The following is a 57,671-nucleotide window of genomic DNA, read 5'->3' as shown; positions in this document are numbered from 1 at the left end:
AGGATTGCACATACTCTAATGAATTTAATATGTCTGCTGCATTTCTGCCAAATCGGGAAAGTTTATATACCAGAATATAATCTATTTCCAATCCATTCCCAATATCAGAAAGCATTTTCTTAAACGCAGGGCGACCCTCAATAGATTTTCCCGACTTTCCTGCATCCTCATAAATGCCGACAATCTCCATTTCTTCTCGGTCTGCAAATCGTTTTAATCCGTTTTTCTGACCCTCAAGGCTATATCCATCAACCTGCATTTCTGTACTAACTCTTGGATACAGAACGCACTTTTTTCCTTCTCTGTTCATATTGCACCTCCATAATAAATATAGGAAAATGTTTCTATGTAAGGTTGCGTATTTCTACGCAACACAATCTAAATCCTGCAAAACTGACTGCCCGTACTTTTCTACGATTTGCACCATCACATTCATAAATTTGTCAAATCGTTCTTTCTCGTCACATTTTTGTTCAAGTTGGCAATCTGCACCATTAGATACTTTTACATCTTCCATCTGTCTACCTCCGCTAAATTAAAACGGCTGTACCTCAATTATAGAAGTACAGCCATCAAATGACCAATGTGCGAATTTCTATGAAATCATCAATTTGTACCTTTTAGTATGTTCAGCGAAACGCTAATGGCAAGAGCCTTATCAACTCTTGCCATCTCACTTTCGGAAAGCATACCGATATATTCCTGTAAACGCTTCTTATCAATAGTACGTATCTGTTCAAGCAAAATAATAGAGTCCTTGTTAAGACCCTCAAAATCTCTGATAGCAGTATGGGTGGGCAGCTTTGCCTTTGTGTGTACTCGGCTCGTGATAGCGGCAACGATAACCGTGGGGCTATGCCTGTTTCCTATATCATTAGAAATGATAAGTACAGGGCGTGTACCTCCTTGCTCCGAGCCGATAACGGGGTTAAGTTCTGCGTAGTAAATATCCCCACGCTTAATCGTTTTCTCCATTTGTTTGACCTCCTATCTGAATTTAGGCAAGAGATTTCTGCCTATGTAGGCAGCCAAACACAAGGAAGTATTTAAGGTCGGGAGAGCATAAAACAAAACTCTGTTTCCATAGACCGCCTTGCGTTTGGCTTTATGATAGGAGCATTTCAATTTGTCCTCGACACCCCGAAATGCAATGCGTTATAACACGCAGGGAAGTCGCCAAACGGTCAGCAGCTAACTGACGCCACGGGGGTTCCACCCCAACTGTCGTTCTGACAGAGCCGCCCTCATTGCCTGCGACGGTTTAATCACGCTCGGACTATGACTGGACGGGAGTACCATTATGCTCTTTGTGGGTTATGGCGAAATCGGGAGCTGCCCGATATTTTGAGTCGATAGTTACTCGCTCACCACCTTTCAACGCTTTCTGCTAATCGGCAGGTCTTGGCGTATCGCTACACACGCTTATGCTCATCACAATCACAAAGAGGAAGTATTTGGCGAATGGGTATTCAGTTTTCAAGGTGCAATCCCGTTTTCGCCACACAAAGGAAAACAGGCAAAGGTTTTTATCCCTTCACCTGTTTCCACACTCAGAAGCTATAAGTAGCCCCTAAAAATCAAAAGTTTTTTAATGCAAGGCGAATTTTTTCAATCGCCCTGTCAATAGAACGCTTGATAGGCATTTTCGTACAGCCCTCCATAGCTCCAATCTGCTCATAGGTTAAGCCTAAATCGAAGTGGAGCATAAACCGCCGCTTTTGTATTTCGGGCAGTTCCATAATTGCTCGGTTGAGCCGTTCCATTCGGATATTATCGTTTACCGCATCGTCAACAGGCTTTGGCTTATGTACCGCCCGTCTGCAAAGCGTTTCCTCGGTCAGTTCCGATTGCTCCAAATGCCTTTCATCAGACCTGCGAAGATTACGCTCACGCTTGATAAAGTGGCAAAACTCCATATAAACAGCCTTTGAAACCTCTGTTTCTTGGAAGTTACCCTGCCCATCTGTAAATGCTACAAAGTAGCGTTTTCTGCCGTCCGTTTCCTCGAAACGGATTGTATAGGGATTTGTGTTGTCAAACACTTCTGTTTCCTCCAATCTGAATTGTTTGAAAAATTCAGATTGGCAGGCGGTGAACGGCATCCAACGCCAGAATTAGGCTTGTCCTGCGTTTTTACAAAAAGCGACACGAAAAAATCCGCAAAGGCTGTCAAGCCAATGCGGATATAAGCATAATCACTTCTATTTTGTAGAGATTTGACATCTACTTTCGAGGTATAAGAGTACCACGCCCAAGCAGGGATTTTTTTAACAGGTTATCCTCGCTTATTCGTGATACTATGTAAATAGTTGCCGCTTCTTATAAACAACGGCGTGATGGTATTAGACCAACACATAAAAAATCCCTCCAAACTCAAAACGGGTTTAGAGGGGCATTCATTTAAGCGTGACAATACAGCCCACCAAAAGCACCGTTTTTTTTATTCGGTGGGCTTGTCCTACCTGTGATTATATAAAAACAGAGCCGACAAACTGTGATTTCATTTCACAAGTTCATCGGCTCTGCGTCTTAGCGTCTGGCTCTACAACTGTTATTTTTTGTTTTGTCACATTGATTACACTTTCTTGTTTACACTTCGGACAGAACAAAGGAAAGTTTATCAACTCTGTATCTTTTCGTATTTTAGTTCGAGTTTTATTTTTGCAAATAGGGCAATACACCCATTCCATATACCTCAACCTCCATTCTATTCCAGCGTATCTATATATTCCTCTAAACACATTCCCTGAGAATATATTTCCAAAGCGGCTTCTGTTCCAACATATCTATAATGCCAAGGTTCGTTTATGACACCAGTTATATCTGTTTTATCTGAGGGGTAACGCTTTATAAAGCCATATTTATGAGCATTTTCCGCAAGCCAGCTATATACATCATCACTTGAACTTTTTGTAGTGTCAGCATTTATATCAACCGCAATTCCTAACTGATGTTCACTGGTTCCAGGAATTGCCACCCATTGCTCTGCAAGTTTTTTCGCTTCGGACTTCGATTTTCCTTCATTTTCATACGCTTCTATCTTTTCGTCCAATAGCTGCTGTTGTTCTTCCTGCGTCCTATATCCCTCTCTGACAAATAAACCATACCCTTGCGCCCTTGCGTCATTAAACATTTCCTGCAATTCTGGATAAATTCTGGAATCTACTTTTTCCCCATTTGATAATTCTGTAAGTTCTACTTTATAATCATCAGGAATATAACTATTGCGATTTACAAGAATCAGATTCCAACCATTATCCTCACTGGCAACATGATGTGTTATGTTATCAAGAGGGAGTAATGTAAAATCTGAATTAAGTACCTTGCCTGCCATCATACACAAGATTATTAAAAACAGCAGGCTAAATAATATTTTCACTTTATAGCTTTTTCGTCTTGTATATCGCTTCATTTATTTTATCTCCGTTTTTTTGTAGACCTTATACAGTATAGGTAGAAGAATCAAGCATATCACGGCATATACAGGAACAATAACGGTTGCTATTGTTGTTACTTTACCTCCCAGTGTTACAAGTCCAGCTTCTTTAATATCCAAATAAATTTCTAATAACTGGTCAGGGAAGAAAGAGCATAATCCCGGTAAAGTAATAATTCTGCTTAAAAACGGAAATGCACATAATATAATAAAGGGTACAATGATTGCAGTTGGTGTAGAACGTGTCAGAGCCGAAGCCAGCATTGCTAACATGGAAGCGAACAATGTGCCAATATAACCACCTGCCACAATCAGCAAATATGCCTGTAAAAATGTCACATTATATGCACTTCTCCATAAATCTAACTGAATCGGACAGTTTGCTCCATCTGTTCCCAACACCGAAAGGACAATAAACGTATATAAAAATACAAAAGCTGCATAGAAAGCTGAAACAATCGTAAGACCCGCCCCTATTTTTGATAGAACACCTTTATTTCTTCCTAATCTGGTTGAAAAGAAAATGGAATCCGCTTTTGTCTGAAATTCGTCTGAAAATATTCCAGACACAAAAAAACCTATCACTAATGCCAAAATCAGTATAAATGTTGATATGTTTTGCAGTAATGCTGACCAACCGTCCATATATTCATAATAAAAAGGTGTATCTAAATTTTCATATTGCTGAATCAGAAAACTTTTTTCTTTTTCTGTAAATGTTTCTTCTCCAGAATCAAGATATTCTTTTAAAGTAGAAATTCTTCTTTCATAGACAGTGCTGGCTTCATCATCAGAAATGTTATCAATGGCAAAATCATTATAATCTCTGTATTCGCTAAACGCATAATTGATAACATCTCTGATTGTTGAAATCCCCTGTTTCTTTGCAAATCTCTTATTTTCTTCCTCAATGCTATCTGATGATGCTTCATTGTTAATACTTCTGTTTTCTTCAAGAACGTTTTGGAAAACGTCCTCCGTCAGGTAGCCTGACCATTCGTTTTTGGCTTCTCTAAGGTTTTTTGCTGCCGAAATACCTGTTAAATGATTCCCGCTTTCGTCAACATACTCAACTCTGTTAATCGTTAAAATACTGGTCGCAATAAGTATCACAAGCAAAACTATAATTGTTATCCTGTTTTTAGTTTTAGAAAACACCTTTTTTATTTCAAATCGCAGCATTTTCATCACCTGCCTTCTCTCCAAAATAATATAAGAATACATCTTCTAACGAAGCTTCTACGCTTTGGGCATTTACAAATGGTTTTTCATGGGAAATAATTCTTAAGATAACACCGTCTGCTTCTGATTTCATATTTGAAATTTTATACTTTTTCATAAAATCAGATACCATGTTCTTTTCCACAAAACATTCCCAGACCGTTTCCGTCATAGAATTTATTATTTCGTCTGCGGTTCCTTTGTGCATAAGTTTTCCGTCTTTCATCAACAAAATTTCATTGGCTATATATTCAATATCAGAAACAATATGTGTGGATAATAATACTAATCTGTCCTCTGAAAGTTCGCTAATCAAATTTCGGAATCTAATTCTTTCATTCGGGTCAAGCCCTGCCGTCGGTTCGTCAAGTATCAGAATCTTCGGGTTGTTCAACATAGCCTGTGCAATTCCTGCCCTGCGCTTCATACCGCCAGATAATTTTTTCATTTTTTTATTTGCTACCTTTGAAAGACCAACCTTAGCAATTAACTCTTTTACACGTTTTTTTGCGACAACAGGACGGATTCCTTTCAAGGCTGCAATATAAAGTAAATAGTCCTCTACGGTAAATTCGGGGTAGAATCCAAATTCCTGCGGCAAATATCCCAACAGTTTACGGTATTCGCTATCCATACTAAAAATATCTTTCCCATTACAATATATGGTTCCGCTCGTAGGCTTTAGTAAGGTACACAGCATTCTCATCAAGGTTGTTTTTCCTGCTCCGTTTACGCCTAAAAGACCATATACACCGTTTGTCATAGTAAGGTCTATATGATTTACAGCCGTAAAATCACCAAATTCTTTTGTTAAACCATCAAGTTCTAATTTCATCAAGTGACACCTCCAAATATTGATTACAGTTCTTTAAAATACGGCATACAGTAAGAATAAGAAAAAGTATTGTTGCTCCCAGTAAAGCTAACCAAACAGGAATAGTTACCATTGTATATACATTTTCATTCAAAACAACAAAAAGCCATACTGCACTCCATATAACGCACAGAATAATAGCAACTGTTTCACTGAATGAATATTTACTGCATAAGATTCCAAAACAGATACCAGAAGTAACACAAAGCGGAAAAAGAAATTGAACAACTAATTCTGACAACCCAATGTTCAACCCTGCCGAAGCGGTTCCTAAAAACAGAGTAATCAAAAAAACATCTGTAACGCCAAATAATAACATGCGCGCTGCATATACTTGTTTAAGCGAATAATATGAGGCTGCTTCGATTTCCATGCACTCACATGACCTGTTTTTCCACAATTCGGGAATAATAAGGATTACAAACAGTGCCGCTGCTACACCCATGCTTCTTTTAATATATATTTCATCATGGATAGAACTTAAGGCAATCCATAACGCTACCAGAAGCATAAATTGAAGAACCCACCATCTTTTTTGTATCACACGAAGCTGTGTCCATAAAAATTCGTGGTAAGAAAGCGTTCGTTCTTGTTCTGCCATAAAAAAGGCATTTTTTGATTTACAGATTGTTTCCTGTATTTTTTCTTCTTTAGATTTGACTTGTACAGATTCCTTATACATTTTCATTCTTTCTTCCAAATTCATCATATTCCTCCTTTCTCAAAACTTCCTCCAACTGAATTTTCGCCTTTCGTAAACGATATTTTACCAGAGAAAGTCCTATTTGTAATGTGTCGGAAATCTCTGTAAGTTTTAACTCTTGAAAATAATAAAGTGTAAGTACTTCACATAATTCAACTGGTAATTGCTTTAAAGCCTGCTCTACCAAAATTTTATTCAGAATATTTTCCATTTGGTTTTCTTCCACTATTTCATTTTCTTCCAGAGGTATCTCCTTTATTTTCTTCAAATAATCTTTACACAGATTGCTGGCTATCGTATATAAGTAATTCAAGGTTTTTCCCCTATAATGATAATCAGATAATTTTGAGAAAAAATGTACAAAGGTTTCCTGTGCCAAATCTTCTGCATACGTTTTATCAGAGCAATGATAATGACAATAGTTTAAAATGTCTTGATAATATTTGTGGACAAATAAATCAAGTGCATCATCATCACCTTGTTTCATTTTTCTGATTAGTAGAAAATCATTTTGCACAAAATCCTCCTTTCCCATTATTAGAAGTTCAAAATCTTTATCCCGTTCTATAATGTATAACGATTGAAACACATAAAAGGATAGTCCAAATCAAAATTTTTATTCTCGAATTATGTGAATGAACTCAAACACGTTTTATTATTATAACTATCTGAGCCCATGTCCTCAACTATATAAATATGAATTTTTATCTCTTGCAATAGGATATTTTATCTCTCATTACAAGAGATTTCGCATCGTTTAATCAGAAGCCGCATCTCTGTAAAATATAAAGGTAAGATTTTCAGAGGATAGGTGGTGAGCTAATGGACGAAAGGAACAATCATTTTGACTTTGATTTCACGCCGATTGGGCAGGCAATTAAAAAAGCCCGTGAAGCCAAAGGGATGACAAGGGAGCAGCTATCTGGCATAATCGGCTATGCTCCCAGACACATTCAATCTATCGAAAACGAGGGGCAGTATCCAAGTATTGAGCTGTTTATCCAGCTTATTACGATGTTCGATGTGTCTGTTGACGAGTACATATTTCCAAATAAAGAAATCGAAAAAAGTTCTGTCCGCAGACGCTTAGACGCACAGCTCAACAAATTAGACGATAAAGAGCTTTCCGTCATAGAAGCAACGGTAAACGGACTATGTAAGGCAAAAGAGCCAGAGGATTAAACCTCTGGTTTTTCTTTTGCCCCTTTTCTTAATAAGCAGGGATACCATAACCATAAATTGAGCTGCTTCCAACACTGTATTGGTTTTGTCTGCAAGCATCTCCTGAGTTACCCTCAACGGTATAAACAACACCGTTCTCACATTTCTCCACAATACCTACATGGTCGGTTTCTCCGTCGTTCTCCCAATCAAAAAAGATGATAGTACCTGCTGTCGGCTCATAGTTTCGGTCTTGCCATTGCCCATTGCCTTTAAACCAATTTGCCCCATCTACGCAGCCTGCAAATTTCGGCACAATGCCGCTGTCCAGATAGCCGCACTGGTCGGCACACCACGATACGAAGCAGGCACACCATTCCACACGCCCGTCAAAGCCGTACCACGACCAATAGGGCTGACCGCCCTCATTACCGAGCTGTGTCAGGGCGACCTCCACGATTGCCTGATTGCCGCCGCTTGTGAACGCCCGTCCATACGGGTAATAGCGTAACACATGGGCGGGATACTGTGTGTCGCCGTAACTTTCCCACCCTAACCGTTGTGCCTGCATGGTGGAAAATTCTACCGCATTTGCATAGGAATAACCGCCGTAGTTGGTTTTCGCCCACGAGATATAGCCGTTTCCAAAATTATAGCCCTGCAAGGCAAGTTTGATATGCTCCATATCAATCGGATTTTCCACTTCCGCAGAGATAAGGGCTGCCTTTAATTCCTGTACGCCGCATTGGATTGAATATTCAGGGTCTTGGATACCATTCGGCTCGTGGGGATAGCGTGTATTAAAACTTCCCTCCGCCGCCTGCATCGGGTCAAGTCCACGCCCGCCGCTTTCCTGCATCATCACCGCCTTGATAAGCTCAACATATTCAGGGATACCGTATTGCTTGGCATATTTCTGTATCAATGGCTCATAGGCTTCCACCTCCGCACTGACAGGCGTATAGGCATTGCTGCCGCCACCACCGCCGAACAGAGAAACGGCACAACCTAAGAGGACAACAATCAAAATTATCACAACAGAAACCCAACCGCCTGCTATCAAAGCAGAGATAAGAGCCTTTGTTCCTGCGATAATCTCCTTGACTGCTGCAATCGTGGCTCTGACCGCTGTTTTGGTTGCTTCCGCAGTTGCCTTTGCGGTGGCTTTTGCCGCCTGTGCCGCTTTCTGGGCGGCTTTCGCAGAAGCCTTTGCCGCTTCTTTCGTTGCCTTTGCCGTCTGCTCGGCAGTTTTGATTGTTGCCTTAGAAGTAGCCTGTGCGGTTTTTACACCTCTTTCGGCTGTTTTGACCGAGCCTTTCGCCGTAGACTTTACCGCCTTTTCTGCATTTCGGGCGGTGGTCTTAATGGTTTTCCTGCTTTGCTGACGGGTCTTTATGAGCTGGCTTTTCCCACTCTGGGGCATATCGGGAGCAGCAGAACGGCTTGCAGTTCCGTGACGGATCTGCAAGCCGTGTTGTTCTGACATATTCCTTTCCATTCTCTGCTCGGCGGCTTTGGCAGCCCGCTTTTGCTTGAAATCGGCAATCTTGTCCTTTGTCTTTCCGATATTCTCCTGTGTGGTCTGAATACTTTTCTGACCCTGTTTATTGAATTGGTGTACGCCTTCCTCGGTCACACGCTCGGAAGCACAGGAAACTCTGTCGGCAGCGTACTCGGTGGCAGAGCTTTCGTCCGCATAATACCCTTGTTCCGCTTTATCCTTTGTCTTGGCATAAGCGGATTTCATTCGCTCGGAAGCAACGGCGGCTTTGTCTATGGTCTTTATCGTACCTTTGACCGCATCTCTGGTTTTTATATCTGCCATAGAAGCCCTCCTTTCTTACAAGCTCTGGAGCAGTCAGGCAATCTTTTTTGCTACCACCACAAGCCTGCCGTTCTGTGCGGAATATTCGCAGGTGGAAAGAGTAATGAGTTTGTCACCGTATTTGGCGGTCACGCCCGTATCATACAGGGCAAACTCCTTGCACTTGCTTACATACTCGTCAAAGGCTTTCTCGTCCTCGGCATCTACAAAGTCATAGTAGCGGAAGCCCTCGGAGCTGTACGCAACGGTCTTGAACACGGCTACGATTTCATACTCTGCCTGCTCGGTCAGGGTATCAAACTGAATGCTCTTGTGTTCCTCATAAAAGTCCTTGTCCTTGTAGCTCTCCAACGCCCCGAACATCTTTTGCCCTTTGATGTGGTGTCCGTAAATAATAAGATTATCGCTTGCGGCAAGGTCGCAGTCCTCTTGGATATACGGCACTCCCAAATCGCTGTACGCCTTTTCAAAGTTGTGCTTCAGATAAAAGTTGGGGTCATTGGGTGTCTGCATCACGGGATAATTGACTGTCGTGCCGGCAATAGAAATCCAACCGACCATATCCTCGTTTTGCAAATACAACTCCTTATACTTTGCAAGCACATCTTCGCCCTCGCTGACAGGGGTATCATCGGGAACGCCCTCGGTATCTGGGGTCTGCTCCACCAGCTCGGCTATCTGCTCAAAGGCTTCGGTCTGTTCGTCCACCTGTGCATAGTGGTGATACACCTGAAAGCCGCAAAAAACCGCCGCTGCGAAAAGCAGTACGGCGGCAGCTACACAAATCTGCATCTTATATTTTTTCATTGATTGCTCCTTTCTTTGTTCCTGCCCATTTTATGGGCATAATGGTATGCCCGTAGGGTATTTCGTTATCGAACATTGTCTGTCTGCTGCTTTGGTGTGGGAAGTTCCCTGCAATATTCGGGATACCTGACCTTAATGCCCTCCATAAAATACGGGGCAAACTCGCAGCAGAATAATTCCTCTGGCGTGAAAAACCGTTCCCGTCCTTCCTCCGCATATCCGTTCCAGAGATTGAAAGCAAGGTGGCAGACCTTGACCGTTCCGCTTGTCTGCCAACCGCCGTGCATACCCTCTGGCACAATACAGTCGGTCTTAAAGTCAAACATCTGGTTAATGTTTGCCCTCGTTTCCGATGCAATTCCCATTACATAGAAAAATGCCCTGTGATAGCAGTCGTTGACCCTGCTTTTCATCATATTTTCCAGAAAGAAATCACGGTGAGCCGCACTTTTGAATTTAATATCTGCCATACCTTTACACCTCCCCAAACTTGGTCGTCATCAGCCTGTAAAGCTCTGTGTTGCGTGGAAATTTATTGACAAACGGCACAAGGGAACTGCCGACCTTTAGAAGCCCCTGACCTGCACCCACATTCGTGATATAGCTCATCTGAAGGTCGGAGATATTAAGGAGCTTGGCAAGCTCGATACGGTCAGTCGATGCCTGATTGAGCATAATGATAAACTCACTATTGGCAAGCATCGTCCTTGCCGTATGGCTCTGCAAAAGGTCGTCTACATTCTGCGTGATACCCGTACAGTACGCACCGTACTTACGCACACGCTTCCAGAGGGTAAACAGGAAGTTGGCAGAGTATTCGTGCTGAAAGAGCAGATAAATCTCATCAATGAAAATGAAAGTATTTCTGCCTTTGGCTCTGTTCTGCGTGATACGGTTTAAGATGCTGTCAAGCACCACAAGCATACCGATAGGCTGTAACTGCTTGCCCAAATCCAGAATGTCATAGCAGATAAGACGGCTGTGGGTGTCCACATTGGTATGCTTGGCAAAGGTATTCAGAGAGCCGTCTGTAAACAGCTCGATGGCAAGGGCGATTTCCTTTGCTTCTGGCTCATCCTGTTTCAGAAGTTCCTCACGGAAGTCCTGTAAGGTCGGCGGCGTTCCCTGATAGTTGCCCTGCTGATAGTAGCGGTACACACTTGCCGTGCATCGGTCAATGATGGATTTCTGCTTTGCCCCCAGACTTGCCCCGCCGATGAGCTGCTCACAAAGGGATAAAATAAACTCTGATTTTAAGATGACAGGGTTTGCACCGTCACCGTAATCAGAGTTCATATCCATAGCGTTGATATGGTTTTCACTCGTTGCCGAGATGTGGACGACCTCGCCCTGCATTGCCTTTACAAGCGGCGAATACTCACGCTCTGGGTCTATAATGATAACATCGGCGTTGGGGTCGGTCAGAATGATATTCGTCATTTCCTCCTTTGCCGTAAAGGATTTACCTGCACCAGACACACCGAGGATAAAAGAATTACCATTCAGTAAATGGCGGCGGTTGGCGATAATCATATTTTTGCTGATAACATTCTGTCCATAATACACGCCGTCCTTATGGTAGATTTCCTGCACACGGAACGGAATGAACACCGCAAGGCTCTCCGTTGTCAGGGTACGCAGGGCATCAATCTTCCTTACGCCAAAAGGCAGAGCCGTGTTCAGCCCGTCCATCTGCTGATATTTCAGCACGGCGAACTGGCAGAGATGTTTTCTGGCTGTCGTGAGCAGGGCTTCCGTATCATTGTCAAGCCGCTCTTTGGTATCGGCGGTATGCACCATTGTCAGCACGGCGAACATCATTCTCTGGTCACGGGTCGTCAAATCGTCCAGAAACTCCTTGCTTTCCTTTCGCTGCTGTTCAAGGTCATAGGGAATGACCGCCGAAAAGTTGTTGTTCTGGTTTTGCTTCCTCTGCCAGTTCGTGATATTGGTTTCCACGCCGAGCAGTCGGTTTTCCACCTCACGCACGGCTTCGTCCGTGGGAACGGGTATAACATCAACCGAGAGCATCATATTACGGTTCAGCTCACAAAGCTCCGCCACCATACTGTCCTTGATATAAGCGGCGTATTCCCTGAGAAAAATCACACGCCCGTATCTGTCGCCCATACGGAAGTAGTCCTTTTCAAACTCAAAGGTATCGGGGCAGATGAAGTCCTTAAAATCGTGACCTTTCCGCATCGTCTGTGACATATCAAAACGGAACGCCGTTTCCTCTCCTGTGCGGTAGAAGTCGTGAAAGATACGGAGCTTTTCTTCCGCTTCAAGCTCCGTGCATTTCGAGCCGAGTCTGGAGAAATGGGCGATAAGGTCAGTACCCACACGGGCAAAGTAGTTCCGTGCTTCCTCAATGTTCTTTTTGCAGACCGATACCGTCACATATTTGTCCTGCACAATAGAATTAGCCCCCGTTGCCTTATCAAGCAGCATCTTGTTGTATTCCGTGCGGTACTTATCCAGACCGTCATCGGACATAGGAATAAGAATGGTCTGCTCAAAATCCGCTTTGTTGAGCCTGCGGTTATTGATTGTGATTTTCGTGGTCGCACCGCTGTCGAGAGCGTTGAGAAGCTCCGAATATTCAAGGAACATTGCTTCCTTGTCCTCACGGCTTGCCACGGTATAGTTTATATCCTCAAACTTAAAGGTCTTTGCGTACTTGTTGCTGCCGACAAGGAAAATACCGTCTGCCCAGATAGTCTTTATCGGGATAACGCTCTGCACCGATTTCGGCACAACAAATTTTTCCTTGTCCTGCTTGAACAGATTTCTAAGCGTTTTTAACATCGTCTACCTCCTTACGCTTTTTTGCTTTCTTTGGTTTCTTCTGTGCTTTTGCCCTTTGCTTCTTTGGCACGGCAGGCAAGCCCTTTTCGTGGGCTTCAATGGTCGGCTTCAACGCTTTGTAATAGAGATTGTCAGGCAAAAATACAATCTTTTTCGGCATCAGAAACTCTGACTTTATCCACGCCCAGACAAACTGCTCGGCGGTCATACCGTTGTACTTGATAAAGCCCATAGCCGCAAAGGGGAACGCACCTAAGATGCACACCCAACTGAGCGTTTCCGTTCCAAAGTGCGGGCGAAGCAGAAAGAATAAGCCAACCGCCACGCCGCAGGCAAGGACAGAAAAAATGAACTGCCTGAGTGACAGTCCGAAAAACATACTCTCCGTGTAGTTACGGATTTCTTTATTTATCTTGACTTCCAAAATAGCACCTCCCTTACAAGCCCATCATTTCACGGACAACACGGTCTGCCATTTTGACCGCACCGACCAAGACGAGCATATTGAATACAAGCTCCCCGACATAGCTCCATACCATTGTGACCGCCGCCGCATCGGGATTGACCGCAGGCGGTGTCGCTGCAAAGAGCGAAAAGATGATGCAGGCAAGCACTATGATTGCACCCTCCAAACACACGGCAGCATAAGACTTGATAAAGCTCTTGCCGACGCTCTGGCTCGGCTCTCCTGCAAAGGCAGAAAGAGGAACAGGGGCGATAGCGGTATAAAGGTAGAGTTTGAAAAATCTGCCGTACACCGACATTATCATAATGAAACTGAGTACCGTAATGAACAGACCGCCGATGAGCGTGACCGCCCACAATGGGATACTCTCGAAAAAGCCGCAGTCCTCAACGGCGGTCACGATTTCCGAGGGCAAGACGGTCTGTGTTGCCGTTCCAAAGCCTGCGGCGTTCATTATGGTAGAGATAACGCCCTGCACAATCTTAAACAGAGCCATCATCAGCTCCAGACCATAAGTGACCGCACCTTTGGCAAGGGCAAATCGGATAAAAAGCTTCAATGCGTGTTCGGGTTTCTTCACTTCTGCAAAGTTACCGCAGGTACGCATCACGCCTACGACGAAAAACAGCACGAGCAGGGCAAGCCCGATAGCCTGCAACGCACCGTGGATATTTACAATCACATTCCATATCGTACCGCCCTTGAATTGCTCTGGGGATTGGGTAACGAGCTGCCATATTTCAGCCAACTTCTCATTCCAAGTATTCAGGGCGTTCTCCAAGTTCTGTACGACCCAGTTATCAGACATTCGACCACCTCCTTGTTAAAATTGGGCATATCGGGCAGCCCACGAAGTGATCTGCCCGATATGCTCTGTCTTTTGTCCTCTGGATATGGGGAATTAGCCTGTGATGAGGGTCAAAATCTCCTTTGCAAAGGTAATGACTACGCCACCTGCAAGGGTCAGAAAGCCGTTCGCTCTCTGGGACGGGTCGTGGGATTTGAGGGATAAGCCCACCTGCACGATACCGAAGCCGAGCATAATCATACCGACAGCCCTTACCAGACCGAAGATAAAATCGGAAAGGTTGTTGACGACCTGAATGGGGTCATTGGCAGCAAAGGCGGTCATAGATGTGCCAAGCACCATCGTGAGGGCAAGCACCGCCACGCAGTAGCGGCGGAAACCCGTTCTGACCTTGCCCGTCATGGGCAGCTTTGTGGTTACTTTCTTCTGGGTGTCCTTCTTGTTAAAAAATTTCATAGATAAATCCTCCTTTAGATGTTGAATATTTCTTCTAAGTCCTCATCGGACAGAAGTTCATAGGAAGTGCTGACAGGCATAACGCTTACGGCGTTATCAGGTATTTCGCTGTCAAACACAAGGGTCGCAACCGCCTGTGTCGGCTCGCCGTGAACATAGGGCGGCTGACCTCCGTCAGCAGTCAGTTTTACATTGGGGTGCTTTAAGATGTCATACTTAAAATCCATAACGGGTCGCTCGCCACGCACAAAAAGAAGTGCGTAGCGGTTATCAAGCATACGCACTTCATCTGGGGTCATCAGCTCACGCCCTGACATCTGGTAGTTGGTCGAATAGTTCCCACTTCGTCCAGAGCTTTTCCCGTAGGTGTTGGTATCAATGGTTTCCTTACCTAAAAGCTCGGACACATACTTATGGGTGCTTTGCTCGTTGCCGCCCAGATACAAAAACTCATCGCAGTTGCCCACGATGCTTTCCCATTGCTTTTCAAACAGGGCTTTGAGCTGTGCCAGATTTTGCAGGATGATACTGACCGACACGCCACGGGAACGCATAACCGACAGTATCTTGTCAAAATCGTCTGGCAGGGAAACATTGGCAAACTCGTCCATAATAAAATGGCAATGCACGGGCAGGCTGCCGCCGTACTTGTGGTCTGCCAGATAAAATAATTGCTGAAAGAGCTGCGTGTATAAAATCGACACAAGAAAGTTAAAGCTCGTATCGTTGTCTGGTATCAGGGCGAATAAAGCGACTTTCTTTTCCCCCAGACTTGGCAGGTCAAGCTCATCGGTGGCAGTAAGCCCTGCAAGGCTCTCCAGATTGAATTTTTCAAGCCTTGCGGCAAGGGTTATCTGGATACTCTTTAAGGTCTTAGCCGAGCCTGAATGATAATCCCTGTAATACTTGAGGGCGATATGCTCTGGGTTTACCATCTCCAGACGGTCAAAGAGTTCGTCAAGAGGGCTTATATAGCTGTCATCGTCCTCACGCACTTCGCCTGCCCGTAAAAGCTCCATAACCATCGGGAAGTTTTGTTCCTCTGGCGGTGCTTCATATTTGAGATAGAATACCAATGCCAGAAGCAGCATACTCGCCGCCGTATCCCAGAACGGGTCTTGCGACTGGCTTCCTTTCGGGGTGGTCGCCTTAAAGAGATTGGTCACAAGCCTTTGCACATCGTTGTCGTTCCGAAGATACACAAAGGGGTTGTAACAATGGCTGCGGTGCATATTGATAAGGTCAAGGACACGCACCTCATAACCTTTCTTTTCGAGCAGACCGCCAATGTCACGGACGATTTCGCCCTTTGGGTCAAGCACCACGAAAGAGGTGTTGCATTGCATAGCGTTGGGCTTGCAAAAAAACCTTGTCTTACCTGCACCAGAACCGCCGCAGACCAAAATATTCAAGTTTCGGCGGTGCTTCTTTCCGTCCAAGCCGATACGCACATTTTGCGTGAGCAGTTTGTTCTCGAACGGGTTTTTATCTCGGTACTTCTTGTTGAGAGTACCTGTATTGCCCCATTTTGCCGAGCCGTGTTCCTCCCGCCTGCGGTAGTTCCTGCGTGTGGAGAAATAGATGCCGATGCCCATAGCGTAGGCAAGCAAAAAAATAAGGACAGTCTTTACGCTGTCCTCACACACCGTTATGGAAAACGGGTTATTTACTGCTACGGATAAGCCGCTGACTATCTCCACGATGCCGCCGCTGACATAGGGTGCTGTCAGCAGTGAAAGCCATACAACAGGAACGATGCCGCAGATAGAAAGGATTAAGCCCGTCTTTTGGTCGTTATCGTTCCTCATTGCACCTGCACGGAATGACCCTGACCTTTTTTGTCGGGGCGTTCGCCACCTTGTCAATCAGCTCATCAACAGGGTCGGTGGGGCGTTCCTCCTGCAACTGCCGTGTACGCAAGGTGTTCAAAGCATTGATAACGATATTCTTGTCGTACTTGTCAAGTGCGATGTGGTATCGTTCTTCTTTCATAGGCTGCACCTCCGATTAGCGTTCCTGCTCTTTGTTCTTCGGCGGCTTGTTCTTTTCAAGGCTCTTAAACATATCGCTCTGGATTTCGCCCAGAACATCACGCATCGAGCCAAGCTCGCCTTTGAATACCTGCGTGTCCATTTCCGAAAACTCCCTCGGAAGCCTGTCAAAACTGAAACCTCTGGTGTCCACGCCGTAACGGGTGCTGACCATATAGGCAACGCAGAAGGATTTGAAATCGGAAGCATCACGGCTCTCGTTATGCTTGAAATCGAAAACCGCCGCCGACACTTCCTTTGCCATACTCACAAAGAGCTGTTCCTCCGTAAGCCCTGTCTTAATGAAAATCGTCTGCTGTTTACTGTCATAGTAGGCAGGGATTTCAAGGTCGGCAACGGGAACAAAGGGAACGGGGCTTGCATCAATCATAGCCGATACAAGCTCACGCATCGTTTTCGGCTCTTGTGCCTGCTGCCTGTCCTTTGCCGATGTTTCGGAAATGTCATAGACCACCTTTGCGTTGTAGCCTACCGCTTTCGTGCCGTCATCACGGGTGTACTCCTTGCTTGGCTCAAGGATAACGATTTTCTGTGCGTCCTTGTTCACATAGACACGGCTCTGCTTCCAAGCGTTATAATCTTTGAGCTGTGTCGCATCGGGCATCTGTGCCGATACTAAAACGGCGTTCGCCACCGAGTAGCGGTCAAAACGCCCCTGCACATCAAGATACTGGCGGAAGCTCTCGCCGTCTGCCATCATCTCGGAGCAGGTGTTGTCAATCAGCTCATAGGCTTCCTGCCGCTGTGCCTGCTTCTGGGCAGCCCATTCCGCTTTATCAAAGGGCTTGCTGCCGCCGCTGAATACATCATAAATGCTCATACTGTTTACCTCGTTTCTTTGGATTTTGGTTTTCTTTTCCGCTTCTGGGGCTGTTTATGCTCCGTCTTGCCTGCGGGCGGCTTCTTCGCCCTGTCAGAAGCGGAGCTTTTGTCCAGGGCAGAAGAAGTATCTGCTTCCTGCTCTTTTCGGCTCTCCTTGATTTTCCGCAGTTCCTCTTTGACCGAAGGTTTCTCCTTAGTCATAGTAGCCCCCTCTGCGGATTTCTTTGGCTGCTCTGAGGTAGGCTCGGACAGAGGGGATTTTTCGGTCTTTGCCACCGAGGGGTTTGGGGCATTTTCCTCCTTTTGGATTGGCGTACCCATCAGGGCATCTAAGAGCTTGTCTTTCTCTGCCTTGTCCTGTACGCCGATGTCTGGCTCTGGCTGACCTGCCTTTTCGTCTTTGGCTTTCTCCACATCGGTCACAACAGAAGCCGTTGCTTCCGATGCCAGTTTGAAGCGTTCCGCAATGCGGCTGATTTTCGATGCGTCCTCCGCACGGGCAATCACATCGACCTCCGCATTGGGGTCTTTGTTTTTACGGTCTGCAAGGACACAATAAAGAACGCCGTACTTTTTTGCTTCCTGCGTAAACTTCTTCAGGTCGCTGTTCCTTACGGTAAATACCTTTAACTCCTTGCCAGAACGGAGCATATTCGTAAGCCTTGCCTTGCCCTTTGTTTTCTGCTCTTCTTTGAGAATGGAATACAAAAGGATTGCGATATTCTTCGCACCTGCACCTGTAATTTTGGCAGCGACCTCAAAGCCCTCCAAGCTCATTCGGACGATTTGTTCTGCCGCTTCGCCGCCTGTGTTCATTCGTCATCAGCTCCTTTCCTTGCTGTTCATCTGCCCGTATGGTTGTTAGCTTTTCTTTGAGGGTATCGTTACGGGCTTCGATGCCCCCGCATAGTCTGACCTCCTTCCGTAAAAATTTCATTCTCTCCGTAATTTCCGTAAGCCGAGCCTTGACCGCTTCTTTTTCTTCGCCGCCTGATTTGCGGGATTTGGAATACAGTTCCTTTCGCTGTTCGGTAAGCTCCGACATTTCCGTTTCCAGAGAGCCTTTATATGACAAGAGCTGTTCCACCGTATCAATCCGATTGCGGCAGAGCAGCCTTGTTTCCTGTGATATGGCTTCCATCTTCATCAGGTCATCTTTCAAAAGATAATGAAGCCTTGCATAATTCTGTTTTCTGCTTTTTGGCAGGATACCGAGCCTGTAACAGTAGTGGAGATACAGCCCACGCAAGCCGCCGATTTTTTTCGCATTTTTGAGTGAGCCTTTCACACGGAAAACCTGTACGGTTTTTTGCGGCTCGGCAAATCTGGAAAATTTTACGGCATAGGAATTTTCCCTGATACGCTCCGTAATCCTCTCGTTGGTGTAATCCTCTCCGAGCTTATATAATCGCTTTGGGCGTTCCCAACCTTTGCCGATTATCGTCCAGTATTTGCGGTTGGGGTCAAAGCTCACACGGTAGCCCATCTCTGCCATCTGGCGGTCAAAGTCTTTGAGCGTAAACGATTTGCTGATAGCTTCGTCCACCGCCTGCAGAGCCACATTATCCCTTGTGGGCATACCGTTCTTTTCAGCCTGATACAAAGCATAGGGTTTCTTTTTTCCGCTTGGGTGTTCAATGACAGACAAAGCATACTCCCTGCAAAGCTCATCGGAGCGTTGACGGAGCAGCCGCAGGTTGGCTTTATTATCGTGGTAGTGCTTCCCGTCCAAAAAGGAAACAGAGTTTACGACAAAGTGGTTATGCAGGCACTCGGTATTTAAGTGGGTGGCAACGATGACCTGAAACCTGTCGCCCCACATCTTTTCGGCAAGTTTTACGCCGACCTCGTGGGCAACCTCTGGCGTGACCTCGCCGTGCTTAAAGCTCTGGAAACCGTGATAGCAGACAATCTCGCTTTCATCGTTCCACTCAGCTTTGGCAATCATCATTTCATCTCTGGCGGTGGCAGTATCGCAGTTGACCCCTGTGACGAAAAACCGCTTTTCCGTCTTGTCCTTGTTGGTGGCATACTCCATTACATCGACCAACGCCTGCAAGTCGGCTTCGGTGTATTTGGGGTTGGCGGTCTTTTCTGGGTTTTCGGCATAGTCTATCGGGTGGTCGAGCCTGCCTTTTACATCCCAGATTTCACACACCGCCATTAAGATACCTTTCGGGGAAGCAGATACTTTTTACGGACATCAAGCTGAAAATCGTGCCACTTCCTTACTTCCTCACGGAGCATCGGCGTGTCGATAAAGTTCAGGGCGTTTGCTTTGGCGGCAAGCTGATTGATACGGTTGCCGATGGCAGACAGCTCACGCATTATCCTGTAAAATTCGGGGTCGGGTTTTTCGCAGAGCTGATAGCCCTTTACCATTTCTCTAAGGAACGCTTCTTTTGAGCGACCCGATTTTCGCACAAGCTCATAAAGATACTCGGCTTCTTCCTCGTTAAGACGGAAAAGTATCTGGACGCTTCGCTTTCTCATTTTCCAATCCCTCCTTTTTGGAGAGCCTGTTAATCTGCAAGCAGCACATCAGCACAACACCGACCAGACCGCCGAGCATTGTGCCGATGGTAAAAAACAGAAACTCACTCATTCTTAAAAACTCCTTTCTCATATCGGGGTATTAGGGGCAGCCCCCTAACAAGCGAATTTGGTATCCAAAGACTTTTGGATAATCAAATTCAGTGCTTGGTAAGACATTACTTAGTCCTCGTCCTCCAGACGGCACTCTCCACACATCGGGCAGAAGTACGGACAGTCCGAACATTCCTCGTGCTTCAGACATTCGTCCTCGTCCTCATCATCGGCTCTGTTTTCTGCCGTTCTTTCCTCATCGGCTTCCTGAATATCGGCTTCTCCGTAATCAAAATCATCGTCAGAAAAGTCGATAAGGTCGGTATCACAAAGAATAATCCTTACCTTTTCCGCCGCCTGTTCGGGGCTTTCCGCATAAACAGTAATGCTCTTTTCATAGTGTCCTGTCAGGGTTACATCATACTTTTTCAATGGTTAAATCCTCGCTTTCATTCTTAAAATCTGTTGTGGTTGGGCTGGTTTCTTGAGGCAATATCAGCAGACAATCAACGGGCATCACTCCTTTCACGGCTTACAGTCGGTCTTGCAATCCCCAGATAGGACAACAAAAAATCGTTGAAATCCTTGCCGACAGGCGGAGGATCATCAACGATTTGGTAGTCTTTCTGCAACAATTCTTTTAAGGTGGCAGTACAAATCCTGCCTGTCTTGTCGTTATCCAGATGCAGAATGATAGTCTTAATATGGGGATTGGCGTTCAAAAATGTTGTTAGTGCTATGGGGATTTTGCTGTCTTTTATCTCTTTCTTAGGCTGATACACACCCGAAAGAGAGAGCAGATTTTCCGATTTATAGTCCTTACCCTCACACTTTAGATAAGTGGCGTAGGACAATAAATCAATGGCGGCTTCAAATAAGTGCACCGTATTAGTCGGCTCTCTTGCCAGAAGTCGGAACGAATACCGCTTGTCGCTGCCTGATGCGTCGCCCTTAAAGGAGCTACCTATCGTGCTGCGGTAAGCGGCATACTTTGGCGTTCCGCTTTCGTCCTTACCGACAAAAACGGCATTGTGGTACTTGACACTTTCAAAAATCGTACCGTCTGCAATGCAGTCCTGTATGATAGAAAGGTCAATCCCACGCCCGAAAAGGTAGTCGGTCACTCGGTTACAATCACGATTTTTCGGTGGCAGGAGCAATACCTTTGGCTCGTCTTTGGGTACGGAAACAGGCGGCGGCTTCCAGTCTGCCGTAATACCTGTGAGCATTTCCACGGCTTCCACAAAGCTATACTCTCTGACCTTAATGAGATAATCAAGGGCAGAAACACCGCCAAAACCTCTCGACCACCAGTACCACTTACCATTGGAAATCTTCAAGCTGTCGTGTTCTTTCGTGCAATAGACATTACCTGCCACACGCTTTAGGTTGCTTGGCTCATACCTCTGCAAGTAGGAAAGTAAGTCCATCTGCCGTGCCTGCTCAATCACGGCAGGGTCAAGTTTCACATAGGGTCGGTTACTTCTCATTCAATAAAATCACCTCCTGAAATAGAAGAAGCCGAGGGGCTTTCGATTAAGAAAACCTCTCGGCTATGTAATATTGTAATTATTCTTGGTTTATTAACTTCATTTCATATCCATAAATCTCTTGGAATGTGAAAATACCTTGCCAGATATATTCAGACAATGTCTTGCTTTTATCTCGTTCAACTAATGTTTTTATAAATTTCTCCTTGTCCTCTATTGTCCTACCTATGGTATCTCCTCTCAAATTTAGGATAATAGGTAAATTTGAATTGAACGATTTCGTCTTATCATATTTGTCCTTGTTAGCGTGTAATAAGGATATAATTTCAATTACAGTTACAATATTGTTTTCTTCGAAACCTAATAATTGAGCCACATCTATTTTGCCCTCATCATACTTTTTTAATTTTAACGAAATCAAATCAACTTCTTTTTTCAAGGTATAGATTGACAAAACCATAGTTGACATTATCTTTTCAATACGCTTCATAAATTCACGCCATAAATCAATTTTCATATCTTCAGGTTTTATTGTAATAAATGCTGGCTTTGTTTTGCCATCAAGAGGATATGCACCAAATGCGGTCTTAGTTTTGCTTCCGTCTATATGATATAAATATAATTCAAAAAAGAATGACTTTATTTCAGGTATTACACCATTGGGAGATTTACAAATTCTCACTCTATATGCGATTGTTTTCCAAAAGTCAAATACAACATACCTATACCCATCAATATCATCATATTGAAAAAATGCGTTAGTTCCTACCTCTGATAATTGGTCAATAGCAAAATAATAGTTTCTTTCTAATATGATATCAACAAAATCTCCGTCTGTATTTCCTAAAATATAATCTACAATGTCTTTATATTCTGTTTTATATTCTTCTATGTTGTTTATATAGCAATACCATTCGTATGCCATTTTAGCAACACTATGAACTGCATAGAAACCGAGAAAGCTATCTGCTGTAATGGTCTTATGCAAAGTTACATCACTAATATCGACTGCTGTTGCTTTTCCTTTGCTTATTTTATTTATTCGCTCCATAGGTGCCATCAAGATTTTATGCCCATTATCGTCCACACCTGCAACAACATCTTTGGGAGCATACAAAGAGGCTCTATTACTGATTTTGACATTATGCATTTCTGTTCCGTCTATTGATATATCCGCTTTATACTGAATTGGTTTTCCATCACGTGTTGTAAGTCCCAAATGGTTTCTAAAGAAATCCAAATCGGCTACATATTTTTTCTCATAATTATCATTTGTAAAGGCATTATGTGTTTTACAGACAAAGGACTTGGTTAGCTTTGCACCTGTAATAGCGTATGTGATTATATCCGATGAAGTAAGTTCTACTTCTGAATTACAATAGATACATTTCATTATATATTCTCCATTCAAAATTATAGTCGTACTTTGTATTATTTTATTATACTACTTGAGTATGAATTTTTCTACCTTTCGGCTATGTAAGAACGGCATCAGCTTTACGCCAATGCCGCCTTTTCTCGGTTATAAAATTCCTGCTTTTTTGAGATACCCAACGCTGTCATAACAGCCACGGAAGTAAATTGACTGCAATTCTATATCCGCAAGCTGATTTTTCAGCTCCATTATCCTAATCAGAGCTGCACATTCTTCTTTGGTAAGCTCCGCCACTTGTTCGGTATCAAACACACCCAACACTTTCGGATACTGCTGATACAAACTCTCAATCTTATCCTGAATGGCTTTGTATTCCTCATTCTCTTTAGAGAGATTGGCAACAACAGAACTTAGATATTCGTTGAAAATATTGCTGTGGGTATCTACAAAGGTTTCAAATCTGAACTCTCCAGACATCATTCACACCTCCGACTTGTAACTATCTGCCTTTATTATACTGCCCAAAGTGGGGCAATACAAATCTGCAAATGACTTTATCGCTCCCGATTTTCACATTTTCTTTCGGGCTGTTCCTCGCTTTGCTCTGGCTCGGCATCAAGCACAGCAGGGTCTTTTTTGTCAAGGTTAAGCTCAATGTTAAGAGCGTTCAGCCGTTCCGATTTCTCTTTCAGCTCACCTTCAAAGGCAAAAGGCTTTTGTACCTCAACTTTTGCGGTTTCAAACTGTGCGATAGTTTCCGTTCTTTTAGTCTTGGCAGCTTCCAATCTGGCAGGGAGCTTTGCAAGCTCGTTTTCAATTCGGGTCAGGTTTCCCAGAGGGTCAAAGCCTAAATCTACCTTGTACTTTGCCTTTCCGCAAAGGTTAAGACAATAGTGGGCATTGACCGTATCATAGAAAACTTCCATTTTAAAGCCACGGTAACTGCCGATTTCGGTAGGTGTAGACAGCGGATATTCCTTGCAGATTGCAAGGAGCATTTCGCCTGCGGCAGCTTTTTCGGTGTACTTAATCCCTCGCAGGGTCATCGCACAAAACTTTTCCTCGCCCTGCGGCTTGTTCTGCTCGGCAAGGGCTGTATCGACTTCATAGCAGACAATACGCTGTTCATATTCCTTAACTGTCTGTGGAAAGTATTTGAGTATCCTGTCCTCAAGGTCATAATGTTCGGAAAGGTAGCTTTGTTTCAGCACTTTAAGTTTGGAAACCTGAATGTCTAAATCCATTTTTTCCTTAAAACGCTCGTCGCCTGTGGCAAGCATCTTGACCTCCGCAAAGGAAAGAGCTACCTCGTCCACATCTTCGGCAGAACGGACAGGCCTTTTACTCGTCATTATCTGGCTGATAAATTTCTGCTTGCTCTCCACCAACTGATAGATGTAGGCATCAAATGTCTGCTCGGTTACATAGCGGTAAACCTCAACCTCTGGGAACATATTTCCCTGCCGTTCGATACGCCCTTGCCGCTGCTCAAGGTCAGAGGGTCGCCACGGACAGTCGAGATTGTGAATGGCGATAAGTCTGTCTTGGACATTCGTGCCTGCTCCCATTTTCGGTGTAGAGCCTAACAATACACGCACTTCTCCGCTTCTAACTTTGCCGAACAGCTCTTTTTTCTGTGCATCGGTGGTGGCTTCGTGGATAAACCGCACCTGCTCGGCAGGAACGCCACGGGCAATCAGCTTCTCCCGAATATCATCATAGACATTGAATGTGCCGTCATTCTTCGGGGTGGACAGGTCGCAGAAAATAAGCTGAGTAGCCTTTGTGTCGGCGTGTTCCTCCCAGATACGGTACATATTGTCGATACAGGCGTTGACCTTGCTGTTTGGGTCATCGGGCAGCATCGGGTCAATCATTCTCTGGTCGAGGGCAAGTTTACGCCCGTCATTCGTGATTTTGAGCATATTGTCGATGTTCGGCTCGACAAGCCTTGCCCGCACTTTTTCAGCTCTCTTTGCAAGCCCTGCCACCATATCGGTCTGGATTTCACTCGGCTTGGTCTTGATATTGTGATAATTGACCTTTGGTACGGGGAGCTTTAACATATCAGCGGTCTGAATATCCGCCACCTCACGGAACATCATCAGCAGCTCTGGGAGATTAAAGAACTTTGCAAATCTCGTCTTAGCTCTATAATTCGTACCTTCGGGAACGAGTTTGTCAAGATGATTTTTGTAAGTTTTCTAAATTCAAATATTTATCCGCTGAAAAATCTCCCAACATCTCGTGTCTGCATATTTCTTGAAACACCGTATTCAAAGGCTTCTTCGCACTTTCCGATTGCTTCACATTTACAATAAAAGTGGTTTTACCTATTCGTGTTGTATAAGATAAAGTGTTTTCTTTCATATCGTCCGTTTCTCCTTTTCATAAATTGACTGTGGGGCATTCCGTTTAGAACACCCCACAAATACAGCCTGTTTCATCTGAACATATCAAGAAGTCATTAAGTTGCAAGTACAATGGAAATGGTTATCTTTCCATACCACGCTTGTTTCTTCGTGCCTTGATACGCTCCTGTCTTTCTTTTTCCCTTGCTTCTTTTTCGGCTCGTTCCTGTGCTTCCTTAAAAGAAAAAAGTTGCTTCACTTTTTCGGTAAAAAGTTTAGCAACTTCGGGGAAATGCTCCAACGCTTCAAGAAAAGGTCTGCACTTTTCTTTCAGTTCGTTGTATTTGGTTTTCATTCTTTCCAGTGCATTTGCACTGTCAAAATATTTCTGTCGGTAATAATTTGCACTCTGCTCCAATTTATTGATTTCCGCACGACTGGTAATGCCCTCTTTGGCAAGGGAAGTCAGCTCAGAATAATCCTCTTTGGAGATTGCCATTTTACCTGTGATTGTTTTCTGCCCCATACTGTCAATCTCGTTTAAGGTTTTGGAAATATGACGGGCAGGCTCATACTTAACCTGTTCCTTTTGAATACGCTTCTGCAACTTCTCCAATCGCTCTTTATCCTGTTTGATTTGATATTGCAGGGAAGTCAAATGCTCTGCCGTACTTCCGTATTCGCCACGCTGAAAGCCTTTGAACCCTTGTTCCGTCATATAGTGAAACAACTCATCTTGCAGTATGCTGTACGAAGCTCGGAACATCGGTTTCCCGTTCTTTCTTAGCAATGGATTTCCTTTTTCATCGGTCAGCGGAATATCCGATTTCCATTTCTTTGAATGGCTTATCTGATTAACAACCGCCTTGACCGTTCCTCGCAGTTCGGGGTCTTTGCAACGCTTACTCCATAAGATTTCTTTCTCCACCACAGGCAGAACCATAGCGTGAAGATGATAGTGGTAAACCTCTTTTCCAAGTTCTTCGGTTGCCGCTACATTGATTTCATCAGCGTGCATTACTGCCGATATAACATTGTCAGCACCGAATTTTTCTTCGATGAAATGATAGGCTTCTTCATAAAACTGCTTTGCGTATTCATAACCACCGTTACGCTCGAAGTACATCGTGTTCACATCAATCACAATCTCATTAAAGAGTGTTGCGTCTTTCCTTAACCCACGAAGCGACACCTGCCCGTCTGTTTCCATCTGCTTTAACTGTTCCATATAGGTCGGGGCAGTCGGTTTTTTGAAATGCACATTAAAGGGTATTCGTTCCACAATTACATTCATATTTTCATAGGTTTCATTCTTGCGTTCGTTGTGCCTTTCCGCCTTGCTCACATCAGAAGCGGTGTACTGTTTTACCCTTGCACAACTCATATCTGCCTTGTTGGTTTTTGCCATTTTACTCTCCTTTCCAGACAGGGGCGAAGCCATTACACAACATTCTTTGAATGTGTGTAACCCACTATGACACTTTCAGACTTCGTCTGCAAAGATGTCGTGGGCAAGGGAGTTCCCCCTTGACCTCCTTTAGATACCTCAATCATAAAAGCAGACTGTCCACTCATCAGACAGCCTGCATTATTCTCTCGGTATATCGCCCATCGGCAAAGACCAGTACCACAGAAAGCCTTTCTTTTTGGAGATAACTCCTGCTTTCTTCTTTGCCTTTTTGATGGTCGATTTCTTGAACCCTGCGGCTTCAAGTCTTTCTTCGCAATCCGAAGAAAGCATTTCTCCGTCTTTCAGCATTTCTAAAAGAAATTCTTTCGCCTTGATTTCCTTGTCATTCGGTCTGCCCATTTTTGGTGCGAGGGACTGGAACGCTTCTTCTGCTGTCATTTCCATTTCAGAGATAAAGTCCACTCCTTTTTCTGCAACCTCAAAGAGAATTGCAGAGCCTGTCGGGGCAAGGTTGGATTTCACTTGCACCATATATCTTTCCGCTGGTGCTTCTTTGTTCGGTGTGCGTGTGATTGCAAGAATACTTCTTGCAGCACCCGCAATATCAATCGAACCGTTGGTGCGATAAAGCGGGTTAGTATCTTTCATCTTATTCATATGAGCGATAATCACGATGGCACAGCCAGTATTCTTCGCAACCGCAATCAGATGATTAAACTCTGCTCGTGTTTCGTTGGCATTGTTCATTGAACAGTTCTCTCCGATATAGGAACTCATCGGGTCAAGAATTAAAAGTTTTGCGTGATACCTTTCGATTGCTTCAGCAATACGGTTATCCCCAAAGGATAAAGACTTTTCATCTTCCTTGATGAAGATAAGATTTTCTCCATTCCCACCGGCTGAATTAAATCGGGGTACTACCGTATCGTCTGCGTCATCTTCCGTTGTCTGATAGATGATAGTCATAGGCTCGGTTTCTTCCGTTTCAGTAAAGGGCAGAGGTTCGCCCTTAGAGAGTAGGGCGGCAATGGAAAGCATTAACTTGCTTTTTCCATCGCCCGGATCGCCCTGCAACAGCGTAACCTTGCCGAACGGAATATACGGATACCACAGCCATTTCACTTCTTTCGGTTCGATTTCACTTGCCTTGATAACTTCAAGAGGTACATTTACATTCATTTCATTTTCCGTCTGCTTCATTGTTCTTCGTTCTCCTTTTCGATAAATACTTCGGGCAAAGCACTACGATACAGCGGAAACTCTGCTTGCAGTCATTACTGCACTTTCTGCAAAGTTCGTTGTAGGTAATGCGATTTCTTTCATTCAGAAACAACGCCCACTCTTGTTTCCGTTTCTTGCTCATTCTCGGCATATCAATCCTCCTTTCCGCCTGAAAACAAAAAAACCACAGGGAAGATACTTACTGCCTTGTTTCTGTCATTTTTCGGGGCGAAAATCGGGCAAAATTGCCTTTCTAAGCCTTTCAAAAAATCACACAAGGTATTCGTACTAACCTGTGGTTATGTATGAAATTGTGGGGTTTTGGGTAACAGAAAACACCGTATTTCTACGATGTTTTCTGTCACATATATTCTATTTAAGATACTGACAAACTGGGATTGTCTAAAATAGTAAAGCCGTACCGCTTACTATTTTTTCTTTTACTGCTGAAACAGTATCTTTGATTGAATGCGTCATTAACTTGTTTCATTAAATCATATATATCCATTTGTACCACCATTTATAAAACTTTCTTTATTTTATCAACTTGTTCTTCTACTTCTTCCGGATAGTTTTTAACCATATCATCACTTCCTTAATTTTTCATCTTTGCGAGTTCTTATATAAATCTCTTTTCTACCTTTTTCTATAAAATCAGGTCTATTATTTTTAATACCATATACAATAGTTTCTATTGGATAATATTGTTCTACAACATCTTGATATTCCTTTGCTTTTGAAATATCAATATTTCCGTATAATCTTAATATATCTTCTCCAAAAGACACGCCAATTTCTTCTTCACTATCTTCTAGCAAATATATGAAATCACAGTATTCATCTATAATTCCAGAATCTCCAAAATCTATTACACCACATAATCTATTTTCATCATCAAGTAATAAATGATTACAACTAAAATCATTATGGCATAAGCATTTTTTACCATCAAATATAGTTGTACTATTTAATCTTTGCATAAATTCTTCTACATATTGTTTTTCAATATCAGTAAGACTATCATATATTGTTTCTTTAAGTAATTGATATTCTTCTAAAACATTTTGTTTATTGTCTATCGTATATGAACTTATTTCACTATAATCTAAATCGTGCATTTGTCTTAAAAACATAGCAATATCTTGCTTTAATAATTCTTGCTTTTCTTTTGATAAGGCAAAATATATTTCTGGTGTTAAAAAAGTTCCTTTAATTTCTTTATATCCTAAAATAGATAATTCTTCACTTATATATGAATATTCTATATTTGGTATTTTAATATTTGTATTTAATTTTTTGTTTAGAAAATCATATATTGCTTTTTCTTTTTCATACCCTTTTTTCTTATTAGCACTAAATTTGATTTTGAAAACATATTCATTATTTACAATGTATGCTTTGCTGTCATAACCCTCACCAATCAACTTTATACTATCAACAACTATATTGCATTTTTCTTCTATTATCTTTTTTATATCCATTAGTTTTTCTCCTTAAAATCATACACATAAATAATTTCATCATCTACTTTATTTATTCCTCCTGCTTTTTCATAACATTTACAAGCAGAAATATTGCTTCTATTCGTTATTAAATACATTTTATAACAATCAATAGTTTTAGCATAATCACGAGCAAATGATATTAAACCCGTTCCATAACCTTTGCCTTGATAATCAGGCATAACATCAATAGCGTCAAGATAGAATACTTTTCTTCCATCTGGTTTCAAAAGAATATATCCAAAAGCAAAACCTACTATCTTATTATTTATCTTTGCAATAAATCCAAAATCATTTTTATTATCTATAAATTTTTTTAAAACATCTACATTATATTTTGTATTTTCATCATCAACAAAATCTAACATAAGTCCCAAATCTTGTTCTTCTAATAATTTATATTCCATCTATCTCAACTCCATCTACAATTTTATTTTCTAATTTTATTAGTATCTACACAATCATTAATTAAACTAATTGCTTCTTGTGCAAATTCCTTTAATCTTGTATTATCATAACTATTATTTGTATCACTTAAATAATCTTCCATAGCATTTTTAATAACATCATTATAATTTGAGTTCATATTTTCTAATGCCCATTTACCACCATCATATTTTGATAAAGTTAAATCATCCCTGATTAGTGCATAAAATCTACATAAATTTAAAATACAATATACAGGATTATTAACAATTTCTTCTACACAATCCAATGTATCAGAATAATTAGAATCTATAATATATTCCTTTGGTACTTTTGAAAACACTTCTTTTGATGGCTTACCAAAATCCATCTTATCATTTGGAACATTTATAACATTGAAATGACTTGCTAGATCAGGGTCAACTTTATAATCATCATTGATGACTATTGTTTTATCTTCCTTATATCTTTCTATCCAATCTCTGCTACCGTGAAGTTCGTAAGGTATTGGATGTTTTATATTTCTACAATTATCTTCTAGTACAACACTAAATTCAAAACCTTTTTTAGGAAATAATTGCTCATTTTCTAACATTTTATCCCAAATAAGTTGTTTTATTTCATTATCTATTTTTTCTTTTACAACTATAATAAAGTCTAAATCTGATTTATTAGGATTAAAACTTCCTAATCTTAATGAGCCGTGAAAATAAACTCCAACATAATTATCCTGCAATATTTCTTTAACCCACTCATTAACTTGTTTCATTAAATCATATATATCCATTTGTACCACCATTTATAAAACTTTCTTTATTTTATCAACTTGTTCTTCTACTTCTTCCGGATAGTTTTTAACCATATCATCAAAATCAGCAATTTCACGTGCCTTTATTAACATTGATACTCTTTTGATTAAATCTTCATCTGTATATTTATAATAACTTAATACCTTATTTATAAAACCTGTTCCTAAATAATAAAGTGCAGCAATATCATAAGCAGGATCACCCATACCAGAGCCTTCAAAATCCACTATTCCAACTAATTCGTTATTATCGTTAAGAATATAATTCTCATACCATAAATCTCCGTGTATAAAATGATAATCATTAAATGTTAATAAATAGTTTTTATATTCATTAAACCAAGATAATATTTTTTCATAATTAGATTCACTTAAATATTCTTTTAATTCAATAACACTTTGTTCAGTTATTTCTAATTCATTTTTTATATATTCATCTTTATCAAAATCAACTCTTATTTCATATAATTCATCCATAAATTCAGCGAGTTTTTTAGCAATATTATCTAAATTAACTATTTCAATATGTTCTTTTCTAAAAGTATGTCCTTTAATCATTTTATAAATTAATGCGCCATTTGGATATTCTTCGCAAGGCTCAATCAATTCAATAATTCTTGGTATTTCCAACGATTTAACATTACTTATTTGATTAATTACGTTCACATATTTTTGATAGTTTTTATATGAATTTTGATTTACTCCATCAAGTAAAATATAATCATCATTTATAATATATGCCTTACTATTAAAGCCTTCATTTATGTATTTTCTACTTATAATATCCATCTTTGCACCTCATTCTTAATAACTAAATAGAGTCATAATAATAAACATTTTCTGGCAATTCTTGATTAGGCAATTTGAATGTTCTAATTTTAACAAACTTACCACCAATAATTGTCTAAAATAGTAAGGCCGTACCGCTTACTATTTTTTCTTTTACTGCTGAAACAGTATCTTTGATTGAATGCGCAGTTGTATCTATAACATTTAATTCATAGATTCCTAAATTGGAAAATTGATTCCACATTGTTTCAACTAATTCAATATTTGTTTCTCTGTCTAACTTTGAGCGTTCGATAGCTCGCTTCATGGTTTCTTCTTTACTTGCCCTTAAAACGATATAGTGTACTTCATAATGCTCTTGAACAATGTTGAGCCACGGCTCTAAAAACCACGGTCCTACAATGCCATCTACAATTACATCATATCCACCACGAGCATATCGCTTCGCAGCTTCTAAAAACGCTTCAATGACAATCAAATTTTGCTCATTTGATTCTGGCAAATGCGGTGGTATTGCCCCTTTACTCAAATAATGATAAAAGTCATCTGTGTGCATATGTACAGACTTTTCCAAATCTGATTCTTTTGCAACAACAGATGCCGTTGTAGTTTTTCCTGTCCCCGGCGCACCTGTGATTACAATAATTCTACCTTGATTCATCTATATTTTACCTCCACAACTTCGGATTTATCTCGCTGATTTAGACGTATTGTACCATATTTTTGTGAATTTTTCAACTTAGCCACTTCGATTATACTCACGACTTAATAACTTCTTAAATACTTCCCGAAAAAGAAAAACTGCCATCCGTTAAGACAGCAGTTCCTTTTCGGCTGGTATGCTATTAAGAATACACAATATCGTTCAATACAATCTCATCTGCACAGGCTCGGATATTGTTCATCAATCCTATCCATTTCATCATATCCTTTCCTTTCAGTTCTTCCGTCACACCCTGCTTTCTTGCCATTTCCTTTATCAGATACTCCGCCATATCACACGCCGAAGTATCAATATCGGCAAGGTGTTCATATAACTTTCCGCTTGTAAGCAGATTGATATACAAGATTTTCCTGTGTTCCCTTAAATATCTTTCCCTCATTCTTCCGTATTTTGTGAGAGTGGGCGGTTCTTCGTTTTCTATCGTCAAGCAGGGATAGTAATAATCTCCGATGAGTTCGTACTGGATACCGGTTCTTTCGTCTGTAATAAATCTTTGCATTTTGATTTCTCCTTTTGCTTCTTATGGTAAAATTCCAAAGATTTTTCGTTGTGATTTTGTTTTTGACATTCTTCGGAACAGAATTTCTGCTGACTGTGTGTAGGCCAGTAGGTACTGCCACACACAGCACAGACACGCTGACGATAATAATGATTTCCTTTTTCTGCTTCTCTGTCGGCTTTCTTTTGGTCTTGCCTTGCCTGATAGCAACAATCCTTTGAACAGAATATCTGTCGGTTGCTTGTAGGTACAAACTCCTTTTGACAATGGGGGCATACCTTTGCTTTTACGATTTCTCCACCGTTTTCAGCGAGTTTTTTCGCCTTTCGCTTCTCTCGGTAAACTTTTTCACGCTCACGCTGTTTTGCCAGTCGTTCCATTTCAATCTGTTCTTCCTGTGCCTTGATTTCAGCAAGTTCTTCTTCTGTGTAGGCAATATCGACCTGCCCCACATAGTTGAAATAAATATCAACCTTTTGTGTCCTTGCTTTTCCCACACCCTCTGCTTCATAAACCACAATCTTGTCAATGAGTTCGGCAAACATCAAATCGGAAATTTCTGTCGGCTCTTTGCACTTGCGTATCAAAGAAATGAAATGCTTAATATCAACCGTATTCGCCTTTTCTTCGGTCAGTTCCTTTTGCATTTCCTCAATTTTCGTTTCCAGTTCAGCCTGCTCATCATCATACTGCTTCATTAGTTGCTTGTACTGTCTTTCGGGCAGTAATCCCGAAACAAGATTTTCATACAACCCACGAATAAGTTTTGACAGTTCATCGTATCGCTTCTGAAAACGCTGCAACTCCGATTTATTGTGCTTTGGCTTTTCTGTCTGCTTTTCGTTCCACAATACTTGAAGTTCCTTTGCAAAGGCTTCTTCGTCATTCAGAACAAATCTTGATAATCGTTTTACAGTCGATAATATCAAGGCTTCAACATTATCAGCACTAATCGAATGGGCAGTGCAGGAGTTTACTCTGCTGGCATACCCACCGCAACGGTAAGAATACTGTAACGAACGGTCTTTTTTACTGTAATGCGTTTGCAAGGTCATTCTTCTGCCACAGTCAGCACAGAACAGATAACCGCTTAAACGATTGCTGTGCGTTCCTCTTGCCGCTGTTCTGTTGGCTCGTTTCTTTCGCTTCTGAACGCTGTCCCAAAGTTCCTGCGAGATGATAGGCTCGTGCGTATTATAAAATACATACTGTTCATCTTCATCGGTATTTTTCCTTTTGTGCAGTTTGAAATTGGTGCTGACCGACTTACGCAAAACAGTATGACCAAGATATTCCTGTCTGCTCAAAATCGCTCTTATGGTTGACATTCCCCAAGTATATGGGTCTGAAAACTTCGTTCCATTATACTGTTCGGGGTGATATTCCTTTGCGTGTGCTGCCGGAATTAAAACCTTTTCTTCGGTAAGCAATTCAGCGATTGCTCTCGGACTTTTGCCCTCGTTGGCAAGCAGAAAGATACGCTTTACCACCTCAGAAGCCACAGGGTCAACGACAAGCGTTTGTTTGTCGGTTGCTAATCGGTTATATCCATAGGGAATAGAACCGCTACATCGCTTTCCGTCTTTCATACGGGCATCAAACACAGCCTTGATTTTATTGCTTGTGTCTTTGGCATACCACTCGTTCATTATATTCAAAAACGGGGCAAAGTCATTATCCGAAGCATTGTTGCTGTCAATACTGTTGTTTATTGCAAGAAAACGGACATCTTTCTGTGGGAACAGAACTTCCGTATAAAAGCCGACTTGCAGATAGTTTCGTCCTAATCGGCTCATATCCTTAACAATAATCGTTGCGACATTTCCTGCTTCTACTTCCTTAATCAGTTCTTGAAAACTCGGACGATTGAAATTCACACCCGAAAAACCATCGTCAGTAAAATGGCGAATATTCGTGAACCCATTTCTGCGAGCATAATCTTCCAAGTATTTCTTTTGGTTGGTGATTGAATTTGACTCACCATTGAGGTCATCATCTCTTGATAAACGCTCATAGAGTGCTGTAATCTTTGAAGTCCTTGACATTCTCTTATCCTCCTTTCTTTATGTAATCTGTTTTGGTATTAAAAGTATTACTCCCTCTACCAATAGGAGAAAATAGGGATACAAAGCGGAACTGTTTTTCAAAGAATCAAAAAAATATTTTTTGAAATTCTGCAACCGACTTTGATAACCTATTTTCAATTTAGGAACGCATTATTTATCGTCCTACTAAAGTATAGCCCTCTGGGGCAAGTTCCAGAGCCGTAACCGTTTCACCAAAGGTGGAAGCCCAACTGTCAAAGTGCTGCAAGCCGTTCTGCATCAGCGTGTCATACTGCAAGTACCGCTGAACAGAGTACAGCTCCACCATTGAATTTGAAATAGGCGTACCTGTTGCGAATATTGTGCCACGGTTTCCTGTGATTTCGTCCAGATAGCGGCACTTCATAAAGAGGTCAGAACTTTTCTGGGCTTCGGTCTGGGCGATGCCGCCCACATTCCGCATCTTGGTATAGAGGTACAAATTCTTGTAAAAATGGCTCTCGTCAATAAAAAGTCTGTCAATGCCGAGCTGTTCAAAGTCAATGACCGTATCCTTACGCTTGGTATCGTTGAGCTTGTCGAGCTTCGCTTTAATCCCTTTTCGGGTTTTCATAAGCTGCTTGACCGTGAACTGTTCGCCCCTGCTTGCCTGCACGTCGTCAATACCACGCTCAATATCATCGAGCTGCCTTTGAAGCTGTTCCCTCTGTCGTTCAATGCTCATCGGGATTTTTTCAAACTGGCTATGCCCAATAATGACCGCATCATAATCGCCCGTAGCGATACGGGAGCAGAACTTCTTGCGGTTGCCCGTTTCAAAATCCTGCTTCCTTGTCACAAGGATATTGGCACTCGGATAGAGCCGCAGGTACTCGGAAGCCCACTGACCGACCAGATGATTTGGCACAACGAACATTGCTTTATTACATAGTCCGAGCCGCTTGCTTTCCTGTGCGGCGGCTACCATTTCAAAGGTTTTTCCTGCCCCTACCTTGTGGGCAAGGAGCGTATTCCCGCCGTAAAGAATATGGGCGATGGCGTTGACCTGATGGGATCTTAGGGTAATCTCTGGGCTGATACCGCCAAAAGTGATATGGCTGCCGTCATACTCACGGGGGCGTACTGAATTAAAGGTATCGTTGTAGTACCGCACAAGGCGGTTTCGCCGTTCTGGGTCTTTCCATATCCAGTCCTGAAACGCCTGCTTGATAACTTCCTGCTTTGCCTGTGCCGCCGTGGTTTCCTTTGCGTTGAACACCGCTTTTTTGTTGCCGTGTTCGTCATACACATAGTCAAAGATACGGGTGTCACGCAGGTTTAGGGTGTCCTCAATAATACGATAGGCGGAAGCCCTCTTTGTACCGTAGGTGCTGTCCGCCTTTACATTTCCAATATCGGAGCTTTTGTTCTCAATAAACCAGTCGCCATTCATTGGGGTGTAGCGTACCTTTAGCCTGCCCATTGCATAGCTTGACGGGGTTAGTAACTCCACCACAAACCGCTGAATATCCTCCTGCGGTATCCAAGTCGTACCCAGACGGACAGAGATTTCAGCCGCAGACAGGTCTTTCGGTATGACTTGCTTTAAGGCTTCCACATTGACCGCAAGCTCTGGGTCATTCTTTGCTGCGGCTTCGGCAGTTAAGAGTTTCGCCCGTACATTCCCTGATAAATACTCATCGGCAGTCACATACCTTGCAGGCTCGGCGGCGGGGATACGGAAGATAACGCCCTGTAAATCGGCAATCAATTCTTCCTGTGTCTTACCCGTGAGCTGTTCCATAAAGGGTAAATCAACGCGGGCTTTCTCCCCGATAGACAGGGCAAGGGCTTCGCTCGCCATTTCCACGGAAGTGATTTCACGGTGGGGCTTTATCGTCCGTTTCGTAAACATATCCGCTTTCCGCTTGAAGTTTCCCTCATCGTCAAGCACCTCCAGAGAGCATAAAAGGAAGTAGCTCTCGTCTGAAGCAAAGGCAAGATAATTTCCTCGTCTGTTGATAAGCCCGTACTTTTTGGAAAAAGCATCATACAAGCGGTTTAGGTTTTCCTGCTCGGTCTGTATCATTTCCTCTGGGTAGTCCTCGGTCTGATACTCAATGAGCTTTCTCACACAGTCACGGATTTCGATTAACCCTTTGATACGGTTTTCGGCAGTCATAGATGCCGCCGCAGGGGTCATAATGTCATTCTCACGGAAATAAACTTTGCCGTCCACCAATGCAAAAGAGAAATTCCGCACATTGGGGTCAGCAGGGATAACCTCGTCCTGCTCATCGGAGATTTCGTCAATCTCACCCATATACTCTGGTATTTCTCCCTGAATGTTCTGGACAGCGTTGTGCAAAAGCTCTGACAAAGGAATATCCTGATAGGCTTTGCAGGCACTATCCATTCCAAAGCGGGTGCTTTCCATTTTCATTTCACCCAAAATCATCTCTGGGTGCTGCACAAAATAGCTGTTCATTGTGATGCCGTTCTCATCGGTATCGAGGTGTACCCAGTCAGGCTCTATATCCGTAATGCGGTCACGCTTCTGTAAAAAGAGAATATCGCTTGTGACCTCCGTGCCTGCGTTTGCTCGGAAAGTGTTATCGGGAAGCCTGATTGCTCCGAGTAGCTCAGCTCTCTGGGCGATATACTTCCGCACCTCTGGGCTTGCCTTATCCATTGTACCTTTAGAAGTAATGAATGCCACCACGCCGCCTGTTCGCACCTTATCGAGAGCCTTTGCAAAGAAATAGTCGTGGATAAGGAATTTCTGGGCATTGTAGCGGCTGTCATTGACCTTAAAATCTCCGAAAGGTACATTGCCGATAACCACATCAAAGTGGTCGTCTGGCAGCTTCGTTTCCTCAAAGCCCTGTACGGCAATGTTCGCTTTTTGATAAAGCTGCCCTGCAATTCTGCCTGTGAGTTCGTCGATTTCCACGCCGTGGAGCTTGCTGCCTGCCATACTGTCGGGAAGCAGACCAAAGAAATTGCCCGTGCCGCAGGACGGCTCTAAAATGCTGCCCTCTGAAAATCCCAGACGGTCAAGGGCTTCATACATTCCCTTAATCACAACGGGCGGCGTATAGAACGCCGTCAAAGTGGACTCCATCGCCGCACGGTATTCCTCTGGCGACAGGCTTGCGTAAAGCTCCTGAAACTCGTTTGCCCACGCTGCGTTATTCTCGTCAAACGCCATTGACAGACCGCCCCAACCAACATATTTTGAAAGGGTTTCTTGTTCTTCGGGCGTGGCAAGACGGTTTTCAAGCTCCAGTTCGTGCAAAAGGTTGATTGCCGCCATATTGTTATGGAACTTTTCTTTTGCACCGCCAACGCCTAAAGTATCCTCGGTAATGCGGTAGTTGTGTCGTAAAGCAGAGGGAACGGCAGACTTCTCAGCTTTTTCTTCGGGCGGTAGCTCTGGCTGTTCCTGCTCCAAAAGACTTCGGATATAGCCGATTTTCTCCACTCGGTTAATAGGGAAACCTACGCTGTCCTTAAAAGTGATGTCACGCATTGACACATCATCGCTGACTTTCCCAACGCTTTCAATGAGATAGCGGCGGTTGTCTATGACGATTTCCTTGCCGATAAGGTCAGAAGTATCCTGTTCTTGTCTGCTTCGCTCTGCATCTTTCTGGGCGAACAGATTGACATTATTTTCGGCACTATTTAAGGTGTCTGCATATTCCTGTGCTTCTTCCTCAGTTTCAAAGGTCTGATAAATACCGCCTACATCATAATACTGTCCGTCTTGTCCCTCTGGTATGCTGTTATCCCGTATGATAAACGGGTCTGCAAAGGCATCGGAAGTCTGCTCTACGGTGTAATGGGGTACTGCACGGTTAGAAGCAACAGGTATGCCTTTTTCTTTCGCAAGCTCCTTAAAGTCTGACAGAGTATCCGCATCCATAACCATTCCGACCAACTCGCCGTTTTCATCAAAGTTCATCGCTTCATCAATCAGAAAATGGTAAAACTCCGTGCCTTGCCACCGATTTTCTTCGTCTCTCGCAACAATAACACCGTTTTCATCGGACAGACCAATATCGTCCATTTTCATCTGCGAAAGCACATCTCGCAGAATATCAATTTCCCTGTCTGTAACTGAGCGTGTTTCCTCGGCAGGGACAAACCATTCCTTTTCAAAGGACATTATCTCGTCAAAGAGCTTTCTGTCCTCTGGGGTCAGGTCTTTGTGCTGCTCCAGATACGGAATAAACACATCACGCCCCCAACGCAAACTTTCCATCTTCTCACGGTAATAGTCCTCGCCCTGCTTTTTCCACTCTGGGATAAACGGGCAGTCTGGGGAAAGGGAATATTCATAAAAGTTCTTGATATGGGCAATTAAATCGCCCTCGCCGTCGCCAATATCAAACCGTCCATCATAGTGGAAGTCCTCGCCGCCAATAGTAACGGTTATATCAAAATCCGTCTTGTGATACCAACCGACATTATCATCGCCCTCACGCTCACGGTGCTGCTTTTCGTCCAGAACGCCGAGCAGATAATTACCAAGGGCAAAGCTCAAATCGGTGTAGCGGTCATTAAACTGCCTGTCATAAAAGGCAGGGTGTTCCGAAAATCCGATAGAAAACTGGATGCCGTCTGGCTTTTGTTCAGGCGGTATTTCCGTTTTCTGTTTCTCGGTCACAACGACCTTTAAGTGGTCGTTGGCAGGGTTTTCCTTTAGCTTTTCCTCAAAGTCTGCCCGACTAAGTTCCTTGCCGAACAGTGGAAACTCTGGATTACGCAGAGAAACGGCATTTTCATCGAATGCCACAACCTCGTATTTATCGGCACCGATATATACCACATCGTCCTCATGGTAGAGATAGCGAAGCGGATATAGCTCCAGAAGCTCCTGCGAAAAACGCCACGCATTGCTGCGGCTGTAAATATCAGAAGTCTTACCCTGTACCAGAGCAAGAAAGTCAATGAGCTGCTGAACGGTGGCAGGGTCAGATAAATGCTGTTCCATCTGCTCAGCGGTCACATCGGCAAGGTCGTTTCTGTTTACATTTTCAAGCAGACTTTTTTCGTAACCGTCCAAGTCACGGATAAAATCGGACAGCCGCAAAGAGAGCGTATCCCGTTTATCAGCAGGGGGCAGGTCACGGTGGGCATCAATAAATCTCTGCCTGTTCACTTTCTCCTGCGTGTCGATTTCATACTGCGGAGCTTCCACGCTCTTTAGATATTCGGGATAGTGGTCTTTCTCTTTTTCATTCAGATAGCGGTTATTCTTTATCAGCTCACGCAGCCGCTTTTCCATCTTACTCCAAGAGAGGATAAGGTCTGGATTGGTGTATGAGCCATGCTTTTCAATGTGGATACCTTTGCCATCGTGGGACTGACCGCCTTGCGTTCCGTCTGGGAAGTAGTGCGTACCGCCGCCGATACCATACTCATTTTTGAGAAAAGTGATATTATTTTTGCTGTCCTCTTGTTTCTGGAATTGACGGTAAATGCGGTACTTGCCGTTTTGAAAACCGCTTCCTAATAAAAGAACAGAGTCAATATCCTCCTGAGAAATAGCAAAAGCAGAGGATTTTTCGTCCTCTGCTTCAGCTATCATTTCAATCTGTTCCTCTACGGTAGGGAGATTAGCCCTGACCTCTGTTTCATTGGCGATGCTTTCCTCGGCGGGGTATGACCTGTCTAATTGTAAATCAGCTCTGTCAGTATCACTTCCTCCGCCTGACTGCGAATATTGTTCATCAGTCCGCCCCACTGCATCGGGGCTTTCGCTTTCAGTTCCTCGGTCACGCCCTGTTCGGCTTGTAGCTGCTTCGTCAGAAGCTCCAACCGTTGTAGTGCTGTCTGTTCTGTCTGGTGCAGATGTTCGTTCAGCCTGCCCGTTGTCAGCAGGTTGAGGTATGTCACTCTCTTGTGCTGCTCCAGATAATCCCTGTGCATCAAAGCGTATCTGCCAAGCGGAAGCTCTGGCTCTGTCGCTAATGTCAGGTCGGGAATAAGATAATCGCCCTGTTTGGTGTAAGTGATTTCGTTCATTGTATTTGCTCCTTTCGGGTTGTTCTCTGCCTATATCATACCGAGCCTGCGGTTTCGGTACAAAGGTGCGATTTTGGGTTTTCTCTGCCATTTGCACATCTCGGATAGTCAGGGAGATTTCCCTGAGTGCCATTTCCGCAATATCGCTCGTTGCAATACCGAGGGCGTTAATGGTGGCAGGGGTATTAAAATTGATAATATCCTGAAAATCCTCACGGTCAAAAAACTCGCCCGTGTCCAGACCGCAGCGGCTGATCAGCATAAAAGCAACGCTGTTTGCTGCCAGCCGCTTATATATGACCTCTACATTGAAATCGTCCAGTTCTTCTAAAAAGCTGTCCTTTGTGCAGTCCTTTAACTGTGAAAAATAATCTGGAAGATTGTCCTCAACAGCGTTCTTTGCCGTTTCCATTAAGACAGAAGCAAGATCAGAGCCTTCCACCTCTCCAAACCTATCCGAGAGCCTTTCCATAACAGCCTGCTCGTATTGCTCATTCATCTGCCATATCGGAACGGGGCGGCTGCCATAATACCCTTCGTGCGTATCTGACACATCAAAGTAATATTTCAGCGTGTTCCTGCGACCTTTCGGGTTAAAGACCGCTATGCCTTTGCTGTCCTTATTGACCCACCGCCGAAACTGTTTGTTCCAAGTTTCAAGCTGTGCCACGGCAACGGCATCAGGGCGTTGGGCATAGATTAGGAGCTGTTCGTCAAAGCGGCATTTATAGTTGCGGCAGGCGGCAGCTAAAAATCCCTGCCACGCCTGCGGATTTTTCGCAACGGCAACACCTGTACGCCAATACAGCTCTGTGATTAGCTGATACTTCGCAGCCATTAGGTTTTCACCTCCTTATAGATTTATTTTGGGTCATTCATTGGCATCGCCGCCAAAAAGGAAATGACCTTGTTTGCCTTGATACTTTTTTGCAGGTCATTGATAAGGGAAATATCCGCAACCGTAATACCCTGCATTGAGAGAATATCGTCCATTGTCATAGCGGCAATGGCTTTTTCATCGGTAAAACCTGCTTCCAAAATCTTGTTTAAGACCTTGACCGCTTTCTGGTTTACTGCCATTTGTCAGTCCTCCTATCGTTCTAAATCCTTGTGCTTCGGGGCTTTTTCCTGCCCCTTGACTTTGGCAAGGGCTTCTTTTGCCCAATCGGGCATACATTCGGGCTTGATTTCCCCAAGCACATCGTACCTTTCCCATCTGGCTCTTTCGCCCGTGGCAAGGCAAGTACCAAACACCGCCTGACCTCTGCCGCCTGTTGCACCGTTGCCGCCCTCTGCCAAGATAAGCTGATAGGCAGGGTGCTGATATTCATACCGTTTCGGCTCGGCATTGAGAACGACGACCTTGCCAACGATATTGCTTTTATGGTCGTCAGGAATACAATGCTCCTTTGTGAACACGGCTTTATCAAAAGGAAACTTTGACAGCTCGGCTCTGGTGCGGTCAATCTGAGATTGTACCCGTTCCGTGAAAATCTCCATTGCTTCCAGATAATCATCGGAAGCAACGCCCTCAGTTGCCCACGCTGCTGACAGCGGATTGTGGTAGTCGCAGTAGCAGACTAAAAAGGGATACTGTTCCTTTTTATCCACGGCAAGCACAACCTCTTTATCCCCAACATAGATGCTTTGGGTCACTTCATAATTACCGAGCATTCTTTTTTCTTCACTCATTCGGCTGCTCCTTTCGTTCTTTTTTCGCTTTCTGCTCGTCTAAAATCTTGCGGATACAGACATCGCAGAAAATAACTGACCCGTCCTTATATCGGGGATAAGGACAGGTCGTACAGTCATATTTCTTTTGCTTATCGCTCACGGTCATCACCATTTTTCTGCTTCGGGGCAGCTTGATTGTACGGCATACGGCACTCCGTTTGATACCGTTCATTCAGCTTCTCCCGTGCGGCAGAAATATCATTGCAGTAGTAGCCCCAGAAATAGTTATCGCCGCCCTTACAGTACCAACACACATAAGGGTTAGGGGCATTAGGGTTATGACCGATGACAAGCTCGTTACTCCCGATAGTACAGCTCTCTATGATTTCATAGCCCCCATTGGAGCGTTTTTCTTCGTCCATAGACACCTCTCATTCTTTGGCATACTTCCGATATGCCTTTTCGCCTGTTGCCCGAAGCCGCTGCATACGGGCGTTGCCTGACAGTTCTGGGTGCTTCGCCTGCAATTTGCGGCGTGTCCTGCTGACACTTTCAAAGCTCGGCAGACCGAGATATTTATACTGTGTCATTATTTCCGCAAGGGGGATTGCCCCCGCATCTTTCAGGCACACATTACAAAGGGCAAGGTACAGCACCATATCGTCATTTCGGGCATCTTCGTCCTTTTCCAGAATAGCCCTGACTTTCTTTTCAACGGTCTTTAAGTTCCGCATTGGATACCTCCATATATGGAAAGAGGGCGGCATATTTCAGCCGCCCCCGTTCCTGCATTTTATGGGTCACTTATTCTTTCTGTGACGGATATTGAGCCAGAGTGCCGCACCGCCGATAAAGACGACAAGCACGATGGCAATGATAGTCTTTGCGTCCATTCCTTAGTCCTCCTTTTTCTTTTTTCTGCCCTTAAAGCCAACAATGCCGAGAACGCCTGCACCGATAAGGGATACTGCCGCAAGGCTTACCCACAAGGCAGGATTGAAGTCATCGCCTGTTTTCGGTGTGTCACGAAGTTCGTTGTGCATCTGGACAATCGTGGTTGCTCCGACCTTTACCGTTGCCTGCTTGTCGGCAGGGAGAATATAGCCTGCGGAAGCATTGTCGCTGACCTCGGAAACGGTGTACTCGCCAATACGCAAGCCCTCAATGAAGATTTCGCCGTTTTTGTCGGTCTTAAAGGTCTGGTCATAGTCCGTGCCTGTTACCCTGAAAGAGAAGCCCTCCAGTTTTCCATTAGAGGAAGTCTTAACGATTTTCAGAGAGCCTTTCTGTGCAGTGTTGATAAAGCCAACGCCTGCTTTGTTCTCTACGGCATAGGTCTTGCCGTTTTCCTCAATGGATACGCCATACACGCCCTCGTCAAGTACAAAGCCCTCTGGGGCTGTCTTTTCACGGACAAGGTATTTTCCATATCTGAGGTCGCCCATCTGGTAAACGCCTTTTTCCACTTCGCCCATTGTTCCGAGCAGCTCATCGTCTTTGTCGAGCTTTCCGTCGCCGTTCTTATCGGCATAGACTTCAAAGACCGCACCTGTCAGCTTGTTTTCAGGGTAATCCTCGTCCACCTTAGTCAGCTCAATTTTGCCTGTGATATAGAAGTTGACAAGCTCGATTTCCACAACCTCGTCCACCTTGCCGATAGTAACAGGGATTTCTTCCTCGGAGAGTACAAAACCTTTCGGGCTTTCGATTTCACGGATTGCCCAAGTTCCATACGGTACTTTTGCAAAAGAAAAACTACCGTCATCAGCCGATGTGGTAGTCTTAATCGCATTTTCCTTTGTAAACTCGGTTGTACCCACCTTAAAGATGCCGATAACAGCACCGCCAAGAGCTTTTCCGTCCTCATCAGACTTCTTACCGCTTACAGAGCCGTAAATCAGCTTGTTTTCAATGGCGTTGCCCTCGTTTGCCGTGATGTGGACAGTAGCGGTTTCCTGACCTGCATACTTAAAGTTTACAGGATATTTGGTATCGCTCGTAAGATAAGCCGCATTGGTCTTGATTTCCTGCACATAGTAGCTGCCAATCGGCAGGTCGCTGATTGCTTTACCGTGACCATTCTCATTAAGGAAGATGACCTCAATCAGACCGTCAGCAGGGATAGTCTTTCCGTCTACGGCAGTCAGTTCCTCGGCTGCATACAAGCCAAAGGTTACATCGGCAAACTCGCCGTTTTCGCCCACGCCGTAATCCTTGTCAATTTCAAGGGCTTTCACAAGGTCGATTTCCACACGCTGACGCTCGTTCACAAAACCTGTGGCAGTTTCCGTTACGGCGATTTCCTGACCTGCATACACAAGCTCAACGGCGTGGATTTCCTCATTCAGTACGAAACCGAACGGAGCAGTAACCTCTTTGACCTCGTACTTTCCAAGATACAGCTCCTTGGATTTTGCCGTACCGTCTTTGCCTGTGGTAATAGTATCCACAACCTCGCCCTTAGAAGCTCTGAGCGTTCCGTCCAGAGTATAAATATCCTCGGCGGCGGTAATCTCATAGACCGCACCCTCCAGATTGCCGACAGAGAAGATAGGCTGATACAAGCCTTTGTCGCCTGCAACGGTGCTGAACACCTCGCCAGATTTAGTTACGGTAACTGTGCCTTTCTGTGCCATATTGGAGCGTACCACTTCGATAACGGTAATGCCGCTTTCTTCTTCTGAATTTTCCTGCACCACATCAAAATAGACAGGCTCGGAGTTCAGCACATAACCATAAGGGGCTTGCACCTCAACCAGAGAATAACCCTTGCCGTATTCCAAAGTCTGCGGTGTGATAAGGTCGCCGTCTGCGGTGGTGTAGAAAGTATCAATCGTTGTCACTTCGGGGTAAGTGAAAGTCATAGATACAAGGCTGCCGCTTGGGTCATAAATCTGGAAGCCTGCACCTGCATACGGGATTGTCTTGCCTGTTTCCGCATCTTTCTTGACAATCTTGATATAACTCTCAAAGTTTGCGTTGTTGATAAGATAGCGGTAGGTCTGACCGTCCTGATTGATAAATACATCAAAAGGCTTCATCAGCTCACGACCCTCCCAACCAGAGGTCTGCTTCACGGTATAAATGCCGTATGGCATATCCTTACTCTGGGCAAAGCCGTTTTCATCGCAGGTGAGCGTATCACGCTCGGTTTCCTTTGCTGCTTCATAGCTGCCTGCGGCTTTCAGATAAACCTCAAAAACAGCCCCTTCTTCAGGTGTTTCAATCTGTGTTTCGCCGTTGTCGGTGTGCTTGATAATGGAGATGTTACCCTTAATGACCTGTTCATTCACGGCGTTTTCCGTGCTGTTCAGTTCTACTGTATAAAGCTCTGGCTCTGCACCGACCTTATGAATGGTGGTGTCGAGCAGATAGCCCTCGGACGGGCTGATTTCTCGGATAGTCCAGTCATTGTCACAAATATAATACTTGGTCGTAAACTGACCGTTTGCATCGGTGGTATAAGTGTCAATGAGTTCTTCGCCCTTGTAAATGCCATACACCGCACCTGCAAGGGAAGCGTCGCCCTGCGGCTTGCCTGTTTCTGCATCGGTCTTTGTGACCGTCACATTGAATTTTTTGAGAATGTTGTGGAAACTGCGGTTTGTGACCTTGTTCCATTCAATCGGTGCGGTCTGGGAAGCAGGAACGACATAGCGGATTGCGGTATCTACTTCCTCTAAGGTGTAAGGGGTGTTGCCGCTGATAAGGACATTTTCAAACTTTGCAACGCCCTTTGCATTGGTTACGGCATATTCATCAACGGAATAACCGCTAAGGGAAGTTCCGTAAAGGTGGAATTTCACGCTCTCCACCAGATTATCCTCGGAAGTTTTAACCACTTCAAGGCTTCCACGCTTTAAGACATTACTGAAAGTGACGGTTGTGGTCTTGCCGCCGATAAGGGTAACGGTCTGGGTCTGCTGCGGCTCATATTTATCAATCGCCTGTTCCGTAATGGTATAGATGTCAGGCACTAAACCTGCTACGGTAATATTACCGTTCTTGTCGGTCTTAACTGTCTGGTTGAAGTCCTTGCCCTTAATGGTAAACTGGATGCCCTCTACAATGCCGTCCTCGGAAGTCTTTTTCAGGGCAATCGTGCCTGTCGGGGTTTCCACATTGATATAGGCGGCTACGGTATCGGCATTTTCAACGCCTGTTACCAAGTCCTGCAAGTTCGGGTCACCGTAGGCAATCAGCTTTGCACTGCTGCTGACTATCGGCATATTGTTTCTTGTTGCGGTAATGCGTACCGTACCGTCAAAGGCTTTGGCAGAGCTGATAGTCAGCTTGTTGCCAGATTTCGACACGCTTACCTTACTGTCAGAGCTTGAAAAGGCATAATCGGAAAGAACGCCGTTGCTGTCCGTAAAGGTCAGCGTATATTTGCCGTCCTTATAGGCAAGCTCCTTTGTGATGCCGTTTTTACTGCCCGACATAAAGCTCGGAATGGTATGATGCTCGCTCATCAGCGAAACAATCTGGTCGTATGCCGCCTTTGCTCCGCTGTTGGCATAGTTAGAGCCAAAGTGCAGGCTGTAAACCTTGTCGCTTGTCTTGCTAAATGAGCCTGTGGCTTCACGGCAGCCCGTGACAAACTCCCATACAAGGGTCTGTGTCGCAACCCACTTCTCATCATCGCTTCCTGTAAGGTTACTGCGGTTGCCCTGATACCCGTAGAGCAGGGCAAGCCCGACTGCCTTTTTCTGATTGGCAGAAAGGGCGTTCCAAGTGTCCGAAGATGCCTTTTTCAATGTGTTACCCGTATTCAGCGGTACACCCGGCTGAATACAAAAGGCGTTTTCTCCGTCCACAAACATACGGTACTTATAGTTTCCCGTGCCGCCTGCGGTATGACCGTCAAAGGTGGCACTCGAATTGTACCTCATAGCATTGCCGCTGCTGTCGTAGGTGTGGCTAAAGGAAATCGTACCAATGTCACCCGCTGCAAACGCCGTCGTTGCAGGCAAAATCGACAATGCCGTGACCGCAGCCATAAGAGTAGCCGCAGCCTTTTTGAATAATCCACGAATTTTCATCGCTTACCTCCTGATAATGTTAATATTGAAAATTTCCCTTACTAACCGAAAAAGCTGCCCTGTATCGGACAGCTCATAGTTTTTCTTTTCTCGGATAGTTTTGGTAGTAATTAAGGGGGTGAGGTGTGGAGAGGGGGAAACCGAAAAAATGGCTATCCTCCACATAGACAGACCCCTCCCTCGGTGTGTGGCTTACCTTTCGTGAGCCTTGCTTCGTTGCAGGTGGCGGTTGTAAAACTCCAACGCCTTAACAACAAAATCTGTTTCCTGCCCTCTGGGGACATTCTTTGGAATGAGCTTGGTTATCCTTTCATCACGGAAGGCGGGCTTTTCCTTTTGGTTTGGCTTTTCTTCTTCCATAATGCTCTGGATAACCTCGTCCGTCAGCTTTCCGTCTTGCATAAACTTTTTCATTTTGATAGCCTGTGCAAGTGACGGGGTAGCATCGTTATACTGCATCGCTTCAAGCAGGGTGTACTGCTGTTCCTCGGACAGATAGGAGATTTCCACCGCAGGGCGAAAAGCAATCTGTCTGTCGTCCACCATTTGCAGGATTTCAGGAACAAGCTCGGTCAGACGGATAAAGCGATGAATTTGCCGACTACTATCAGAAACATCTTTGCTCATTTTATCAACGCTAAATAACTTCTCGCCCACTGGTCGAGAAGTTAAATCTGTTCGTTGCCCCTGCCTGTTCATAGCTTCAAGCCGCATTTTATAGGCAAAGGCTTTCTCACTCGGCAATATCGTTGACCTCTGCAAGTTACTTTCCACCATTACAATAATGGCTTCATCAAGGGTCAGCTCCTTAACCTCACATTTGAGCGTATCAAGCCCTGCAAGCTCACACGCTTTTTTACGCCTGTGACCGCTGATAAGCTCATACCGTCCGTCCTCTTTGAGCCGCACGGTAGCAGGGGTCATAACACCGTTTCGCCTGATACTATCGACAAGCTGTTCCATATCCTCATCCATCAAAACCTTAAATGGGTGGTCTGGAAATTCGTCAATCTCTGCAATCGGTATATCCCTGATTTTACTTAACTTTGCTTCTTCACGGCTCTCGTCTGTTTGGAAAAGGTCATCGTATGCAGTCAGCTCGATTTTGCTTTCTCTGCTTCTCGCCAATATCTGCCACCTCCTTTCCAAACTGTTCATAAGCTGCAGCTACCTTGCCGCTTTTGTCATAGGCAAAAATGCTCTTGCCCTCTGCGGTAGCTTCCACCGCACGGATAGAATGAGGGATTTCCGTATCAAACACCTTAATCCTCTGCCCATAGGCACTCTTAACGGTTGCGGTAATCTCCTTAGAAATGTTGGTGCGTGGCATTACCATTGTCATAAGGATACCGTCTATCCGCAGCTTGGGGTTGATTTGCCGCTTGACCATTGACACCGAGCGAAGCAAAAGCTCTAAACCTTTGGCAGAAAGATAATGGGGCTGTGTCGGGATAATCACGCTGTCAGCCGCCGCCAGAGCATTGATAGTTATCATTCCGAGAGAGGGCATACAGTCGATAAGCACATAATCGTAATTCTTCCTGACCTCATTCACATAGGTTTTCAGAACACGCTCACGGCTCATCGCGTTGATAAGCCTGACTTCAAAGCCTGACAGCTCAATGTTGGACGGGAGCAGGTCAATGCCCTCGCCGTGGTGCAGGATACCTCCAGAAGCATCAAAAGATTTATCGTCTATGATGCTTTGCATTACGGTAGAGAGGGTTATTGGAATATCATCAGGTCTGTTGTAACCCAGAGCCATTGTGAGATTAGCCTGTGCATCGGCATCAATGAGCAGGACTTTCTTGCCCTGTTTTGCCAGACCCACACCCAGATTGACCGCCGTTGTTGTTTTTCCGACACCGCCTTTCTGATTAGTCAGAGCAATCACTTTGCAATTTGACATAGGTGCGTCCTCCTTTCGCATTTATTTAGCCGCTTTGTCAAGGCGGCTATGTAACCATATCAGAGAACGCAAAAGAGCCGCTTACTCTTAAAATTAAAATCAATAAGAATAAGCGGCTCGGTGTAATGTGCCTTAGACATATTCAATTTTCATTCTCTTAACAGGGGCGTTGGCGACTTTGAATATCAGCTCGTCAACGCAGTCTGTATATCTGCCTTGCTGTATGAGTTTATTTTTCAGCTCCACAAGGCTATGTATAACTATCTGCCTTTCGTGGCTATCCAAATATGCGTGATAGATTTTATCTCTCATAATTGCCACCGTCCTTTCTTGGCTTCATTATATCCAGAAGTGAGAGAAAGAACAAATCTGCAAATCAGGATAAAAAAATAGGCGTACCACTATTTCTAATGATACGCCCGCACGATTAGATAACTTCAAAATGTTTCAAGGCATCTTTTATCGCTTCTACCTTTTCTGGTGTTGGGTGTTTCCTCGGTTGTTTCAATTCCTCTACCGCATTAGGAGCATCATACATTGGCAAACCTAAATCTCGTTTTACTTCTGCGATATATGCGGTATGTACCTTGAAGCCGTGTTTTGCTTCTATATACTCCTTAATCATCTTGTAGGTTACTCGCTCTTTTGGCTTATAACTTTCTGCTCTCTTTTCAATATTATCAAGAGGAATTTTGCCCTCACCCTCGCCAAACTCTACTTTTACATTGATTACGCTGTCAGGTTTTTTGTGGGAAAGAAGTACAACCGTCTCAACGTGCAACGACACTTCAATTTTAATGTCTGCATTTTCGTTTAATTACCCATACAGCCATACTGAATAAGCAATTTGAATTTTCTCGCAAATAGCATATATCTCTACCATCTTAAACTGACTCAATACAATAGGCTAAATGTCCTTACTATTTATCGACTACAGCAACAAGGTCATAACCATTTTCTTATTCAAATTGTTTGTAAGAATACATCTAATCGACTTTCCAGACTTACAATATTTTGTAGTTTTCTATAGTCCCTACTGGACAGGCCATATGCTTGTCAAATAACACTATATTCTTTCCCTTCAAACATACGGTACTATCGTAAACAATACCAGAATATCCCAATGAAATATAATATTGAGCAATTGTTTGAAACGGGGCATAAGTAATTGCTTTATTATCACAACTATCGAGTGGCTTGAAAATTTGTGTCGATAGTAATTTTACATAAGTGTATACAGCCCACTGAGTAAAGACTTTTTCCAATTCCTTTTGATCGATGTTTATTTTAGGAGGAAAACCTGTTGCTTTTATAATTTTTTTACGTTTTTTAGTTTGCGTTTGTACATATTTTTCTAAAGTTGCATTTAATTCTACATAAGAAATATCGTCTGCAATGGTTAGATCTACTAATTTGCACATATCATATTTGGTGTCTCGTTGAAAATGACAAAATCCAAACATGTTTCCTCTTTTGGCTCGACATTCAGCCTGTGCACATTCGTGAATGTCATTATCATTGCCAACCGCCAAATAAAGCCATTCCACATGAGGAGGGCTAAAACGATTATCTTCTTTGATATACTCTTCTTTAGGAAGAAAACGATCATAATTAGGAATCTCATCATTTTTCAATATAGCACCTCTTCCCATTAGCTTATCTTTCAAATCCTTAAAAACAATCGTACTTTGGTCAATACCAGAATGTTTATAAAATAGATCATCATATACCATTAAAAATTTCTGCTTTTTAGCTTTTTCAATTTCATCATAAGAAAATACACCAGCTGCTAAACATTCCCTAAATTCATCCCATGTTTTTCTGATGGCTTGTTCACAATTTTTTATACCACTAAAATCAATAATGCTTCCCATATTTTAATCCTTCTTAGTCTACCAAATATATAGCTACTAATCCACTGTAAGTTTTAGCAAATACACGAGTACCTTTCATAAGTTTAGGATGTGACAATTAATAGTGGATTTGCTTGTGCTTTTTATGGTTTTCAACCTAATATTTGCATTCAATATATGTTCTGTCAAGCCTGTCTATAAATCTTTTCAAATTTCCACCATCTCAAACTGACAAGTATGTTTTTTACTCTTCTTATCATAGTTCACGCCAACAAACAACACATTTCCATGATAGTCCTTCAAACAGCGAATATAATTTCGGTCTTTGATTTGTTCCAGTGCAATGCCGGTACTTTGATTCCATTTCAGTTCCACGATCATTGCCGGGTTATGATTCTCAGTTCTCGGTATAAATACCAGATCTGCAAAACCCTCTCCGCCCTGCAATTCCCGATAAATCGCATAACTGTCTTGTGCGGAATAATATGCCAGACTCAGCACACAAGCCAGCGAATTTTCATCGTTGTATTGAATCACAGAACAGTTGTCGCTGTGAACTTCCTGAAGCATTTCCGCCACTTTTTCCGCATTCTGTGCCAGCGTCAATTGCAGCAGCTTGTCAGAGCGATGAATAGCATTGTTGACCGTCTGGAACTCTTGCCCCTGGATGGAATTGAGAAATTCCTGCCGCACTTCTTTGTTGGGAATCCAGGCAGTTTTTGTATCGAAGTCGTAAGTCAGATAGCCCAGATGTACCAGCAAAGTCAGAATATCGTCTGCAGTTTCAAAAGTACACATATCGTTCTGAAATGTTTTCGTATTGATGGAAATATGTTCTCCGGCAATCATCCGAATGATCTTATCCCGCAAGCCGTTCTCATTGCGAACGATATACATTTTCAAAGCCTCATAGGTTTCTGTCTGTGTCCAGTAACTGTCAAAGATGCCGTTCATCATCGCTGATGTTACAGATCTTGGATTATAAATGGATACACCATTGACATTATAGCCATCGTACCAATCTTTCGTTTGTTCAAAAGACATATGATAACGTTCACAAAGCTGACGAACTTCCCTCTCTGTAAAACCAGTGAATTCTGCGAGTGCATATTGATTGGTCATAGAGTATTCATCAAACATATTCAGTGCAGAATGTTGACCGTATTTCTTGATTGGAAGAATCCCAGTCATATAGGCAAGTGCCACATAGGGTTGTCCTTTCAGAAGATCCCGCAGAAAATCCAGATATTCCTTTTGAGCAGTCGCATTATCCCGATGCACCCGGAAAATGGAATCCCATTCGTCAATGATGAAGATAAACTTTTCTTCACATTGACCGTACAGATCTTCCAACGCAATAATCAAACTGGTTTCTTCTGGCTCTATCCCGGAGAATGTCTGTTTCATCTCTTTTAGCACACGTTTCTGCAAGAAGTCCAGCATTTCATGGACATTTTTGGTTCTGCCAAGGAATTTCTGCATATCGATGTGAATCACATTATACCGATTCAGGTGCTTTTCAAAATCCGGTGTCTGTGCGATCTGAAACTTGGAAAACAATTCTCTCGAATCGCAGCCCTTGCTGTAATAAGCCGTCAGCATATTCTCTGCCATCGACTTCCCGAATCTTCTGGGACGGCTGACGCAGATCTCCTTGTTTTCTCCAAACAAACATTTATTGGTGAAAGAAATCAACATGGTCTTATCCACATAAATTTCAGAATAAGTAACTGTAGAGTAAAACAAATCATTTCCTGGGTTCAGATAGATTCCCATGATGCAGCACCTCCGTTTTTTCTTAGTATACCATAAATTTAAAGAGAAATCAAGACAGCAACGCCGTTATAAAATCTAAAAATCCTCCCCTGCTTTTATATTTTGCAAAGGAGGATTTTTGAAGTGGTTCACTTTTCAATGGAAACCACGACACCTGATTGAAATGTAAAATTCAGTCGATCGGAAGAAACCGTTACTTTTGCAAGTAGATGCCGAACCAGTGTTTCATCAAATTCGGTAATGTGATGCGGCTGAGCAGCCAAAAATTCCTGCAGTTCCCGCATACGGTCTTTCTGCTCCTGTTGAGAAACATTTTCCCTTAAAGCCTGTTCCTTTTGCTCTCGCAGCCGAAAGATCTCCTGTGCTATCTCCTCATAATCCTCATGCCGTTCTGCACATTCGATCAACTTTTTCTGAAGAACATCTAATTTCCTCTGTATTTCCTCGGGCAGATTGGATTGTTCCATTTCAATCACTTCAGCCATATTTTTCTGTAAGACAGAAAGATATGTTTCACTGCTGCCTGTCAATTGATTCAAAGCCTCTACAAAAGCTTGCTTCAAAGATTCCTCATAGACTGTTCGTGCATGACACGCTCCTTTTTTCTCCAATCTGGTCATACATCGCCACACCACAGATTTGCAGCCTCGGTTATTCCAATGGATTCTGCGGAATTGTTCCCCGCATTCAGCACAGTAAAGCAAACCAGTAAAACAGTGGTTTGCACTAAATCCACGCCGTCTGCCCATACAGTCCACCTGTGAACCACGACTTGCAATTTCCTCCTGCACCTGTAAGAACAATGCTCTGGGAATAATTGCCTCATGATCGTCCTCCACATAATACTGCGGCATTTCACCGTTATTTTTAATGCGTTTTTTCTTGAGAAAATCCACAGTATATGTTTTTTGCAGAAGGGCATCTCCCATATACTTTTCATTTTCCAGAATTAACCGAATCGAACTGTCATGCCATCGGGTATTCCCTCTTGCTGTTCGGATACCGTCCCGTTCCAGTCCCCTTGCAATCTGCTGACAGCTTGCTCCCTCCAGATATTCCCGATAGATTCGTTTTACCGTTTCGGCTTGTTCCGGATTGATGACAAGATCTCCGTTTTCGTCCTTATCATAGCCAAGAAAACAGCTGGCATTGACCATCACCTTTCCCTGTTGAAACCGATACTGCATTCCCAGTTTGACATTCTGACTCAGAGATTCTGATTCCTGTTGTGCCAGTGATGCCATAATGGTAATCAGCACCTCCCCTTTCGCATCCATTGTGTTGATGGACTCTTTTTCAAAATAGATTGGAATGTTTTGTGCTTTCAGCTGTCGGATGTAATTCAGGCAATCTACTGTGTTTCTGGCGAATCGGCTGATGGATTTGGTAATGAGCATATCAATCTTTCCATCCATGCAGTCCTGAATCATCTGATGAAACTGTTCCCGATGTTTTGTAGAGGTTGCACTGATGCCGTCATCGGCATAGATCCCAGCAAAGACCCATTCCGGATTTCTATGAATGACTTCCTCATAATGTGCAATTTGTGCCTGATAGCTGGTTGCCTGTTCCTCTGTATCCGTGGAAACACGGCAATAGGCTGCCACACGAATCTTTTGAGTTTCCTGTGACGTGACTGCATGATTTCTTTGCTTTCGGGGTGGAATTGTAGTGACCTTTGGCATTGTTGCATTACTCCTTGTTTTGTATCAAATGATAAAGATATTCTGCCTGCTGAAATGGCGTGTTTCCAATCAGTTCCGGCATTTGCTGCGGCAGTTCCAGCGAAAAGCTTGTCTGCGGAAATACTGGCTTTCTCCTCGTTTTTCCAAGTCGCTGCATTACATCTGCACGATGCTGCCACTCTGCATTTGCCCGAGCATATGTTTCTTTGTCCAGAATTGCAGGATAAAAAGCATCTCCAAGGTAGCATTTTCGCTGCAGCATTCGACGAACAGTGCTATGTACCATGGGATGACCTGCTGCTCTTGCTGCCGACTGTAAACTCATACCGGCAATATAATTTTGAAAAATAAGACGAATCTGTGCTGCCTCTTCTGGCACGATCACAGCAGCACCGTTTTCAATTCGGTAGCCGTAAGGAATCTGTCCCATCAAATTTCCTCCTTTAACAGCAGACCGCATTTGAGCCGAAATCCAATATGATTCCGATCATACAAAATTATTTGTTCTGCAAATGCAGAAAACCATGTCTCCTGAAATTCTGTCAACATTGCAGAATGCTGCTCTGTAAATCGCAGCAGCTGTTTTAATTCTGCAATTATCTCAGTTTCTCCATGTGTTTCCTGTTCCAACTGTGCAATTTCCATACGGCAGGACTCCGCTTGTTTCTGCAAAGCATTCATTTCCTGCCGGAATAAAACAGGATCTACGACCTTTTGTGCATACAAGCGATGCAGTGTGTTTTTCTTTTCAGCATGAGATTCCAGCTGCTTTTGCAGTTCCTGCATTCGCCGGACATTTTCATCATTGCTGTTCGCTTTCAGTTGTTCTAACAATGGTTTCAAAATGTGCTTTCTGCTGAAAATCAGTTTGTTCAACATCGTAACAAAAGCGGCTTTCAATATATCCTCCCGCACATATTTCATAGGACATTTTTGAGCACTTTCAATATGAGCAGCACACGTCCATGCAATTTCATTGCCGCTGTGGATCCTGCGTTTGCAAGTGCTGCCGCATTTGCCGCAAATCACCTTTCCGGAAAAAGCATATCGCTTTTGATATTTTCCTGTACCACACACAATGCCTTTTTCGGCAGCTCGCTGTCGAATGACTGCATTTGCTTTTGAAAAAGTTTCCCGACTAACAATTGGTATGTGGTGATCTGAAAGAAGATAACATTCCACTTCTCCATGATTTTTGTGCCGATGAAAATGTGCATCGGTATACGTTTTCTGCAGCAAAACATCTCCCACATATTTTTCATTGCCGGCAATTCCACGAATCGCAGCATCGCACCAATGACGTCCATTCTTGAAAGGAATCTCCTGCTGTTCCAACAGATCTGCAATCTGACAAGAACTTTTTCCGGATAACAAGGCAGAAAAAATGTATTTCACAATTTCTGCCTCCTCAGGTTCGAGCACCAGCTCTCCCCTGTCATTTCTGCAATATCCGTAAGGGAAAGACGATGACACATAGGTACCGTTTTGAAACCGGTGCTGTACCGACCACTTCTCATTTCTGGATATGGATAAAGATTCTTCCTCTGCCATGCTGCTGAGTATCGTCAGAAACAATTCGCTTTCCATACTGCCGGTGTCTATGTTTTCTTTTTCAAAGAAAACGGAAACCCCAATTCCTGATAGTTCCCGAACAAGAGCGAGGCACTCCGCCGTATTTCTGGAAAACCGACTGATGGATTTCACCAGAATGCGGTCTACCCTGCCCATGCGGCAAGCCTGTAAAAGGTCTTGCAGTCCAGGACGAATTTCTGCTTTTGTTCCAGTAATGCCAGCATCATAAAAGATACCCGCAGATTCCCACTCTGTATGCAGTTTGATCCACGCCGCATAATGTTCTTTTTGTGTTCCCAGACTTTCTATCTGGTCATCATGCTCTGTGGAAACACGGCAATAAGCCGCTACACGACATTTTCGATAAACAGCTGCTGAGCGATTTGCCTCAATTTTGGTAATAGTTTTCATGCTTCTGCACCTCCTTTTGACGTGTCCATATTACCTCTTTTTCGGCGGAATTGCAAGCGCTTTCGGCAATAAGTCCACGTAAATCGGAGAGAAAGAATGCCGATTTTTGAGCGTTAATTTGTCATATTCCTCAAAGGAAATCAAACCGGAATGATATAACGCATCAGTCAGCTTTTGAGCACGGTGGTAATTCAGTTCATCTATCAATTTTTGTTGTTCCATAAAAGAATCCTCACTGATTGAAATTATCCCAAGAAACATAACCAGTCACAAATCGTCCCACCGGTGCTTTTCCGCAAAACTCCGGCTTTGTGGTGATCCGATAGCGGCCGTTCTTGCAGGCAATGCCGTCATAAAGATAGTAAGTGCCGCTGATTCTTCTGGTTACAGATGTAGTTTCTGCACTGGCGAACAGAGGTGTGTTGGCACGAATGGCAACCTTCTGCCCTTTGGTGAACTGGCTGCCATTGGTGTAGACCACATTTCCGTTGGCATCAAATACAGAATATCCGACCTTGCACACTTTTTTTGCATTTTCTAAGGAAGAATATGCCCCCAGCTGCGACTTCGCATCTGCCCAAGACTTCCTCACCCGGTAAAGCTGCTTTGCAGAAGGTGCAGAAATAGTGGAAGTTCCAGCATTCAAATAAGACTGTACCTTTTTCTTGAACTCCGCCCAATGCGGCAAGATGTATGCCGGACACATCTTGTACCGATTGTACATGGTGTTCAGCTGGTCAATCGTTCCGTTTCGTCCGTCACGAACATTGAGCCAGTGGGTATGCGTGTAGAGATGGTTAATGTCCAGTCCATACTGTTTTAATAACGCTGCTGCCAATTTTGCTGCATTATCTTCCGACTTCTTATCCGTAGAATTGTACGCAGAGGACATAATGCACTCAATGGCAATGGTTCTGCGATTTCCATTACCACTGCCGTCAGCAGCGTGCCAGCCGCTCAGGCTGTGAGGCAGATTCTGCCATGCACACACGTTATCCACATAATAGTGAACTCGTACGTCCTTCATGTTGTTATTGACGGTTGCCCTTGTGTACTGTTCCGCAGGGGTCGT

Annotated in this window: 59 protein-coding genes (1 of these 59 running past the window's edge); 1 reads left to right on the top strand and 58 read right to left on the bottom strand. The window is 43.6% G+C overall.

The genetic code is table 11. The annotated features are described in order from the left end of the window. The 10 genes from DXB92_RS10605 to DXB92_RS10555 form a co-directional block, all read right to left on the bottom strand. Positions 1 to 310: the 5' end (the start) of a recombinase family protein gene (locus DXB92_RS10605; RefSeq protein ID WP_117733821.1), read on the bottom strand. Its footprint begins 1,367 nt before the window's first position; the window shows 310 of its 1,677 coding nt (coding positions 1-310); its start codon is at positions 308 to 310; the stop codon falls past the left edge of the window. Between the two features lie 54 nt (positions 311 to 364). After that, positions 365 to 517 (bottom strand): hypothetical protein, encoded by a 153-nt coding sequence (locus tag DXB92_RS13745; RefSeq protein ID WP_015522552.1) that lies wholly within the window; start codon positions 515 to 517, stop codon positions 365 to 367. 89 nt (positions 518 to 606) lie between these two features. Continuing rightward, positions 607 to 975, bottom strand: coding sequence for a type II toxin-antitoxin system PemK/MazF family toxin (locus tag DXB92_RS10600; protein WP_015522551.1), 369 nt, complete (start codon positions 973 to 975; stop codon positions 607 to 609). A 602-nt stretch (positions 976 to 1,577) separates the two neighbouring features. Beyond that, positions 1,578 to 2,042 (bottom strand): sigma-70 family RNA polymerase sigma factor, encoded by a 465-nt coding sequence (locus tag DXB92_RS10585; protein WP_181973180.1) that lies wholly within the window; start codon positions 2,040 to 2,042, stop codon positions 1,578 to 1,580. Between the two features lie 471 nt (positions 2,043 to 2,513). Next, positions 2,514 to 2,699, bottom strand: coding sequence for a cysteine-rich KTR domain-containing protein (locus DXB92_RS10580; protein ID WP_233435087.1), 186 nt, complete (start codon positions 2,697 to 2,699; stop codon positions 2,514 to 2,516). A gap of 8 nt (positions 2,700 to 2,707) precedes the next feature. Continuing rightward, positions 2,708 to 3,412: a M15 family metallopeptidase gene (locus tag DXB92_RS10575; RefSeq protein WP_117733820.1), complete on the bottom strand. Its 705-nt coding sequence runs from the start codon at positions 3,410 to 3,412 to the stop codon at positions 2,708 to 2,710. Then, positions 3,413 to 4,618, bottom strand: coding sequence for an ABC transporter permease (locus tag DXB92_RS10570; protein ID WP_117688271.1), 1,206 nt, complete (start codon positions 4,616 to 4,618; stop codon positions 3,413 to 3,415). Then, a complete protein-coding gene (locus DXB92_RS10565) occupies positions 4,605 to 5,492 on the bottom strand; it encodes an ABC transporter ATP-binding protein (RefSeq protein ID WP_117688265.1) in 888 nt (295 codons plus the stop codon). Before DXB92_RS10565 ends, DXB92_RS10570 begins: the two co-directional genes overlap by 14 nt. Further along, complete coding sequence (locus DXB92_RS10560) at positions 5,476 to 6,240, bottom strand: hypothetical protein (RefSeq protein ID WP_015522545.1); 765 nt, start codon at positions 6,238 to 6,240, stop codon at positions 5,476 to 5,478. Before DXB92_RS10560 ends, DXB92_RS10565 begins: the two co-directional genes overlap by 17 nt. Then, positions 6,206 to 6,751 (bottom strand): RNA polymerase sigma factor, encoded by a 546-nt coding sequence (locus tag DXB92_RS10555; RefSeq protein ID WP_117733819.1) that lies wholly within the window; start codon positions 6,749 to 6,751, stop codon positions 6,206 to 6,208. Before DXB92_RS10555 ends, DXB92_RS10560 begins: the two co-directional genes overlap by 35 nt. 305 nt (positions 6,752 to 7,056) lie before the next feature. On the opposite strand from DXB92_RS10555, the gene DXB92_RS10550 reads away from it, so the two are divergent. Further along, positions 7,057 to 7,416 (top strand): helix-turn-helix transcriptional regulator, encoded by a 360-nt coding sequence (locus DXB92_RS10550; protein WP_015522543.1) that lies wholly within the window; start codon positions 7,057 to 7,059, stop codon positions 7,414 to 7,416. Between the two features lie 28 nt (positions 7,417 to 7,444). Here DXB92_RS10550 and DXB92_RS10545 read toward each other — a convergent pair whose 3' ends face one another. The 48 genes from DXB92_RS10545 to DXB92_RS10310 all read right to left on the bottom strand — a co-directional run. After that, positions 7,445 to 9,220, bottom strand: a complete 1,776-nt coding sequence (locus tag DXB92_RS10545; protein WP_117733818.1) for a lysozyme family protein — start codon at positions 9,218 to 9,220, stop codon at positions 7,445 to 7,447. 33 nt (positions 9,221 to 9,253) lie between these two features. After that, positions 9,254 to 10,027 carry a class B sortase gene (srtB, locus tag DXB92_RS10540; RefSeq protein ID WP_015522541.1) on the bottom strand — a complete coding sequence of 258 codons (774 nt, stop codon included), beginning with the start codon at positions 10,025 to 10,027 and terminating at the stop codon, positions 9,254 to 9,256. Positions 10,028 to 10,092: 65 nt separating this feature from the next. After that, a complete protein-coding gene (locus tag DXB92_RS10535) occupies positions 10,093 to 10,497 on the bottom strand; it encodes a DUF6075 family protein (protein ID WP_015522539.1) in 405 nt (134 codons plus the stop codon). A 4-nt stretch (positions 10,498 to 10,501) separates the two neighbouring features. After that, entirely contained in the window at positions 10,502 to 12,835 is a 2,334-nt protein-coding gene (locus DXB92_RS10530; protein WP_015522538.1) for a VirB4-like conjugal transfer ATPase, CD1110 family, read from the bottom strand. Next, positions 12,819 to 13,259 carry a PrgI family protein gene (locus DXB92_RS10525; RefSeq protein WP_117688261.1) on the bottom strand — a complete coding sequence of 147 codons (441 nt, stop codon included), beginning with the start codon at positions 13,257 to 13,259 and terminating at the stop codon, positions 12,819 to 12,821. The genes DXB92_RS10530 and DXB92_RS10525 overlap by 17 nt, the downstream gene beginning before the upstream one ends. Before the next feature lie 13 nt (positions 13,260 to 13,272). Next, entirely contained in the window at positions 13,273 to 14,109 is an 837-nt protein-coding gene (locus DXB92_RS10520) for a hypothetical protein (protein ID WP_015522537.1), read from the bottom strand. A gap of 93 nt (positions 14,110 to 14,202) precedes the next feature. Beyond that, positions 14,203 to 14,565, bottom strand: coding sequence for a hypothetical protein (locus tag DXB92_RS10515; protein WP_015522536.1), 363 nt, complete (start codon positions 14,563 to 14,565; stop codon positions 14,203 to 14,205). A gap of 14 nt (positions 14,566 to 14,579) precedes the next feature. Further along, positions 14,580 to 16,373 carry a VirD4-like conjugal transfer protein, CD1115 family gene (locus tag DXB92_RS10510; protein ID WP_015522535.1) on the bottom strand — a complete coding sequence of 598 codons (1,794 nt, stop codon included), beginning with the start codon at positions 16,371 to 16,373 and terminating at the stop codon, positions 14,580 to 14,582. Further along, on the bottom strand, positions 16,360 to 16,557 hold the full coding sequence (locus DXB92_RS10505; RefSeq protein WP_015522534.1) for a hypothetical protein: 198 nt from the start codon (positions 16,555 to 16,557) through the stop codon (positions 16,360 to 16,362). Before DXB92_RS10505 ends, DXB92_RS10510 begins: the two co-directional genes overlap by 14 nt. Positions 16,558 to 16,572: 15 nt before the next feature. Continuing rightward, the gene (locus DXB92_RS10500) at positions 16,573 to 17,436 is read right to left on the bottom strand and encodes a hypothetical protein (RefSeq protein WP_015522533.1); all 864 of its coding nucleotides are present in this window, start codon (positions 17,434 to 17,436) and stop codon (positions 16,573 to 16,575) included. Positions 17,437 to 17,441: 5 nt separating this feature from the next. Beyond that, positions 17,442 to 18,254, bottom strand: a complete 813-nt coding sequence (locus tag DXB92_RS10495) for a PcfB family protein (RefSeq protein ID WP_117733817.1) — start codon at positions 18,252 to 18,254, stop codon at positions 17,442 to 17,444. After that, positions 18,196 to 19,602, bottom strand: a complete 1,407-nt coding sequence (locus DXB92_RS10490) for a relaxase/mobilization nuclease domain-containing protein (RefSeq protein ID WP_015522531.1) — start codon at positions 19,600 to 19,602, stop codon at positions 18,196 to 18,198. Before DXB92_RS10490 ends, DXB92_RS10495 begins: the two co-directional genes overlap by 59 nt. After that, positions 19,602 to 19,931 (bottom strand): ribbon-helix-helix protein, CopG family, encoded by a 330-nt coding sequence (locus tag DXB92_RS10485; RefSeq protein WP_117733816.1) that lies wholly within the window; start codon positions 19,929 to 19,931, stop codon positions 19,602 to 19,604. The genes DXB92_RS10490 and DXB92_RS10485 overlap by 1 nt, the downstream gene beginning before the upstream one ends. Then, on the bottom strand, positions 19,894 to 20,043 hold the full coding sequence (locus DXB92_RS10480; protein ID WP_117688258.1) for a DUF3789 domain-containing protein: 150 nt from the start codon (positions 20,041 to 20,043) through the stop codon (positions 19,894 to 19,896). Before DXB92_RS10480 ends, DXB92_RS10485 begins: the two co-directional genes overlap by 38 nt. Before the next feature lie 110 nt (positions 20,044 to 20,153). Continuing rightward, positions 20,154 to 20,456: a hypothetical protein gene (locus tag DXB92_RS10475; RefSeq protein WP_117688257.1), complete on the bottom strand. Its 303-nt coding sequence runs from the start codon at positions 20,454 to 20,456 to the stop codon at positions 20,154 to 20,156. Positions 20,457 to 20,530: 74 nt separating this feature from the next. Continuing rightward, complete coding sequence (locus tag DXB92_RS10470) at positions 20,531 to 21,514, bottom strand: DUF3991 and TOPRIM domain-containing protein (protein WP_015522528.1); 984 nt, start codon at positions 21,512 to 21,514, stop codon at positions 20,531 to 20,533. A gap of 79 nt (positions 21,515 to 21,593) precedes the next feature. Further along, positions 21,594 to 22,907, bottom strand: coding sequence for a hypothetical protein (locus tag DXB92_RS10465; RefSeq protein WP_015522527.1), 1,314 nt, complete (start codon positions 22,905 to 22,907; stop codon positions 21,594 to 21,596). 129 nt (positions 22,908 to 23,036) lie between these two features. Next, positions 23,037 to 23,369, bottom strand: a complete 333-nt coding sequence (locus DXB92_RS10460) for a DUF6664 family protein (protein WP_015522526.1) — start codon at positions 23,367 to 23,369, stop codon at positions 23,037 to 23,039. Between the two features lie 74 nt (positions 23,370 to 23,443). Beyond that, positions 23,444 to 24,994, bottom strand: a complete 1,551-nt coding sequence (locus tag DXB92_RS10455; protein WP_242986644.1) for a helicase-related protein — start codon at positions 24,992 to 24,994, stop codon at positions 23,444 to 23,446. 76 nt (positions 24,995 to 25,070) lie between these two features. Beyond that, a complete protein-coding gene (locus DXB92_RS10450) occupies positions 25,071 to 25,259 on the bottom strand; it encodes a transposon-encoded TnpW family protein (RefSeq protein ID WP_004452856.1) in 189 nt (62 codons plus the stop codon). Positions 25,260 to 25,382: 123 nt separating this feature from the next. Beyond that, positions 25,383 to 26,648 carry a plasmid recombination protein gene (locus DXB92_RS10445; RefSeq protein ID WP_021391154.1) on the bottom strand — a complete coding sequence of 422 codons (1,266 nt, stop codon included), beginning with the start codon at positions 26,646 to 26,648 and terminating at the stop codon, positions 25,383 to 25,385. Positions 26,649 to 26,828: 180 nt separating this feature from the next. After that, positions 26,829 to 27,851 (bottom strand): AAA family ATPase, encoded by a 1,023-nt coding sequence (locus tag DXB92_RS10440; RefSeq protein WP_117733814.1) that lies wholly within the window; start codon positions 27,849 to 27,851, stop codon positions 26,829 to 26,831. Continuing rightward, the gene (locus tag DXB92_RS10435; protein WP_044906491.1) at positions 27,832 to 28,023 is read right to left on the bottom strand and encodes a hypothetical protein; all 192 of its coding nucleotides are present in this window, start codon (positions 28,021 to 28,023) and stop codon (positions 27,832 to 27,834) included. Before DXB92_RS10435 ends, DXB92_RS10440 begins: the two co-directional genes overlap by 20 nt. 436 nt (positions 28,024 to 28,459) lie before the next feature. Continuing rightward, on the bottom strand, positions 28,460 to 29,353 hold the full coding sequence (locus tag DXB92_RS10430) for an aminoglycoside O-phosphotransferase APH(2'')-If (RefSeq protein WP_021424053.1): 894 nt from the start codon (positions 29,351 to 29,353) through the stop codon (positions 28,460 to 28,462). Beyond that, positions 29,353 to 29,742, bottom strand: coding sequence for a GNAT family N-acetyltransferase (locus tag DXB92_RS10425; RefSeq protein ID WP_032512193.1), 390 nt, complete (start codon positions 29,740 to 29,742; stop codon positions 29,353 to 29,355). The genes DXB92_RS10430 and DXB92_RS10425 overlap by 1 nt, the downstream gene beginning before the upstream one ends. A 62-nt stretch (positions 29,743 to 29,804) precedes the next feature. Then, positions 29,805 to 30,599, bottom strand: a complete 795-nt coding sequence (locus DXB92_RS10420; protein ID WP_021424055.1) for an aminoglycoside adenylyltransferase domain-containing protein — start codon at positions 30,597 to 30,599, stop codon at positions 29,805 to 29,807. Beyond that, the gene (locus tag DXB92_RS10415) at positions 30,600 to 31,397 is read right to left on the bottom strand and encodes an aminoglycoside 3'-phosphotransferase/choline kinase family protein (RefSeq protein ID WP_004452867.1); all 798 of its coding nucleotides are present in this window, start codon (positions 31,395 to 31,397) and stop codon (positions 30,600 to 30,602) included. A gap of 115 nt (positions 31,398 to 31,512) precedes the next feature. After that, positions 31,513 to 32,058, bottom strand: coding sequence for an AAA family ATPase (locus DXB92_RS10410; RefSeq protein WP_004452869.1), 546 nt, complete (start codon positions 32,056 to 32,058; stop codon positions 31,513 to 31,515). Positions 32,059 to 32,242: 184 nt separating this feature from the next. Then, positions 32,243 to 32,620 carry a TnpV protein gene (locus DXB92_RS10405; RefSeq protein WP_032511034.1) on the bottom strand — a complete coding sequence of 126 codons (378 nt, stop codon included), beginning with the start codon at positions 32,618 to 32,620 and terminating at the stop codon, positions 32,243 to 32,245. Next, a complete protein-coding gene (locus DXB92_RS10400) occupies positions 32,545 to 34,665 on the bottom strand; it encodes a recombinase family protein (protein WP_004452872.1) in 2,121 nt (706 codons plus the stop codon). The genes DXB92_RS10405 and DXB92_RS10400 overlap by 76 nt, the downstream gene beginning before the upstream one ends. A 175-nt stretch (positions 34,666 to 34,840) precedes the next feature. Next, positions 34,841 to 39,643 carry an LPD25 domain-containing protein gene (locus DXB92_RS10395; protein WP_242986645.1) on the bottom strand — a complete coding sequence of 1,601 codons (4,803 nt, stop codon included), beginning with the start codon at positions 39,641 to 39,643 and terminating at the stop codon, positions 34,841 to 34,843. 680 nt (positions 39,644 to 40,323) lie between these two features. Next, positions 40,324 to 40,677 carry a TnpV protein gene (locus DXB92_RS14165; protein ID WP_242986643.1) on the bottom strand — a complete coding sequence of 118 codons (354 nt, stop codon included), beginning with the start codon at positions 40,675 to 40,677 and terminating at the stop codon, positions 40,324 to 40,326. Between the two features lie 861 nt (positions 40,678 to 41,538). Continuing rightward, positions 41,539 to 41,757: a hypothetical protein gene (locus DXB92_RS10390; RefSeq protein ID WP_117688253.1), complete on the bottom strand. Its 219-nt coding sequence runs from the start codon at positions 41,755 to 41,757 to the stop codon at positions 41,539 to 41,541. Between the two features lie 12 nt (positions 41,758 to 41,769). After that, positions 41,770 to 42,369, bottom strand: coding sequence for a hypothetical protein (locus tag DXB92_RS10385; RefSeq protein ID WP_015522523.1), 600 nt, complete (start codon positions 42,367 to 42,369; stop codon positions 41,770 to 41,772). Positions 42,370 to 42,500: 131 nt separating this feature from the next. Next, complete coding sequence (locus tag DXB92_RS10375; protein WP_117688250.1) at positions 42,501 to 42,773, bottom strand: hypothetical protein; 273 nt, start codon at positions 42,771 to 42,773, stop codon at positions 42,501 to 42,503. A gap of 9 nt (positions 42,774 to 42,782) precedes the next feature. Beyond that, entirely contained in the window at positions 42,783 to 43,085 is a 303-nt protein-coding gene (locus DXB92_RS10370; RefSeq protein WP_117733812.1) for a hypothetical protein, read from the bottom strand. A gap of 162 nt (positions 43,086 to 43,247) precedes the next feature. Then, on the bottom strand, positions 43,248 to 47,393 hold the full coding sequence (locus DXB92_RS10365; RefSeq protein WP_117733811.1) for a SpaA isopeptide-forming pilin-related protein: 4,146 nt from the start codon (positions 47,391 to 47,393) through the stop codon (positions 43,248 to 43,250). A 192-nt stretch (positions 47,394 to 47,585) separates the two neighbouring features. Next, positions 47,586 to 48,521 carry a ParB/RepB/Spo0J family partition protein gene (locus DXB92_RS10360; RefSeq protein WP_117688248.1) on the bottom strand — a complete coding sequence of 312 codons (936 nt, stop codon included), beginning with the start codon at positions 48,519 to 48,521 and terminating at the stop codon, positions 47,586 to 47,588. Then, positions 48,475 to 49,302 (bottom strand): AAA family ATPase, encoded by an 828-nt coding sequence (locus DXB92_RS10355; RefSeq protein WP_117688247.1) that lies wholly within the window; start codon positions 49,300 to 49,302, stop codon positions 48,475 to 48,477. Before DXB92_RS10355 ends, DXB92_RS10360 begins: the two co-directional genes overlap by 47 nt. Positions 49,303 to 49,434: 132 nt before the next feature. Next, positions 49,435 to 49,614 carry a hypothetical protein gene (locus DXB92_RS10350; RefSeq protein WP_015522518.1) on the bottom strand — a complete coding sequence of 60 codons (180 nt, stop codon included), beginning with the start codon at positions 49,612 to 49,614 and terminating at the stop codon, positions 49,435 to 49,437. A gap of 115 nt (positions 49,615 to 49,729) precedes the next feature. After that, positions 49,730 to 50,083 (bottom strand): hypothetical protein, encoded by a 354-nt coding sequence (locus tag DXB92_RS10345; protein ID WP_341473041.1) that lies wholly within the window; start codon positions 50,081 to 50,083, stop codon positions 49,730 to 49,732. Positions 50,084 to 50,306: 223 nt separating this feature from the next. Continuing rightward, entirely contained in the window at positions 50,307 to 51,176 is an 870-nt protein-coding gene (locus DXB92_RS10340; RefSeq protein WP_117733809.1) for an RES family NAD+ phosphorylase, read from the bottom strand. Between the two features lie 186 nt (positions 51,177 to 51,362). After that, on the bottom strand, positions 51,363 to 52,931 hold the full coding sequence (locus DXB92_RS10335) for an AAA family ATPase (protein WP_117733808.1): 1,569 nt from the start codon (positions 52,929 to 52,931) through the stop codon (positions 51,363 to 51,365). 128 nt (positions 52,932 to 53,059) lie between these two features. Then, positions 53,060 to 54,616 (bottom strand): recombinase family protein, encoded by a 1,557-nt coding sequence (locus tag DXB92_RS10330; protein ID WP_117733807.1) that lies wholly within the window; start codon positions 54,614 to 54,616, stop codon positions 53,060 to 53,062. A 7-nt stretch (positions 54,617 to 54,623) separates the two neighbouring features. Continuing rightward, entirely contained in the window at positions 54,624 to 55,046 is a 423-nt protein-coding gene (locus DXB92_RS10325) for a recombinase family protein (RefSeq protein ID WP_181977030.1), read from the bottom strand. After that, positions 55,046 to 56,599, bottom strand: a complete 1,554-nt coding sequence (locus DXB92_RS10320; RefSeq protein ID WP_117733805.1) for a recombinase family protein — start codon at positions 56,597 to 56,599, stop codon at positions 55,046 to 55,048. The genes DXB92_RS10325 and DXB92_RS10320 overlap by 1 nt, the downstream gene beginning before the upstream one ends. A gap of 30 nt (positions 56,600 to 56,629) precedes the next feature. Beyond that, complete coding sequence (locus tag DXB92_RS10315) at positions 56,630 to 56,821, bottom strand: SHOCT domain-containing protein (RefSeq protein ID WP_117733804.1); 192 nt, start codon at positions 56,819 to 56,821, stop codon at positions 56,630 to 56,632. 10 nt (positions 56,822 to 56,831) lie between these two features. Then, the coding region (locus DXB92_RS10310; RefSeq protein WP_117733803.1) for an N-acetylmuramoyl-L-alanine amidase at positions 56,832 to 57,671 on the bottom strand (840 nt) is incomplete at its 5' end.

Origin of the sequence: Ruminococcus sp. OM06-36AC, assembly GCF_003438725.1 — a bacterium.
GTDB classification, from domain to species: Bacteria; Bacillota; Clostridia; order Oscillospirales; family Ruminococcaceae; genus Ruminococcus_C; species Ruminococcus_C callidus.
This window is presented reverse-complemented; position numbering and strand designations above follow the sequence as displayed.

Bases quoted from the DNA above. Each gene is read 5' to 3' on its own strand.
- DXB92_RS13745 (WP_015522552.1), bottom strand. From the start codon at position 517: ATGGAAGATGTAAAAGTATCTAATGGTGCAGATTGCCAACTTGAACAA.
- DXB92_RS10600 (WP_015522551.1), bottom strand. From the start codon at position 975: ATGGAGAAAACGATTAAGCGTGGGGATATTTACTACGCAGAACTTAAC.
- DXB92_RS10575 (WP_117733820.1), bottom strand. From the start codon at position 3,412: ATGAAGCGATATACAAGACGAAAAAGCTATAAAGTGAAAATATTATTT.
- DXB92_RS10570 (WP_117688271.1), bottom strand. From the start codon at position 4,618: ATGCTGCGATTTGAAATAAAAAAGGTGTTTTCTAAAACTAAAAACAGG.
- DXB92_RS10565 (WP_117688265.1), bottom strand. From the start codon at position 5,492: ATGAAATTAGAACTTGATGGTTTAACAAAAGAATTTGGTGATTTTACG.
- DXB92_RS10560 (WP_015522545.1), bottom strand. From the start codon at position 6,240: ATGATGAATTTGGAAGAAAGAATGAAAATGTATAAGGAATCTGTACAA.
- DXB92_RS10550 (WP_015522543.1), top strand. From the start codon at position 7,057: ATGGACGAAAGGAACAATCATTTTGACTTTGATTTCACGCCGATTGGG.
- DXB92_RS10545 (WP_117733818.1), bottom strand. From the start codon at position 9,220: ATGGCAGATATAAAAACCAGAGATGCGGTCAAAGGTACGATAAAGACC.
- srtB (WP_015522541.1), bottom strand. From the start codon at position 10,027: ATGAAAAAATATAAGATGCAGATTTGTGTAGCTGCCGCCGTACTGCTT.
- DXB92_RS10535 (WP_015522539.1), bottom strand. From the start codon at position 10,497: ATGGCAGATATTAAATTCAAAAGTGCGGCTCACCGTGATTTCTTTCTG.
- DXB92_RS10530 (WP_015522538.1), bottom strand. From the start codon at position 12,835: ATGTTAAAAACGCTTAGAAATCTGTTCAAGCAGGACAAGGAAAAATTT.
- DXB92_RS10520 (WP_015522537.1), bottom strand. From the start codon at position 14,109: ATGTCTGATAACTGGGTCGTACAGAACTTGGAGAACGCCCTGAATACT.
- DXB92_RS10515 (WP_015522536.1), bottom strand. From the start codon at position 14,565: ATGAAATTTTTTAACAAGAAGGACACCCAGAAGAAAGTAACCACAAAG.
- DXB92_RS10510 (WP_015522535.1), bottom strand. From the start codon at position 16,373: ATGAGGAACGATAACGACCAAAAGACGGGCTTAATCCTTTCTATCTGC.
- DXB92_RS10505 (WP_015522534.1), bottom strand. From the start codon at position 16,557: ATGAAAGAAGAACGATACCACATCGCACTTGACAAGTACGACAAGAAT.
- DXB92_RS10500 (WP_015522533.1), bottom strand. From the start codon at position 17,436: ATGAGCATTTATGATGTATTCAGCGGCGGCAGCAAGCCCTTTGATAAA.
- DXB92_RS10495 (WP_117733817.1), bottom strand. From the start codon at position 18,254: ATGAACACAGGCGGCGAAGCGGCAGAACAAATCGTCCGAATGAGCTTG.
- DXB92_RS10490 (WP_015522531.1), bottom strand. From the start codon at position 19,602: ATGGCGGTGTGTGAAATCTGGGATGTAAAAGGCAGGCTCGACCACCCG.
- DXB92_RS10485 (WP_117733816.1), bottom strand. From the start codon at position 19,931: ATGAGAAAGCGAAGCGTCCAGATACTTTTCCGTCTTAACGAGGAAGAA.
- DXB92_RS10480 (WP_117688258.1), bottom strand. From the start codon at position 20,043: ATGAGTGAGTTTCTGTTTTTTACCATCGGCACAATGCTCGGCGGTCTG.
- DXB92_RS10470 (WP_015522528.1), bottom strand. From the start codon at position 21,514: ATGAGAAGTAACCGACCCTATGTGAAACTTGACCCTGCCGTGATTGAG.
- DXB92_RS10465 (WP_015522527.1), bottom strand. From the start codon at position 22,907: ATGAAATGTATCTATTGTAATTCAGAAGTAGAACTTACTTCATCGGAT.
- DXB92_RS10460 (WP_015522526.1), bottom strand. From the start codon at position 23,369: ATGATGTCTGGAGAGTTCAGATTTGAAACCTTTGTAGATACCCACAGC.
- DXB92_RS10455 (WP_242986644.1), bottom strand. From the start codon at position 24,994: ATGATGTTCCGTGAGGTGGCGGATATTCAGACCGCTGATATGTTAAAG.
- DXB92_RS10450 (WP_004452856.1), bottom strand. From the start codon at position 25,259: ATGAAAGAAAACACTTTATCTTATACAACACGAATAGGTAAAACCACT.
- DXB92_RS10445 (WP_021391154.1), bottom strand. From the start codon at position 26,648: ATGGCAAAAACCAACAAGGCAGATATGAGTTGTGCAAGGGTAAAACAG.
- DXB92_RS10440 (WP_117733814.1), bottom strand. From the start codon at position 27,851: ATGAAGCAGACGGAAAATGAAATGAATGTAAATGTACCTCTTGAAGTT.
- DXB92_RS10435 (WP_044906491.1), bottom strand. From the start codon at position 28,023: ATGCCGAGAATGAGCAAGAAACGGAAACAAGAGTGGGCGTTGTTTCTG.
- DXB92_RS10430 (WP_021424053.1), bottom strand. From the start codon at position 29,353: ATGGATATAAAAAAGATAATAGAAGAAAAATGCAATATAGTTGTTGAT.
- DXB92_RS10425 (WP_032512193.1), bottom strand. From the start codon at position 29,742: ATGTTAGATTTTGTTGATGATGAAAATACAAAATATAATGTAGATGTT.
- DXB92_RS10420 (WP_021424055.1), bottom strand. From the start codon at position 30,599: ATGGTGGTACAAATGGATATATATGATTTAATGAAACAAGTTAATGAG.
- DXB92_RS10415 (WP_004452867.1), bottom strand. From the start codon at position 31,397: ATGGATATTATAAGTAGAAAATACATAAATGAAGGCTTTAATAGTAAG.
- DXB92_RS10410 (WP_004452869.1), bottom strand. From the start codon at position 32,058: ATGAATCAAGGTAGAATTATTGTAATCACAGGTGCGCCGGGGACAGGA.
- DXB92_RS10405 (WP_032511034.1), bottom strand. From the start codon at position 32,620: ATGCAAAGATTTATTACAGACGAAAGAACCGGTATCCAGTACGAACTC.
- DXB92_RS10400 (WP_004452872.1), bottom strand. From the start codon at position 34,665: ATGTCAAGGACTTCAAAGATTACAGCACTCTATGAGCGTTTATCAAGA.
- DXB92_RS10395 (WP_242986645.1), bottom strand. From the start codon at position 39,643: ATGGAACAGCATTTATCTGACCCTGCCACCGTTCAGCAGCTCATTGAC.
- DXB92_RS14165 (WP_242986643.1), bottom strand. From the start codon at position 40,677: ATGAACGAAATCACTTACACCAAACAGGGCGATTATCTTATTCCCGAC.
- DXB92_RS10390 (WP_117688253.1), bottom strand. From the start codon at position 41,757: ATGGCAGTAAACCAGAAAGCGGTCAAGGTCTTAAACAAGATTTTGGAA.
- DXB92_RS10385 (WP_015522523.1), bottom strand. From the start codon at position 42,369: ATGAGTGAAGAAAAAAGAATGCTCGGTAATTATGAAGTGACCCAAAGC.
- DXB92_RS10375 (WP_117688250.1), bottom strand. From the start codon at position 42,773: ATGGACGAAGAAAAACGCTCCAATGGGGGCTATGAAATCATAGAGAGC.
- DXB92_RS10370 (WP_117733812.1), bottom strand. From the start codon at position 43,085: ATGCGGAACTTAAAGACCGTTGAAAAGAAAGTCAGGGCTATTCTGGAA.
- DXB92_RS10365 (WP_117733811.1), bottom strand. From the start codon at position 47,393: ATGAAAATTCGTGGATTATTCAAAAAGGCTGCGGCTACTCTTATGGCT.
- DXB92_RS10355 (WP_117688247.1), bottom strand. From the start codon at position 49,302: ATGTCAAATTGCAAAGTGATTGCTCTGACTAATCAGAAAGGCGGTGTC.
- DXB92_RS10350 (WP_015522518.1), bottom strand. From the start codon at position 49,614: ATGAGAGATAAAATCTATCACGCATATTTGGATAGCCACGAAAGGCAG.
- DXB92_RS10340 (WP_117733809.1), bottom strand. From the start codon at position 51,176: ATGGGAAGCATTATTGATTTTAGTGGTATAAAAAATTGTGAACAAGCC.
- DXB92_RS10335 (WP_117733808.1), bottom strand. From the start codon at position 52,931: ATGGGAATCTATCTGAACCCAGGAAATGATTTGTTTTACTCTACAGTT.
- DXB92_RS10330 (WP_117733807.1), bottom strand. From the start codon at position 54,616: ATGCCAAAGGTCACTACAATTCCACCCCGAAAGCAAAGAAATCATGCA.
- DXB92_RS10325 (WP_181977030.1), bottom strand. From the start codon at position 55,046: ATGGGACAGATTCCTTACGGCTACCGAATTGAAAACGGTGCTGCTGTG.
- DXB92_RS10320 (WP_117733805.1), bottom strand. From the start codon at position 56,599: ATGAAAACTATTACCAAAATTGAGGCAAATCGCTCAGCAGCTGTTTAT.
- DXB92_RS10315 (WP_117733804.1), bottom strand. From the start codon at position 56,821: ATGGAACAACAAAAATTGATAGATGAACTGAATTACCACCGTGCTCAA.